This is a genomic window from Alphaproteobacteria bacterium LSUCC0719 (assembly GCA_040839025.1).
Lineage (GTDB): Bacteria > Pseudomonadota > Alphaproteobacteria > Puniceispirillales > Puniceispirillaceae > UBA8309.
Map to the genome: position 1 here is coordinate 1 of JBFPJN010000008.1, position 56,017 is coordinate 56,017.

Genomic DNA, 56,017 nt, shown 5'->3' on the forward strand with positions numbered 1-56,017 from the left:
ATGAACAAACCACCCACGCAGTTACACACCGAAAAGCTCGGGATAACAGTGAGTTGACGTGGGTATCGTGGGTACGATGGGGGAGAAAATGGTGCGGCCGAGAAGACTCGAACTTCCACGGGCTATTAACCCACAGCGACCTCAACGCTGCGCGTCTACCAATTCCGCCACGGCCGCACGCTGAGAGCGGTGTTTATGTCACTGCGGCGACCGTTAATCAAGAGTTTTCATCACCCTTTCACCGCCCGGAAACCACTCCCCCCACAGGGCGGGTCCGTGGCCGCCGGGAAACCATGGCTTTCCTCACGCATCGCTACCGCCGGGCCCATGCCTGCGAGCCCACTTGCCACGCTGACATGCGGCCTGATCATGCTATACTGATGGCCTGAACATCCTGAACATCCTGACCTGCCATGCGTATGAACAGCATGACACGCCGCCAGAACATGTCGCCTGACACCAGCCGGACCATTGATATCATGTCGAAATCACCGCCTACCAACCACAGCTATCCACCCACCCCTGGCGGGCTGCCACCACAGGACGCATCACCGGAGGGACGGGCGCGCTTTACCGAGGCGTGGGCGCTGATCCCGGCCGATGTGATGCGCGACATCGTCACCAGCAACCTGCCACACTGGCAGGCGACACGGGCCTGGGTGCTGGCCCGGCCAATGACCGGCTTTTCCGAGAGTTTCGCGCATTATCTGATGGAGGTTGCCGCTGGTGGCGGCAGCCAGTCGCCGGAACCCGACAGCACCGCCGAAGCGGTCCTGTTCGTGACCGGTGGTGCCATCAGTTTGACCATCGACGGCACCTCATACGAGTTGCGTGAAGGCGGCTATGCCTTTATCCCACCGGGGCGGAGCTGGCAGCTTGTGAACAACGCCGCCGCGCCGGCCGTATTCCACTGGATCCGCAAGCATTATGTCGCCGTCGAGGGTATTGCCATACCGCCGGCCTTTGTGACCAGCGACAGCGAGGTGACCCCGACCCCGATGCCGGATTGCAATGGGGTGTGGGCGACGTCGCGTTTCGTCGATCCGGATGATCTGCGCCACGACATGCACATCAATATTGTAACCTTCCAGCCGGGCGGGCGGATCCCCTTTGCCGAAACGCATGTCATGGAACATGCGCTGTTCGTCCTGCAGGGGACAGCAAGCTATCTGCTGAATACCGACTGGGTGGAGGTTGGCCCCGGCGACATGATGTGGCTTCGCGCCTTCTGCCCGCAGGCCTGTATCGCCAAGGGAGACGAGCCGTTCCGCTATCTCCTCTACAAGGACGTCAACCGGCATATGCCGCTCAGCCCGGGCGGGTTGATGCGCGCCAGATGACCGCATCCGACAGCGTCAAAACCCGAACCGCCACACCGCATTTTCGGACCCTTGACGGTCTGGCGCCCTATGCCGACACGGTGGCCGCCATGCAGGCCCATGCCGCCGCCATCCGGGCCGGCACAGCCGACGAGGCGGTATGGCTTGTCGAACATGCACCGGTGCTGACAGGTGGCACCTCGGCGGTCCAGGACGATCTTGTCAATCCAGGGGACATCGCCGTTCACATGACAGGCCGCGGCGGTCAATGGACCTATCACGGCCCCGGACAGCGTGTCGCCTATGTGATGCTCGACCTGCAGCGCCGCACCCCGGACGTGCGTGCCTACGTCCATGCGCTGGAAGAGTGGATTATCACCGCACTGGCGACGTTTGGCATTGCCGGCAAACGACGTGACGGATTGCCGGGAATCTGGGTGGATTCGCCAATGGTGGCGGGCAGGTTGGATAAAATCGCCGCCATCGGCGTGCGGATCAGCCGATGGGTCACATGGCACGGGGTGGCAATCAATTTGGACCCCGATCTGACGGCTTTCGAATCGATTGTTCCCTGCGGGGTCCGTGACGGCGGTGTGACCTCATTCCAACAGCTGCAGGTTGACGCCGATATGGCAGACCTCGATGCGGCGCTGTGCCGATGCTTTGGCACCGTGTTTCGGCCAGTGGCGGATTAGTCCGTCACATCATCCAGATATCCAAGAAGCGAGTCCACCGCCCGGTTGGCGTCTCGCCATGCCCATTCATCGGCATCCGCCTCGCCCATCAAGCCGTCGGTCGGCCCCTCATGATGCAGAATGGCATTGCGCCGACCGCGAAGCCATCCAAGCGCCGCCTTGTTGCCGGCATAGGCAAAATCAATCCCGTCAATCAAACCCGCCGGGCCGGCCTCTTCATGTGCCACAACATCGACAAGCGTTGCCGCCAGTACGGTGACACTCAGCGGCATGTTGGCCGCTGCGGCACGGCGCAGCTCTGCAAGCAGCCGGCCGGCATGCGGACCCAGCGCGCCGTCGTCATATCTGGACAGCCCTGTCTGCAGCGATGCGGCCAGCATTATCGTCCCCCGGCCCGTAACAGCTGAAGAAAGCGACCCGCCTGATCAAGCTCGTCCCGGATCCCGGCGCGTCGATCCTCGGCTTCCCAGTCGCTTCCCCATCGTTCGGCCTGCCACAGCTCGTCGAGAAAGGCTGTTTCAAACAATTGTGCCGCATCCATTTCCCTGCGCAGCATGGCAAGTCCCAGCACCAGCGAGCCGCCAAGCGTTGTCGCCCGATACAGCATGCCGATTTCCCAGTCATCATGCGCGGCGACAGCCCGGCCAAGCGCGGCAAGGCTTGCCGGTGACTGGCTCACCGGCATCACGCCGGCTGCCACCACCAGCTCCGCCCCCAGCGCGGTACGCGCCCATTCGATCCAGGGTGTCCAGTCCCGGATCTGCCGTGCGCCAAGATCGGGATCATCGGCATCGTGATAGCACAGCAGGTCATTGCCCCCATAGGCCGTCAACTCGTCGACAATGGTGGCACGTTGCGGTGTCACCCGATCCAGAACGGTAACGGCAAGGCTGAACAGCGGCATGCTGCCGGCGTCAATCTCGTCACCCTGCCCGTCCCATTCGGCCGCCACCGCATCGGCAAGGTCGCGCGTTGGCAGCATTGCGCTGACACCGGCGGGGGACTTGACCACCCTGCCATCAAGCCTGACGACAAGGCCGTCATCTTCATCCGTGACCGTGACCGATTTGTAAAAGCGTTTTCTTGCAGACATGGACAGGCTCTCCGGGACAGGTTCAGGCAAACTGCCAGTCGGCAGGTGGCATCGCAAGCCCAAGCGAGTCAATCGTCGCCAGAAAATGCGCCGGCAGCGGCGCTTCGATCTGCCGGCCATCGGGAAGCCGCAGCCGCCAGGCATGCAGATGGAGCTTGCGGGACATCACACCGCCGGGCCTGGCGGCCGCCCCATCACGTCGCAAACCGCCATATTTCTGGTCGCCGATGATCGGATGACCGGAATGCGCCATATGGACACGAAGCTGGTGCGTACGGCCGGTATGGGGACGAAGCGCCACCAGCGAACACCCGTCTCCGGCACGATCAATCAGCCGCATCTCGCTATCCGCAGCCTGCCCGTCCGGATCGACCGTCATGGTCTCGAACCCGGCATGTCCGCGCTTCGCCAGCGGGTCGGTGATCCGCAACCCGTCCGGGGCCGCGCCCGCGACCAGCGCAAGATAGGTCTTTTCCATATCGCGGTCGGCAAAGGACGCGGTCAGACGCCGCGCCGCCGCCCGGTTGCGGGCCAACAGCAGCAGGCCGGAGGTGTCCTTGTCGATCCGGTGGACAAGACGCATCCTGTCCGCAGCCTCGCCTGCAAGCGCCTGCAACATACCGTCAACATGACGGGTGGTTCCCGACCCGCCCTGAACGGCAAGCCCGGACGGTTTGTTGATGGCGATCCAGTCATCACCTTCATCAACAATCATCTCGGCAAAGCTGGCCCGAAGCTGTGGGGTGGCGACAGGTGAGGCCGTGACCGGACGCGCCGGCGCCTGATCACGAAGATGCGGCGGCAACCGCAATATCTGGCCGGCTTCCAGTCTGGCCGCCGGCTTTGCCTTGCCACCATCCAGCCGGATCAGGCCGGAGCGCAGCATCTTTTCAACAGGGCCTTGCGTCAGGCCGGGAACAGTCTGCCGCAGGAACCTGTCAAGGCGGCTTCCCGCCTCGGAGTCCGGCACCTCGACAAGCCACCAGTCCGGCGATGCAGAGGAGGTATCTTCCGTCATCCCGGCATCCTCGCAAACAGGCTTTCTACCGCGGCCTGTATCGCAAAGAATGCAATCAGCGACAGAACGACCGACAGACCAACATAAAGCGCAGCGGCCATCTGGCCCTGTCGCGCCACCAGCGTTCCGGCATCAAGCGCGAAGCTTGAGAATGTTGTCAGCGCCCCAAGAAAGCCGACGGCAATAAATCCCCGCCAGATCTCGGGCAGCGCCATACCGCCGGCAACGGCACCGGCCAGCCCGCCCATGATGGCGCAGCCCGCGACATTCACCGCAATCGTCGCAAACGGACCCGGAACACCGGCAAACCCGGCACCAACAGCCAATGAAACGGCATAGCGTGTCATCGCGCCAAGCGCGCCGCCGGCGGCCACAGCGGCAAACATGCCAAGGCTCATGCCCCCTCTCCCGTCTTTTCCGCCCGCAACCGGTCCCAATAGGCCAGCCTCCTGGCGATTTCACGTTCATAGCCACGTTCCACCGGCGCATAGAAACGCTGCCGCGCCATCTCGTCCGGAAACCCGTTCTGGCCGGCGAATCCGTCCGGGTCGTCATGATCATAGGCATAGCCGCTGCCATAGCCGATATCCTTCATCAACGATGTCGGTGCGTTCAGGATATGTGACGGCGGCATCAGCGATCCGGTGTCTCCGGCCGCCTTTGCCGCTTTTTTCATCGCGACATAGGCAGCGTTCGATTTCGGTGCCGTTGCCAGATAGATCACCAGATTGGCGATCGCCAGCTCGCCCTCCGGGCTGCCAAGCCTTTCAAAGGCCTGCCAGGCGGCAAGCGCGCGCGGCAGTGCCTCAGGCTCGGCAAGGCCGATATCCTCGGATGCAAACCGGGTTAGGCGTCGACATATGTAATGCGGGTCTTCCCCGCCGGCAAACATCCGGGCAAGCCAGTACAGCGCCGCATCGGCATCCGATCCCCGCAGGGTTTTATGAAGCGCCGACATCAGATTGTAATGCTGGTCCCCGGCACGGTCGAAGGCCGGCGCACGGGACGACACCAACGCGGCAAGACCGTCGGGGTCGAGATGGCCGTCGACCCGCGCCGCGACAAGCGAGGACACCATGTTCAGAAAATACCGCCCATCCCCATCCGCCATCGCGCGAAGCGCCGCGCGCGCCTCGGCATCAAGCGGCAGATCGGCCCCAAGATGGGTCTCGACGCGGTGCAGAAGGGCGTCGAGCGCGGCGGCGGACAGCCGTTCAACCACCATCACCTGCGCGCGCGACAGCAACGCGCCATTCAACGCGAAAGACGGGTTTTCCGTTGTCGCGCCGACCAGTGTCACCGTACCGTCCTCGACGCGCGGCAACAGCCCGTCCTGCTGCGCCTTGTTGAAGCGATGCACCTCGTCGACAAACAGCAATGTCCTCTGGCCGGTCATCTGCCGCTCGGCTGCGCGGGCAAAGACCTTGCGAAGATCGGCAACGCCATCGAACACAGCCGACACCGGCTCGAAGGCCATCCCGACTTCGCTCGCCAGCAGCCGCGCAATGGTCGTCTTGCCGGTGCCGGGCGGCCCCCAGAAGATGATCGAGGCCAGCTCACCCCCGTCAAGCATCCGGCGCAACCGCCCCGCAGGGCCAAGCAGCGCGTCCTGTCCCACCACCTCATCGAGGGTTTTGGGACGCAACAATTCTGCAAGCGGGGGCGCCGTCCTGCCATCTCCGGCAGGGCTGTCAAATTCAAGCTGGGTCATGGCGCCATTCTGGCGTGAGTTCAGGTGGTTCGGCAAAGAAAAAAGGGCCGCCGAAGGCAGCCCTTTTTGAAACATCGAGAGGCAACGCCGATCAGGCTGCGGTTTCCTCGGTCATATCCTCGTCGGCAACCTGTACAGGGCCGGAATCCAGACCACGGGCATCCTCGTCACGATCGACAAGTTCAATCACCGCCATCGGCGCGGAATCGCCATAGCGGAACCCGGCCTTGAGAACCCGAGTGTAGCCGCCATTACGCTCCTGATAGCGCGGGCCGAGAACCTCGAACAGCTTGCGTGTCATCGCATCGTCGCGAAGCCGCGCATGTGCGAGGCGACGGGCGTGAAGATCGCCGCGCTTGCCAAGCGTGATCAGACGCTCAACCACTGGGCGAAGCTCCTTCGCCTTTGGCAGTGTCGTGACAATCTGCTCATGCTTGATCAGCGCCTGAGCCATGTTCCGGAACATCATCTGACGATGCTGCGATGTCCGGTTGAGCTTACGTCCTGAATAACGGTGACGCATATTAAAGTCTCCCTTGTGCCGGTTGGCGTCCGCCCTGCCGGCTTGCAAAAATTCCTGTGCGGGCCCTAGAAAGGCTCATCCAGACGGCGAGCCAGTTCCTCGACATTTTCCGGCGGCCACGTCGGAATATCCATGCCAAGCTCCAGGTTCATGCCCTTCAGCACTTCCTTGATCTCGTTCAGCGACTTGCGTCCGAAATTCGGAGTGCGAAGCATTTCATACTCGGTCTTCAGCACCAGATCGCCGATATATACGATGTTGTCGTTCTTCAGGCAGTTGGCCGAACGAACCGACAGCTCAAGCTCGTCAACCTTGCGAAGCAGGTTGCGGCTGAACGGCAGATCCTCGCCGTCTTCCTCGCTCGGCTGTTCCTTCGGCTCTTCGAAATTGATGAAGGTCTGAAGCTGTTCCTGAAGGATCCGCGCGGCATAGGCAACGGCGTCTTCAGGGGTGATCGATCCATCTGTCTCGACAGTCAGAAGCAGCTTGTCATAGTCGGTGATCTGACCGACACGCGCATTATCGACCTTGTAGGCCACCTGACGGACAGGGCTGTAGATGGCATCGATCGGAATCAGCCCGATTGGCGAATCCTCGGCGCGCATATTGCCGGCCGGCACATAACCCTTGCCGGTGGTCACAGTCAGTTCCATCGCCAGGCTGGCGCCCTTGTCGAGCTGGCACAGCACATGGTCGGGGTTCATGATCTCGACACCGGCGGTTTCGGAAATCATACCGGCGGTCACGGTTGCCGGACCCTCGGCGGCAAGGCGAAGACGCTTTGCCCCTTCCTCATCCACCCGAACGGAAACACCCTTCAGGTTCAGCACCAGATCGGTCACATCCTCGCGAACACCGGGAATCGACGAAAATTCATGAACAACGCCCTGAATCTGTACCGCCGAAATGGCCGACCCCTGAAGCGACGACAGCAAGACGCGACGCAGCGCGTTGCCGATGGTCACACCAAAGCCACGCTCAAACGGACCAACCTCGATCACGGCCTGACTCGGGTTGTATTCGGACTGCTTGATCTCCAGCTCGTCGGGCTTTTTCAGATCCAGCCAGTTCTTTTCAATCATCTTGGTGTTCCTTTATGCGAAACGGTATTCACAAGGGTTCCACGTTGCCGAAATGGCAGACGCGCATGACGCAGGTCGACGGCGGCCGCGATTAGACGCGCCGACGCTTGCGCGGGCGGCACCCGTTGTGCGGGATCGGGGTCACATCGCGGATCGAGGTTACGTTGAACCCGACAGCCTGCAGTGCCCGCAATGCTGATTCACGGCCCGACCCGGGTCCGCGCACCTGCACGTCCAGCGATTTCATCCCATGTTCGGCTGCCTTCTTGCCAGCATCTTCAGCTGCCATCTGGGCGGCGAACGGCGTTGATTTCCGCGACCCCTTGAACCCCATGCCGCCGGCAGATGCCCAGGCAATGGTGTTGCCCTGCACATCGGTGATGGTGATCATGGTGTTGTTGAAGGTCGAATTCACATGCGCCACGCCGCTGGTGATGTTCTTGCGCTCGCGGCGACGGACCCGGCCCTGACTCGGTTGTTTTGCCATCTATTGTCTCCTCAAAGAACCGGGTTATTTCTTCTTGCCGGCAATCGGCTTCGCCGGGCCCTTGCGGGTGCGGGCGTTGGTATGCGTACGCTGGCCACGAACCGGCAGATTGCGGCGATGCCGCAGACCGCGCAGACACCCAAGGTCAAGGTAACGCTTGATATCCATCGATGTCTTGCGGCGAAGGTCGCCCTCGACAAGATAGTCGGCATCAATGATATCACGCAGCTTTGTCAGCTCTTCTTCCGACAAATCCGCCACGCGGCGTTCATCCGGAACACCGGCGCGCGAGCAGATGCCCTTGGCGCTGGTCCGGCCAATACCGTGAATGTAGGTCAGTGCGATTTCCACCCGCTTCTTGGTGGGAATATTTACACCAGCAATTCGTGCCACTGTCTGGCTCCTCTCGAAAACGGCGCTGCCCGTCGGCACGCCTGTCATATTACGACCGTTTCAGAGCACCGCCCTGGGGGCGGACCCGCACACCTGTGATTGTCTCGAAGGCGGCGAATTATAGGCTTTTGCCCCTTGCAGTCAACCTCAACGCGTCTTGTTCACCCCAATATGGTGTCAATCGCCTGACCGACTTCATCGATCGAGGCCATTCCATCAACCGTCCGCATCAAACCCTTTTCGGCATAATAGGGAAGAAGCGGCGCAGTATTCTCATGATAGACAGCCAGACGCTTGCGAAGCGTCTCGGCATTGTCATCGGCGCGCGAGCCACCGGTTTCGGCAGCGCGCGTCTCGATCCGCGCGAACAGCGCGTCTTCATCAACCTTGATCTCGATCACATGGTCGAGCGTCAGCCCCAGATCGGCAAACATCGATGTCAGACCGTCCGCCTGCGCCACGGTGCGCGGGAACCCATCGAGGATCACGCCGTTGGCGCAATCCGGATTCTGCATCCGCTCGCCGATCATGCCGAGGATGATGTCATCCGACACCAGATCGCCACGATCCATGATCTCCTTGGCGCGAAGGCCAAGGTCCGTTCCCGCATCGATCGCCGCGCGAAGCATGTCGCCGGTCGAAAGCTGGACCATGCCGCGATCATCGACCAGGCGCTTGGCCTGTGTCCCCTTGCCGGCGCCGGGGGCCCCAAACAGAATGATGTTCATCGGCCCCGCCCCTTCAGCTTCGACTTCTTCACCAGCCCTTCATATTGATGGGCCAGAAGATGCGACTGAACCTGACCGACGGTATCCAGGGTCACTGTCACGACGATGAGAAGCGACGTGCCGCCGAAATAGAACGGCACCGAATACTGACTGATCAGGATTTCGGGAAGCAGACAGACAATCGAAAGATAGGCAGCACCCAGAACGGTCAGGCGCGTCAGCACGCTGTCGAGATAATCTGCCGTGGTCTTGCCGGGGCGAATGCCCGGAATATAGCCACCATAGCGGCGCAGATTGTCAGCCGTATCCTGGGGATTGAACACGATCGCCGTATAGAAGAAGGCGAAGAACACGATCAACCCGATATAGATACCAAGATAGAGCGGCTGGCCGCGACCAAGCAGGGCGTTCAGTGTGACAAGCCATTCGGCGCCACCTTCCTGACCACCCGTCAGATTGATGATCGACACCGGCATCAACAGAAGCGATGAGGCGAAAATCGGCGGAATGACGCCCGGCACATTGATCTTCAACGGCAGGAATGACTGATCCCCGCCAAAGACCTTGTTGCCATGCTGACGTTTTGGATATTGCACGACGATCTTGCGAACCGAGCGTTCGATGAAGACGATGAACGCAATCACCGCGATTGCCATCGCGAACAGCACGACGATCAGGATCGCCGACAGCGCGCCTGTACGGCCAAGCTCCAGCGTGCCTGCAAGTGCGGACGGCACCTCGGCAATAATGCCGGAAAAGATGATCAGCGAGATCCCGTTGCCGACACCGCGGCTGGTGATCTGTTCGCCAAGCCACATCAGGAACAGCGTGCCGCCAACCAGCGTTGTCACCGTTGTGACCCGGAAGAACAGCCCCGGATCACCGACAACACCGGATGAAGCTTCCAGACCAACGGCGATGCCATAGCCCTGAACCGTGGCCAGCAACACCGTCAGATAACGGGTATATTGGTTGATCTGCTTGCGGCCAGCCTCGCCATCCTTCTTCAACTGCTCAAGCGTCGGCACGATGGCCGTCATCAGCTGCATGATGATCGAGGCGGTGATGTAGGGCATGATGTTCAGCGCAAAGATCGTCATCCGCCCCAGCGCGCCGCCGGAGAACATGTCGAACATGCCAAGGATGCCGGAGGATTGCTGCGAGAAGATATCCGAAAGCGCGTCAGGATTGATGCCCGGCAATGGCAGATAGGTACCAAGCCGATAGATGATGAGCGCGCCAAGCGTAAACCAGATACGCTTTTTCAGCTCTTCGGCCTTGGCAAATGCCCCAAGCCCGACGCCGGCTGCCATACGATCTGCAGATGTTGCCATCGCTGCGCTCTACCCTGCTGAGTTGCTCTGATGCCCTAGGCGTTGTCTGCGGCGCTGTCGGCCACGGCGACTGGAAGCACAATCTTGCCCCCACCGGCCTCGACCGCCGCAATCGCGGCCTTCGACGCACCAGCGGCGTGGATTTCCAGCTTCTTTGTGGTCAATTCGCCCTTGCCGAGGATCCTTACACCGTCGCGTGCCTTGGAAATCACGCCGGCACCAACCAGCGCGGCCACATCGACCGGCTTCTTGGCATCCAGCTTGCCAGCGTCAATCGCGCTCTGCAGCCGGCCAAGATTCACCTCGACATAATTCTTGCGGAAGATATTGGTGAAGCCACGCTTCGGCAGACGCCGGTGGATTGGCATCTGGCCGCCTTCAAAGCCCTTGATGGACACGCCAGAGCGCGCCTTCTGGCCCTTGTGACCGCTGCCAGCCGTCTTGCCTGTGCCGGAACCGATACCACGGCCGACACGCTTGCGATCGCGGGTCGAACCCGGATTGTCACTGATTGCGTTGAGTTTCATCGTACTCTCCTGCGCGATGCCTCACAGGCACCGGATTGCCCATAGGGGCTTATTCGCCCTCGACACGGACGAGATGTTTCACCTTGTTGATCATGCCGCGAACAGACGGCGTATCTTCCAGCTCGCTGGTGCGGCCGATCTTGTTCAGACCAAGCCCGATCAGTGTCTGGCGCTGTGAACCAAGACGGCCAATGGCACTTTTGGTCTGCGTCACACGTACTGTTTTGCCACTCATCTCACCTCTCCCTGTCAGGATGCCACGGCCTGGTCGTCGCCAGCCCGCTTGCCGAGGATATCGCCAACACGCTTGCCACGCTTTTGCGCGACATTGCGCGGTGCCTGCATGTGACCAAGCGCCGAGAAGGTAGCCTTGATCATATTGTGCGGATTGGACGAGCCAATCGACTTGGCAACAACGTCCTGCACGCCGAGAACCTCGAATACCGCGCGCATGGGACCACCGGCAATGATGCCGGTACCAGCCTGCGCGGCCCGCAGCAGGACATTGCCGGCGCCATAGCGGCCCTTGATGTCGTGATGCAGTGTACGGCCATCGCGAAGTGGGACGCGAACCATGTTGCGTCTGGCGCTTTCGGTGGCCTTGCGGATCGCCTCGGGAACCTCACGGGCTTTGCCGGTGCCGAAACCGGCGCGGCCACGGCCATCACCGACAACAACCAGCGCGGCGAAACCGAACCTGCGGCCACCCTTGACGACCTTTGCGACGCGGTTGATCCCAACCAGCTTTTCGATCAGTTCAGGCTCCTCGCGCGAATTGCTGCGATCCTGCCTGTCGTTATTGCGTGCCATCAGTCACTGCTCCCTAGAATTTCAGGCCGGCTTCACGCGCTGCCTCGGCAAGCGCCTTTACGCGTCCATGATAGATAAAGCCGCCCCGGTCAAAGACGACGGACTCGACGCCCTTTGCCTTGGCACGTTCAGCGACAAGCTTGCCGACAGCCGCAGCGGCCGTGCTGTTGCTTGTGCTGCCGGCACCCTTGAGATCAGCCTCGAGAGTCGAAGCCGACGCCAGGGTCTGACCAAGCTTGTCGTCGATGATCTGTGCATAGATATGCTTCGACGAACGGTGAACGGATAACCGGACCTGGCCCGAAGAAACGCGCTTCAGGGCGGTGCGGTTGCGCGCCCGGCGGCGCTCGAAAAGTTGCCTTGATGAAAACATCCCGGTGCCCCTACTTCTTCTTGCCTTCTTTGCGGACGATATATTCGTCGGCATATTTGACGCCCTTGCCCTTGAACGGCTCAGGCGGGCGCTTTGCGCGAACCTCTGCGGCGAACTGGCCAAGACGCTGCTTGTCGGCACCGCTGATCATGATGTTGGTGTTGTTTTCAACATTCACGGTCAGGCCGGCAGGCACGTCCATCTCGACCGGATGGCTGTACCCAAGCGACAATACCAGCTTGTTACCCTGCATCGCGGCACGGTAACCAACACCGTTGATTTCCAGCTTGCGCGTAAAGCCAGCCGAAACACCGACGACCATATTGCTCAGGTTGGCGCGCATGGTTCCCCACAGCGCCTTTGCCTGACGGGTATCGCGTGCCGGCTTCAGCGTTGCCACATTGTCGGCCAGCGACAATTGGACATCGTCATGAAGCGGCGCGCTCAGCTCGCCATTCTTGCCCTTCACGACCATGACCCCGCCATCTTGTGACACAGTCACATCGGCTGGAATGGTGATCGCACTACTACCTACTCGAGACATGCCAGCACTCCCCTTAGAATACGTGGCAGAGAACCTCGCCGCCGACATTGGCGGTACGAGCTTCACTGTCCGAAAGAACACCGCGCGGCGTCGACAGAATGGCGATGCCAAGTCCGTTATAGACACGCGGAAGGTCACGGATGCCGTAATAGACACGGCGGCCAGGACGCGAGACACGCTTGATCTCGGAAATCACCGGCGTGCCGTCATGATATTTCAGCTCGATCTTCAGCTCCCGGATACCGGGACGCACATCGACGCTGGAATAGTTGCGGATATAGCCCTCGCGCTTGAGAACTTCGAGGACATTGCTCCGGAACCGCGAGGCCGGGCTCGACACAACGGTCTTGCCTGCGCTCTGTCCGTTCCGGATGCGCGTCAGCATATCACCGAGAGGATCACTCATTGCCATGATTCAATACTCCTCTCTTACCAGCTCGACTTCACGACACCGGGAACCTGGCCCATCGAGGCAAGGTCACGGAGCGCGATGCGCGACATTCTGAGTTTGCGGTCATACCCGCGCGGACGACCGGAGATTTCACACCGGTTGCGAAGACGGATCTTCGAGCTGTCACGCGGCTCCTGGGACAGTTTCATCACTGCCTGGAAACGCTCTTCCATTGGCAGCGACTTGTCACGGATCGTTGCCCGCAGTTCCGCGCGGCGCGCGCCGCGCAGGGCGACGATACGCTTGCGACGATTGTTCTTTTCTACAGCGCTCTTCTTAGCCATCTGTCGGGTCCTTACGCTTTGACGAACGGGAATTCGAAATTCACGAGCAACTCGCGAGCCTCATCATCCGTCCGTGCCGAGGTTACGACGATGATGTCCATACCGCGGACCTCATCAACCTGGTCATAATCAATCTCCGGGAACACGATCTGTTCGCGCACGCCCATGGCATAGTTGCCGCGACCGTCGAAGCTCTTGCCGTTCAGCCCGCGAAAGTCGCGGACGCGCGGCAGCGCAATATTCACCAGGCGATCAAGAAATTCGTACATGCGCTCGCGCCGCAGCGTCACCTTGCAGCCAATCGGCATGCCGGCACGCAGCTTGAAAGCCGCATTCGCACGCTTTGCGCGGGTCACAACGGGCTTCTGGCCGGTGATGGCGGTCAGGTCGCGTGTCGCATGCTCGATCTTCTTCGAGTCACGCACAGCCTCACCAACACCCATGTTGATGATGACCTTTTCGATCTTCGGCACCTGCATATTGTTCTTGTAGCCGAATTTCTCCATCAGAGCCGGGCGAACAGCCGTCAGATAATGTTCTTCTAAACGCGTTTTCATCTCAGCTTTGTCTCCTTACCCCGGGCTAGTCCAGGGCTTTCCCAGACCGACGGGCGATCCGGATCTTCTTGCCATCCTTGATTTCGTACCCGACGCGCGTGGCCTTGCCACTGTCAGGGTCGATCAGGGATACATTCGAAATGTGAAGCGGGGCTTCCTTGTTGACGATGCCGCCGGGGTTGGTCTGCGTCGCGCGGGTGTGCCGCTTGACGATGTTGCACCCCTGGACCAGAACACGGTTCTCGGACCGGCGAACCTCGATCACTTCCCCACGGCGGCCCTTGTCACGGCCGGTGGTGACGACAACCTCGTCACCCTTCTTGATCTTGAACTTCTCAGCCATTACAGCACCTCCGGTGCCAGCGAAACGATCTTCATGAACTTCCGGCCACGCAGCTCGCGCGTTACCGGCCCGAAAATACGCGTTCCAATCGGCTCGTCCTGCTTGTTCAGCAGTACCGCAGCATTGCGGTCGAACCGGATGGCGCTGCCGTCGGGGCGGCGGATTTCCTTGGCGGTGCGAACGATGACGGCACGATGTACATCACCCTTCTTCACCTTGCCGCGCGGGATGGCTTCCTTGACCGACACCACGATCACGTCGCCCACACCGGCGACCTTGCGGCCTGAACCGCCAAGCACCTTAATGCACTGCACGCGGCGGGCGCCCGAATTGTCGGCAACCTCAAGATTGGACTGCATCTGGATCATATCGATCTCCCTCAGTTCGCGGCGGCGTCTTCGTAGATGACTTCGTAGTTTTTCGACTTCGAAATCGGCGCACATTCACGGATACGTACAGTGTCACCCTGCTTGCAACGGTTCTCGGCATCATGGGCCGCGAACTTCTTGGACTTGGTGATGAACTTTTTATAGACCGGGTGCATGATCCTGCGCTCGACAAGAACGGTTACCGTCTTGTCGGTCTTGTCGCTGACGACCGTGCCCTGCATGATACGCTTTGGCATAACTAGTCTTCCTTACTGTGCCGCACCAGCCGCTTTGGCCTTTTCGCCAAGTACGGTCATGATACGCGCAATTTCACGGCGGACGGCACGCCCACGCGCCGGGTTCTCATTCTGACCACCGGCTGTCTGGAAGCGCAGGTTGAACTGCTCTTTCTTCAGATCAACCAGCTGATCCTTCAGCTCATCGGCTGTCTTGGCGCGAAGGTCTTCGGCCTTAACGGTTGCCATCAGACTCTCCCTTAATCAGTGTCGCCGAGACGGCGGACAATGCGGGTGTCGAGCGGAAGCTTTGCCGACGCAAGAGTGAGCGCCTCCTTGGCAAGTTCCCACGGAACACCGTCGATTTCGAACATGATCCGGCCCGGCTTGACCCTGGCCACCCAGAATTCAGGCGAACCCTTACCCTTACCCATCCGGACTTCGGCAGGCTTGGAGGATACAGGCACATCCGGGAAGATACGGATCCACACACGACCGGCACGACGCAGGTGACGCGTGATGGCACGACGCGCAGCCTCGATCTGGCGCGCGGTCACCCGCTCCGGCGTTACGGCCTTCAGGCCATAAGCGCCAAAATTCAGCTGCGTTCCACCCTTGGCATTGCCATGGATACGGCCCTTATGGGCCTTCCGGAACTTGGTTCTCTTCGGCGAGAGCATCTAACCAACTCCTCTTGATTAACCGTTGGCCCGTGGTGCTGGACCGGATTGCTGCTCGGCAAGCCGCTTGTCCTGCGCCATCGGATCATGGGCCATGACTTCACCTTTGAAGACCCAAACCTTGATTCCACACACCCCGTAGGTGGTGAAAGCCGAACCCTCGCCGTAATCAACTTCGGCGCGGAGCGTATGAAGCGGCACGCGGCCTTCGCGATACCATTCGGTCCGTGCGATCTCGGCACCGCCAAGACGGCCGGCACAATTGATCCGCACGCCAAGGGCGCCAAGACGCATTGCCGACTGCACGGCGCGCTTCATCGCGCGGCGGAAACCAACCCGGCGCTCCAGCTGCTGGGCGATGTTCTCGGCAATCAGCTTGGCGTCAATCTCGGGCTTGCGAACCTCGACAATGTTCAGGCTGACCTCGCTGCCAACACGCTTCGACAGCTCGGCACGCAGACGCTCGATGTCCTGGCCCTTCTTGCCGATGATCAGGCCGGGACGGCCGGCATGGATAGTGACGCGGGCACGGCCTGCGGGACGCTCGATCACAACGCGGCTGATAGCGGCCTGCTTGAGGCGCTCCATCAGATAGCTGCGCAGCTCAATGTCCTTGTGCAGCAGCTCACCATAGTTGCGGTCGGCGAACCAACGCGAGTCCCAGGTACGGTTGATACCAACCCGAAGGCCGATAGGTTTGACTTTCTGACCCATCTACTGGTCTCCCTTTTCACCGACGACGATGGTCAGGTGCGAAAACGGCTTCAGGATGCGCGCGCCACGACCGCGGGCACGGGCCTTGAAACGCTTCATCACAATCGCCTTGCCTACATGGGCTTCCTTGACGAACAGCCGGTCAACATCCAGCGAGTGGTTGTTTTCGGCATTGGCGATGGCGGACTGCAGCGCCTTTTTCACATCGCCGGCGATCCGGCGGCGCGAAAATGACAGAGTTGCCAGTGCCTTTTCGACATCCATGCCACGGATCATCGCGGCAACGAGGTTCAGCTTCTGCGGGCTGACGCGGATGTTGCGAACAACCGACTTCGCCTCGCTGTCTGCCAAAGCTCTTGGTTTAGCTTGCTTACCCATGAAACCCTCTAACGCCTCGATTTCTTGTCCGCCGCATGACCGTAATAGGTACGGGTCGGGGCGAATTCACCGAACTTGTGGCCAACCATATCTTCGCTGACCGACACCGGGATGAATTTGTTGCCATTGTGGACACCAAAGGTCAGCCCAACGAATTGCGGCAGGATGGTCGACCGGCGCGACCAGGTCTTGATGACCTCGCTGCGGCCGGATTCGCGGACCTTGTCTGCCTTCTTCAGCAGATACCCGTCAACGAACGGACCTTTCCAAACAGAACGTGCCATGATTTCAGTCCCTTATGGCTTGCGGCGCCGCATGATCAGGCGGTCCGTCTTCTTGTTGGAACGAGTGCGCTTGCCCTTGGTCGGCTTGCCCCATGGGGTCACCGGATGGCGACCACCGGATGTCCGGCCCTCACCACCACCATGCGGGTGGTCGATCGGGTTCATGACAACACCACGAACATGCGGACGCTTTCCAAGCCAGCGGCTGCGACCGGCCTTGCCGATCTTGATATTCTGCTGATCCGGGTTCGACACCGCGCCGATAGACGCCATGCACTCACCGCGCACCAGACGAACCTCGCCGGAGGCCAGACGCAGAATGGCATAGCCACGGTCACGACCGACCAGCTGGACATAGGTGCCGGCGGAGCGGGCCAGCTGACCACCCTTGCCGGGCTTCAGCTCGACATTGTGGACCAGTGTGCCAACCGGAATGTTTGCCAGCGGCAGCGCGTTGCCAGGCTTGATATCGGAACCGACACCGGACATGACCTTGTCACCGACGGCCAGACGTTGCGGCGCGATGATGTAGCTCTGCTCGCCATCTTCATAGGTGATCAGCGCAATAAAGGCGGTCCGGTTCGGATCATATTCAAGACGCTCGACAGTTGCCGGAATGCCGGACTTGGTGCGCTTGAAATCAATGATGCGATAGCGGCGCTTGTGTCCACCACCACGATGCCAGGCTGTCACATGGCCGGAATTGTTCCGGCCGCCCGACTTTGTCAGACCCTCGGTCAGCTTCTTGACCGGCTTGCCCTTGTACAGGTCGCCCTTGTCGACCAGTACGAGGTTGCGCTGGCCCGGCGTGGTCGGGTTGAACTTCTTCAATGCCATCGATTTACACTCCCATCAGGTCGATGGTCTGGCCCTCGGCGAGGGTGACCATGGCCTTCTTGGTATCCGAGCGGCGACCCGGACGCCCCTTCCACATCTTCGACTTGCCCTTGAGAAGGATCGTGTTCACGGCAGTTACCTGAACGTCAAACAGCATCTCAACCGCAGCCTTGATCTCGGGCTTGGAGGCCGACACCGGCACAGCAAAGGTCACCTGGCCATTCTCGTTTGCCATGGTTGCCTTTTCCGTGATGATCGGGCGCAGGATGGTGTCGTAGGCAGCTGCCTTGCTCATCACCACCTTGGACGGCTTGCGCGGACGCACACTCATTTCAGACGCTCCTCAAGATGGGCCGCGGCGTCCTTGGACAGGACAAGCACATCGCGGCGCAGGATGTCATACACATTGATCCCCTGTTGCGGCAGGACATCAACGAACGGAAGATTGCTGGCCGCCTTGACGAAATTGCCGTCAAGCTCGGCCCCGCCGACAAACAGCGCATTCTCGGCGCCAAGCTTTGTCAGCTTTGCCTTCAGCGTTGCTGTCTTGGCACCGTTCTTGCCGCCGGAGGCCAGTTCGTCGACAACGATGATCTTGCCCTCGGCCGCCTTTGCAGACAGCGCCGACTTCAGACCAAGCTGGCGAACCTTCTTCGGCAGCGAATGCCCATGCTCGCGGACAACCGGGCCATGAACCACCCCACCACCACGGAACTGCACAACCGATGCCGCACCATGACGCGCACGACCTGTGCCCTTCTGGCGGTACATCTTGGCGGTCGTCCGGGTGATTTCACCGCGGCTCTTGACCTTGTGAGTGCCGGCGCGGCGCTTGGCAAGCTGCCAGTTGACGACGCGGGCGACGATATCGGCACGCGGGTTGATCCCGAACACCTCGTCAGCCAGCGTGATGTCACCCGCTGCCTTGCTGTCCAGCGTTGTCACCTTAACTTTCATCGTTCTTACCCTCATCCGCAGCGGCATCATCAGCCGGTGCTTCCGCCTCAGCCTCAGCCTCAGACACGGCCTCATCGGCAACTGTCTCATCGGCGGCTGCTTCTTCTGCCGGGGCCTCATCGCCCGCCGGTGCCGCAGCTGCAGCATCGGACACCAGACCGGCCGGGAACGGCACGCCTTCCGGAAGCGCCACTTTCACAGCATCGCTGATCAGCACCCAGCCGCCCTTTGGACCGGGAACGGCACCCTGAAGCAGGACCACGCCCTCTTCATCGTCAACAGCAACAACCTCGATATTCTGTGTGGTGTTGCGTGTCGCACCCATATGGCCGGCCATCTTCTTGCCCTTGAACACCTTGCCGGGTTCCTGACACTGGCCGGTTGAACCATGCGAGCGGTGCGAAATCGACACACCGTGCGACGCACGAAGACCGCCAAAATTGTGACGCTTCATGGCGCCGGCAAAGCCCTTACCCTGGGTGGTACCAACGACATCGACCTTCTGGCCGGCGACAAAGTGGCTTGGCGCCAGCGTGGCACCAACCTCGATGACGGCATCCTCGGCAACCCGGAATTCGGCAACCTTCGACTTCGGCAGAACATTGGCCTTGGCAAAGTGACCGCGCATCGCCTTCGATACATTCTTGGCCTTGGCCGCACCCGCGCCAAGCTGCACGGCCGAATAGCCGTCGCGCTCGCCGGTACGAACCGAAACAACCTGGACATCGTCCATCTTCAAAACCGTTACCGGAACGTGACGACCGGCTTCGTTGAAGACCCGTGTCATGCCCAGCTTGCGGGCAATAACTCCGCTACGCATTGGCCCTGCCCCTTCCTACAGCTTGATCTCGACATCAACGCCGGCGGCGAGATCGAGCTTCATCAGCGCGTCCACCGTCTGCGGAGTCGGATCAACGATATCCAGCAGACGCTTGTGCGTCCGCATTTCGAACTGTTCCCGGCTTTTCTTGTCGATGTGCGGCGAACGCAGCACCGTCATGCGCCGGATGTTGGTCGGCAGCGGGATGGGGCCCCGGACTTCTGCACCGGTACGCTTGGCCGTGTTGACGATCTCGTTCGTCGACTGGTCGAGGATACGATGATCGAACGCCTTCAGCCGGATACGGATGTTCTGGGTTTCCATGACTGCTTTCCCTTATAAACTGCAATAAAGAGGGGCGCCGAACGCCCCTCTCCATATAACCCTGCCTACTTTACGATTGAGGCGACGACGCCTGCACCGACGGTACGACCGCCTTCACGGATGGCGAAGCGAAGACCTTCATCCATCGCGATCGGCGCGATCAGCGTGACCGTCATCGCGATATTGTCGCCAGGCATCACCATCTCGGTGCCCGACGGCAGCTCGACCGAACCGGTCACATCCGTCGTCCGGAAGTAGAATTGCGGGCGATAGTTCGAGAAGAACGGCGTATGACGACCACCCTCTTCCTTCGTCAGAACATAGGCCTCGCACTTGAACTCGGTATGCGGCGTGATCGAACCCGGTGCCGACAGAACCTGGCCGCGCTCGACATCCTCACGCTTCGTGCCGCGAAGCAGAACACCGACATTGTCGCCGGCCTCGCCCTGGTCCAGAAGCTTGCGGAACATCTCAACACCCGTGCAGGTCGTCTTCGTGGTGTCCTTCAGACCCACAATCTCGATCTCTTCACCAACATTCACAATGCCGCGCTCGATACGACCCGTCACAACCGTGCCACGACCCGAAATCGAGAACACATCCTCGATCGGCATCAGGAACGGCTGGTCCTTCGGACGCTCGGGCTGCGGAATGTAATCGTCAACTGCCGCCATCAGCTCGCGGATCGCATCCGCACCAATCGCCGCATCACCATCCTCAAGAGCCGCCAGCGCAGACCCCTTCACAATCGGAATGTCGTCGCCGGGAAACTCATAGCTCGACAGCAGCTCGCGGATCTCCATCTCCACAAGCTCCAGAAGCTCCTCATCGTCAACCTGGTCGACCTTGTTCATGAATACGCACAGCGCCGGAACACCAACCTGGCGCGCCAGAAGAATATGCTCGCGGGTCTGCGGCATCGGGCCGTCAGCCGCCGACACAACCAGAATCGCGCCATCCATCTGCGCCGCACCCGTGATCATGTTCTTCACATAATCGGCGTGACCGGGACAATCCACATGCGCATAGTGACGGTTCTCCGTCTCATACTCGACATGGGCCGTCGAAATCGTGATCCCGCGGGCACGCTCCTCAGGTGCCTTGTCAATCTGATCATAGGCCTGAAACTCAGCGCCGCCTGCCTCAGCCATAACCTTCGTAATCGCCGCCGTCAGCGTCGTCTTGCCATGGTCAACATGGCCAATCGTGCCAATGTTCACATGAGGCTTGGAACGATCAAACTTCTCCTTGGACATCCTTACGGTCTCCTGTCTGTCTATCTAACGTGTTCAGGCCATCTTGGCGCGGACTTCATCAGCCACGGCCTGCGGAACCTGTTCATAATGGTCAAACTGCATCGAATACTGGGCACGGCCCTGGCTCATCGAGCGCAGTGTGTTGATGTAACCAAACATGTTGGCAAGCGGCACCATCGCGTCGATGGCGCGGGCGTTACCACGCTGGTCCATACCCCCGACATTGCCACGGCGGCTGTTCAGGTCGCCGATGATGTCACCCATATATTCCTCAGGTGTCAGCACCTCGACCTTCATCACCGGCTCAAGAAGCTTCGGTGACGCCTTCTGCATGGCCTCGCGGAATGCAGCACGGGCCGCAATTTCGAACGCGAGAACCGACGAGTCAACATCATGGCTGGCGCCGTCGACCAGCTCGACCTCGAAGTCGATGACCGGGAAGCCTGCAATGCTGCCGGTGTCCTTGGCCTGCTCCAGACCCTTTTCAACGCCTGGCACATATTCACGAGGTACCGAACCACCGACGACCGAGTTGGTGAAGTTGTATCCACCTTCAGCAAGCGGCCGGAAGATCAGCTTCACGCGCGCGAACTGGCCGGAACCACCGGACTGCTTCTTGTGAGTGTAATCGATTTCGGCTTCGCGGGTGATGGTCTCGCGATAGGCAACCTGCGGTGCGCCGATATTGGCCTCGACCTTGAATTCACGCTTCAGGCGGTCGACAAGAATGTCGAGGTGGAGTTCACCCATGCCGCGCATGATTGTCTGGCCGGACTCCGGATCAGAGCTGACCTGGAAGGACGGATCCTCCGCAGCAAGACGCTGCAGACCTGTCGACATCTTTTCCTGGTCATTCTTCGACTTCGGCTCAATCGCAATTTCGATAACCGGATCGGGGAAGGTCATTGTTTCGAGAACAACCGGCTTTGCAACATCACACATGGTGTCACCGGTCGTTGTTTCCTTCATCCCGGCAAGCGCCACGATATCGCCGGCGAATGCCTCTTCGATCTCTTCACGGTTGTTCGAATGCATCATCATCATCCGGCCAACGCGCTCTTTCTTGCCCTTGGTCGAGTTCAGGATGCTGTCGCCCTTCTTCAGGCTGCCGGAATAGATCCGCAGGAAGGTCAGCGACCCCACAAACGGATCGTTCATGATCTTGAAGGCCAGACCGGACAGCGGATCCGCATCATCGGCCTTACGCTCGATGTTACGGGTTTCTGTCGCGTCGCCCGGTGCAAAGCCGGTATAGGCAGGCACGTCAAGCGGGCCGGGCAGATAGTCGATCACCGCGTTCAGAAGCGGCTGCACGCCCTTGTTTTTGAACGCCGAGCCACACAGAACAGGCACAAACGACATGTTCAGGGTGCCAAGACGGATAAGCCGGCGAAGGGTTGCTTCATCCGGCTCCTCGCCCTCAAGGAAGGCTTCCATCGCAACATCGTCCTGCTCGACGGCAAGTTCGATCAGCGTGGCGCGCATGTCGGCAGCCTTGTCGGCAAGCTCGGCGCGGATATCCTGAACGGTCCAGCTTGCGCCAAGATCCTCGGAATTCCAGACCCATTCCTTCATCTCGATCAGATCGACAATGCCGGCAAACTCATTCTCGGCACCGATCGGCATCTGGATCGGGGCCGGAACGGCTCCGGTGCGATCGCGGATCATGTCAACGCAGTTGAAGAAGTCGGCGCCGATCTTGTCCATCTTGTTGACAAAGACAACGCGCGGCACGGAATACCGGTCGGCCTGGCGCCATACGGTCTCAGTCTGCGGCTCGACACCGGCATTGGCATCAAGAACGCAAACCGCGCCGTCAAGAACAGCCAGCGAACGCTCGACCTCGATTGTGAAGTCGACGTGGCCAGGCGTGTCGATGATGTTGAAGCGGAATTTCGCAGCTTCTGAATCGGTACCGAATTCACCGGTCGGCGTGTCGCCGTCATTTGTCCGGAACCAGAAACAGGTCGTCGCAGCAGAGGTGATGGTGATACCACGCTCCTGCTCCTGCTCCATCCAGTCCATGGTGGCATTGCCGTCATGCACTTCGCCGATCTTGTGCGACCGGCCGGTGTAATAGAGAATCCGCTCGGTGGCGGTCGTCTTGCCGGCATCGATATGGGCCATGATGCCGAAATTACGGTAACGATCTAGCGTATAGTCTCTTGCCATGTCCTGGATCTCCTGCCGGGTCTTTACCAGCGGTAATGCGAAAAGGCGCGGTTGGCTTCGGCCATCTTGTGCGTGTCTTCACGCTTCTTCACGGCATTGCCACGGTTGTTGGCGGCATCCATCAGTTCCGACGAAAGACGCTCAACCATGGTGGTCTCGCCACGCTTGCGCGAGCTGTCGATCAGCCAGCGAATGGCAAGCGCCTGCGCCCGCTCTGCGCGAACCTCGACGGGAACCTGATAGGTAGCACCACCAACGCGGCGGGACCGGACCTCAAGATGCGGCCGTACGTTTTCCAGCGCATCGTGGAATACCTTCACAGGCTCGCTGCCGGACTTCGACTCGATGCGGTCGAACGCACCATAGACAATGCGCTCGGCGACCGAGCGCTTGCCGTCATACATCAGGCAGGACATGAATTTTGAAACAACCTTGTCCTTGAACTTCGCATCGGGAAGTACGGGACGTTTTTCAGCGCGGTGACGACGTGACATCTCGGCCTCTTGCTTACTTAGGACGCTTGGCGCCGTATTTCGAACGACGCTGACGGCGGTCGGAGACACCCTGGGTGTCAAGCGTTCCGCGAATAATGTGATAGCGAACACCGGGAAGGTCTTTCACGCGACCACCGCGAATCAGGACCACGGAGTGTTCCTGAAGGTTGTGGCCTTCACCCGGAATGTAGCTCGACACCTCAAACCCGTTTGTCAGGCGCACACGGGCGACCTTCCGCAGGGCCGAGTTCGGCTTCTTCGGTGTGGTTGTGTAAACCCGCGTACACACGCCGCGCTTTTGCGGGCATGCTTCCATCGCAGGGACCTTCGTACGAGCGACAGGACGTCTGCGTCCATGCCGGATCAGCTGGTTAATGGTTGGCATTGCTGCCCCTTTTTCATCTCAACCAAAAAAATGCACTGAACGTGCATCAGGGCTGGACTTCCCTATCTCATCGGGAAGACCCCCCTAATTTCAGCACCCAGATGGGACTGTTTTCGTCACCTTTATACTGGTGCAGCGTCTAGCCCGACCGCGGCGTCTGCGCCGGGGTGGACCACCACCTGCATCAAAAGGTGTGCGGAACCTATGTCAGTGATGCTGGCGGGTCAAGCGGTTTTTGCCCGCTGCCGCCAGTTTCACCGAATTTTTCCGGGCCGACCTGTGCCGGCCCGTTTTTCGTTGTCAGACCTCGCTCTGGGCCCCTTCGGCAACCTCGCCGAATCCGTCACCGGACTCTGCCTCGATGGCTTCGAGCGCCGGGGTTGCCGCCGCCCTTTCTTCCATGATGACACGGTCACGGTCAGCGGCGATGCTGCGAAGACGCTTCATCACCGAGCCTGTTCCTGCCGGAATCAGGCGACCGACGATGACATTCTCCTTCAGACCGTCGAGCGTATCCTGGCGACCGCTTACCGATGCCTCGGTAAGAACCCTTGTTGTCTCCTGGAACGACGCGGCAGAGATGAACGAGCGGGTCTGCAGAGACGCCTTGGTGATCCCGAGAAGCACAGGATGGGCAACCGCCGGGCGCAGCCCTTCAGCCTCAAGCGCCGCATTCGAGGTGGCAAACTCCTCTCGGTCGACCTGCTCGCCATTCAGATAGGTGCTGTCGCCGGCATCGGTGACTTCAACCTTCTGCAGCATCTGGCGAACAATCACCTCGATGTGCTTGTCATTGATCTTCACACCCTGAAGCCGATAGACGTCCTGGATTTCCTTTACCAGATAGGCGGCCAGCTCCTCGACACCCAGAATCGCCAGAATGTCGTGCGGAACCGGGCTGCCATCAAGAAGCAGATCGCCCTTGCGGACCACATCGCCCTCATTGACCGCCAGCTGGCGACCCTTTGGAAGCAGATATTCGACCGGTTCGCCGTCACCCTCGACCGGGACAACGCGAATCCGCCGCTTGGCTTTGTAGTCATTGGCGAATTCGACCCGGCCCTCGGCCTCGGCGATGACGGCAAAATCCTTCGGCTTGCGGGCCTCGAACAATTCCGCCACCCGTGGCAGACCACCGGTAATGTCACGTGTCTTTGACGATTCGCGGGGAATACGCGCCAGAACGTCACCGGCCTGGATCGCCGCGCCATTTTCAACCGAGAGAATCGCCCCGGCCGACATGAAATAGCGTGCCTCAAGACCATTGGTCAGTGTCAGCACCTCGCCCTTGTCATCACGCAGCGTGATTCGCGGCCGCAGATTGGCGCCACCGGCAGATGCCTTCCAGTCGATGACCTCACGGCTGGAAATACCCGTCGCGTCGTCGGTGACCTCACGAACCGAAATGCCTTCCGTCAGGTCGACATAATTGGCCGTACCCGGCAGTTCGGCAATGATCGGCATGGTATACGGATCCCATTCGATCAGCACCGCGCCTGCGGCCACTTCCTGACCGGCCTTCACAAACAGCTTGCCGCCATATGGCAGACGATGGCGTTCACGCTCGCGCCCCTGTTCGTCAAGAAGCAGCAGCTCGGTGTTACGGCTCATCACGATCTTGCTTCCCTCGCGATCCGTGACAAGCGCCTCGTTCTCGAGTTTCACCTTACCGCCGATGGCAGCCTCAATGTTGGATTGCTCGGCACCACGCTGCGCCGCACCACCAACGTGGAAGGTCCGCATTGTCAGCTGGGTGCCAGGCTCACCGATCGACTGGGCAGCGATCACACCGACAGCCTCGCCGATATTCACCGACGTGCCGCGTGCCAGATCACGGCCATAGCACTGACCGCAGATACCGGTCTGCGCCTCGCAAAGCAGGGCAGAGCGAATCAGCGCCTGATCGACACCGGCCTCCTCGATGCGGTCGGCATGCTCTTCGGTGACCATCTCGCCAGCCTTCACAATCACTTCGCCGGTTGCGATATCGACCATATCCTCGGCCATGATCCGGCCCAGGATGCGGTCATAGAGGCTGTCGACAACATCACTGCCATTCATCACGGCACGGACGGTCAGGCCATTGCTGGTCCCGCAATCCTCGATATTGACGATACAGTCCTGTGCCACATCGACAAGCCGGCGTGTCAGATAGCCGGAGTTCGCCGTCTTCAGCGCGGTATCGGCAAGACCTTTACGCGCACCGTGGGTCGAGTTGAAATATTCAAGAACATTCAACCCTTCCTTGAAGGACGAAATAATCGGCGTCTCGATGATCTCGCCGGACGGCTTGGCCATCAGGCCCCGCATCCCGGCAAGCTGCTTGATCTGCGCTGCCGAACCACGCGCACCGGAATGCGCCATCATCCAGACAGAGTTGATCGGCTCGCCTTCCTTGATGGTGGAAATGCCCTTCATCATCTCGTCGGCGACAAGATCGGAACAGCGCGACCACACATCGACAACCTTGTTGTATTTTTCACCCTGGGTGATCAGACCATCGAGATATTGCTGTTCGAAGGTCTTGACCTGGGCCTCGGCCTCGTTGACGTATTTTTCCTTCAGATCAGGCGTCGTCAGATCGGCAATGCCAAAGGAAATGCCGGCATTGCAGGCCTGTCCGAAACCAAGGGTCATCAGGCGGTCACAGAAAATGACCGTGTCCTTCTGGCCGCAGTGGCGATAGACATGGTCGATCACGTCACTGACCTGCTTCTTGGTCATCAGCTTGTTCACAAGATCGAACGAACAGCTGGGGTTGTCGGGAAGAAGATCCGCCAACTGCGCCCTGCCGGGTGTTGTTTCGATCACGCGGATCACGCGCTCGCCATTCTCGTCACGCGTCGCGACACGTGCCTTGATCCTGGCATGCAGGCTGACCGACCCGTTGCCGAGTGCCAGCAGGATTTCCTGAATGTTGGCAAAGACCATGCCTTCGCCCTTTTCGTTCTCGCGCTCCAGCGACATGTAGTAGAGACCGAGAATGATATCCTGCGACGGCACGATAATCGGCTTGCCGTTGGCCGGGCTGAGGATGTTGTTGGTCGACATCATCAGTACCCGTGCCTCAAGCTGCGCTTCGAGCGACAGCGGCACGTGAACGGCCATCTGGTCACCATCGAAGTCGGCGTTGAACGCGGTACAGACAAGCGGGTGAAGCTGGATCGCCTTGCCCTCGACAAGCACCGGCTCGAACGCCTGGATGCCAAGACGGTGCAGGGTCGGCGCCCGGTTCAGCATGACCGGGTGTTCGCGGATCACCTCTTCAAGAATGTCCCACACTTCGGGACGTTCCTTTTCAACCATCCGCTTGGCCATCTTCACCGTGCTGGCCATCGAATAGAGTTCCAGCTTGGAATAGATGAACGGCTTGAACAGCTCCAGCGCCATCTTCTTTGGCAGACCACACTGGTGAAGCTTCAGTTCAGGACCGACAACAATCACCGAACGACCGGAATAATCGACACGCTTGCCAAGCAGGTTCTGCCGGAAACGGCCCTGCTTGCCCTTCAGCATGTCGGACAGTGATTTCAGAGGACGCTTGTTGACGCCGCTGATCACACGGCCGCGACGGCCATTGTCGAACAGCGCATCGACCGATTCCTGGAGCATCCGCTTTTCGTTGCGCACGATGATGTCGGGCGCGCGAAGCTCGATCAGGCGCTTCAGGCGGTTGTTCCGGTTGATCACACGACGATAGAGGTCGTTCAGGTCCGACGTCGCGAAACGGCCACCATCAAGCGGCACCAGCGGGCGCAGCTCGGGCGGGATGACCGGGATCACATCAAGGATCATCCATTCCGGACGACACCCGGACTCGCGGAAGGAGTCCACAAGCTTCAGGCGCTTGACCAGCTTCTTGCGCTTGGCTTCGGAACCTGTTTCGGCAAGCTCTTCACGGATCTTGACGCGTTCCTCGTCCATATCCATGGCTTCGAGAACCTTCTTGATCGCCTCGGCGCCAATGCTGGCCTCAAAGGCATCATCGCCGAACTCGTCCTGGGCGTCGTAGAATTCCTCTTCCGACAGCAACTGCCCCTTGGTCAGCGATGTCAGGCCCGGTTCGATAACGACGAAATTCTCGAAATACAGCACACGCTCGAGATCCTTCAATGTCATGTCGACAAGAAGACCGATCCGGCTTGGCAGTGATTTCAGGAACCAGATATGCGCGACAGGCGACGCCAGCTCGATATGGCCCATACGCTCGCGACGAACCTTCGACAGCGTCACCTCGACACCGCATTTCTCGCAGATGATACCGCGATACTTCATCCGCTTGTACTTGCCGCACAGGCATTCATAATCGCGGACAGGGCCAAAGATCCGGGCGCAGAACAGCCCGTCCTTTTCCGGCTTGAAGGTACGGTAGTTGATGGTTTCGGGCTTTTTGATCTCGCCAAACGACCAGGAGCGGATACGCTCCGGGGACGCTATCGAAATACGGATCTTGTCAAAGCTTTGAGGGCCCTGGTTTTGCCCGAAAGGGTTCATCAAGTCGTTCATCTGGTTCTCTCCCAACGGAAGTTGGTGTCATCCTGTCCGGTATCGGACGTGATCAATATTCGGCTTCGTGAAGATCAACATTCAGTCCAAGCGAACGAAGTTCCTTGACCAGAACATTGAAGGATTCCGGTATACCGGACTCGAAATCATCGTCACCGCGGACGATGGCCTCATAGACCTTTGTCCGTCCCGACACGTCATCCGATTTCACAGTCAGCATTTCCTGCAGCGTATAGGCAGCGCCATAGGCCTCGAGTGCCCATACCTCCATCTCGCCGAAGCGCTGACCACCAAACTGCGCCTTACCACCAAGCGGCTGCTGGGTAACAAGCGAGTATGGGCCGATCGAGCGTGCGTGAATCTTGTCGTCGACAAGATGGTGCAGCTTCAGCATGTAGATATAGCCTACCGTGACAGGTCGGTCGAACTGCTCGCCGGTGCGTCCATCGGTCAGGATTTCCTGGCCGGTTTTGCTCAGCCCTGCCTTCTCGAGAAGCGAGATGACATCGGCCTCGCGGGCGCCGTCGAAAACCGGAGTGCCCATCGGCACGCCGCGACCAAGAAGTTCACCCTGCTCGATGATCTGGGAATCATCCATCACTTCAAGCTCGGACTTGAACTGTTCGGCACTGTAGATTTCGCCAAGCGACTTGCGAAGCGCCTTGGTGTCATTCTTGGCGCGGGCCGCTTCGGCGGCCTTGCCAATCTGCTTGCCAAGACCACGTGCCGCCCAGCCAAGATGCGTCTCGAGGATCTGTCCCACATTCATCCGCGAGGGAACGCCAAGCGGGTTCAGGACGATGTCCATCGGGGTGCCGTCTTCAAGATAGGGCATATCCTCGGCCGGAACGATCCGCGAGATGACACCCTTGTTGCCGTGACGACCGGCCATCTTGTCGCCGGGCTGAAGCTTGCGCTTCACGGCCACAAACACCTTGACCATCTTCATCACGCCAGGCAGCAGCTCGTCGCCGGCCTGAAGCTTGTCGACCTTGTCGTTGAAGCGTGCCTGGAGTTCCTGAATGGCGCTCTCGAAATTGGCAATCTGGGCTTCGACCAGCTTCTGGACCTTGTCGTCCTTGACCGAAATCTGCTGCCATTGCGAACGCGGCATCTCTTCAAGGCTGGCCGCCGTCAGCTTGGTGCCGGCCTTGACCCCCTTCGGACCGGACGCCACCGTCTGGCCATCCAGAAGTTCCGACATCCGGCCGTGGAAACCACGCTCGAGAATCAGCCGCTCGTCATCGCGGTCCTTGCCAAGACGATCAATCTCGGCACGGTCGATGGCCAGCGCACGTTCATCCTTTTCAACCCCGCGGCGCGAGAAGACCCGCACCTCGACGATCGTGCCGGACCCACCGGGCGGCAGCTTCAGCGAGGTATCACGGACATCCGAGGCCTTTTCGCCAAAGATCGCCCGCAGCAGCTTTTCTTCCGGCGTCATCGGGGATTCGCCTTTCGGCGTCACCTTGCCGACGAGAATGTCGCCGGGGCCCACTTCGGCACCGACATAGACAATGCCGGCCTCGTCGAGGTTCTTCAGCGCTTCTTCACCGACATTCGGGATGTCGCGCGTGATTTCCTCCTGACCAAGCTTGGTGTCACGCGCCATGACTTCATATTCCTCGATATGGATCGAGGTGAAGACATCATCACGGACAACGCGCTCGGAAATCAGGATGGAATCCTCGAAATTGTAGCCGTTCCACGGCATGAAGGCGACAAGCACGTTACGGCCAAGGGCCAGCTCGCCATCCTCGGTCGAGGGGCCGTCGGCAATGATATCACCACTGCGAACGACATCGCCGACCTTGACCAGCGGGCGCTGGTTGACAGTCGTGTTCTGGTTGGAACGCTGGAATTTCAGCAGCGAATAGATATCGACCGGCGATACATCATCGGCGCTTTCTTCCGACGCCCGCACCACGATTCTGGTGGCATCGACCTGGTCGATCACGCCGGCGCGGCGGGCCACGATGGTCACACCGGAATCGCGGGCAACACGGCTTTCCATGCCGGTGCCGACAATCGGCGCCTCGGCACGCACAAGCGGCACCGCCTGGCGCTGCATGTTCGATCCCATCAGGGCGCGGTTGGCGTCGTCATTCTCGAGGAACGGGATCAGCGCCGCGGCAACCGAAACCAGCTGCTTTGGCGACACGTCCATCAGTTCAATGTCGGTCGGGCGTGCCAGACCGATATCGCCGGCGCGGCGGATCGGGATCAGTTCACCGACAAACTTGCCGTTCTTGTCCAGTTCGGCATTTGCCTGGGCAATGGTGTAACGACCTTCTTCCATCGCCGAGATATAGCGCACCTCGTTGGTGACCTTGCCGTCGACAACCTTGCGATAGGGTGTCTCGATGAAGCCGTAGCGGTTGATCTTGGCGAATGTCGCCAGCGAGTTGATCAGACCGATATTCGGGCCTTCCGGCGTTTCAATCGGGCAGATACGGCCATAATGGGTCGGGTGAACGTCGCGCACCTCGAAGCCCGCGCGTTCACGGGTCAGACCACCCGGCCCAAGTGCCGAAACACGGCGCTTGTGGGTGATTTCCGACAGCGGGTTTGTCTGGTCCATGAACTGCGACAGCTGCGATGAGCCGAAGAATTCGCGAACCGCCGCCGCGGCGGGCTTGGCATTGATCAGATCAGCCGGCATCACGGTGTCGATTTCAACCGACCCCATGCGTTCGCGAATGGCGCGCTCCATGCGAAGCAGACCGACGCGGTACTGGTTTTCCATCAATTCGCCAACCGACCGGACACGGCGGTTGCCAAGGTGATCGATGTCGTCGACTTCGCCACGACCGTCCTTGAGCCCGATCAGAACCCGCAGGATGGCCAGCACGTCCTGCTTGCGAAGAACCCGAAGCGTATCCTCGGTTTCCTGGTCAAGACGCGAATTCATCTTCACCCGGCCAACCGATGACAGGTCATAGCGGTCGGAATTGAAAAACAGGCCGTCAAACAGCGCATGCGCACTTTCCAGTGTTGGCGGCTCGCCCGGACGCATGACACGATAGATGTCGACAAGCGCCTCTTCACGGCTGTTGTTGCGGTCGGCGGCAAGCGTATTGCGAAGATGCGGACCAAAATTCACATTGTCGATGAACAGAACGCTGATCTCGCTTTCGCCCTCATCAGCCATCTGTTTCAGCATGTCTTCGGTGATCTCGTCGCCGGCCTCGGCAATCACTTCGCCGGTTTTCATGTCGACAAAATCCTCGGCCAGGAACCGGCCAACCAGATCCTCATCGGGAACGAACACGCGATCAACACCGGCCTCCGACAGCTTGCGAAGCGAGCGCGGGGTCATCTTGGTGCCGGCAGGCGCCAGAACCTTGCGTGTCTTGGCGTCAATCAGATCGCGGACAAGCTTGCTGCCCTTCAGCGAATCGGCCTCGAACGCATATGACCAGCCATCGCCATCCCGAAGATAGGACACAGCGGTGTAGAATTCGTTCAGAATTTCGTCACGGCTCATCCCGACAAGACGGGCCGGATCAACATCCTCGCCACTGTCGGCACAGGCATCGAGATAGCCGAGCGAAGCATCATTCGGCAGCGCCATCAGGAATGTGGTGACAGGCAGCTTGCGCTTGCGGTCGATACGGACATTCAGGATGTCCTTGGCGTCGAACTCGAAATCAAGCCATGAGCCACGATAGGGAATGACGCGGGCCGCGAACAGAAGCTTGCCCGACGCATGCGTCTTGCCGCGGTCATGGTCGAAGAACACACCGGGCGAGCGGTGCATCTGCGAGACGATGACACGCTCGGTCCCGTTCACGATGAAGGTACCGTTCGACGTCATCAGAGGCATGTCGCCCATATAGACGTCCTGTTCCTTGATGTCGCGGATCGACCGCGCACCGGTCACTTCATCCTCTTCCCACACTTCCAGACGAAGCGTGACCTTGAGCGACGAAGCGTAGGTCAGACCACGCTGCTGGCACTCCTCGACATCATATTTCGGCTGCTCGAGATCGTAGGATACGAATTCAAGCTTGGCGCGCCCTGCGAAATCCTCGATCGGAAAGATCGAACTGAAGGTTTCCTGCAGGCCATGATCACCCCGATCGCTGACGGCAATGCCCATCTGCAGAAAGGTGTCATAACTCGAGCGCTGCACGTCGATAAGGTTTGGCATGGGCGTGACTTCCGCCAGCTGGCCGAAAGTCCGGCGAACCCGGCGCCGACTATCGAGAGTGCTTACATGCGATGCCATCTGAGTACCTCGTCAAATTTTGTTTCGAAAACAGGCTGTTAGAGAATGCCTGTCTGGTCTTTTACCCTGGCTGGCCACAGCGGCCGAAAGCTTTGGGTGATAAACGGCCTTGCACCGGACGGAAAATCCGCCCGGTGCAAGCAGGTTTGATTCGGCAAGCGAAATCGCCGCCACCGTCGCGTTACTTGACTTCGACGGTTGCGCCAGCTTCTTCAAGCTTGCCCTTGATTTCCTCGGCCTCTTCCTTGGATACGCCTTCCTTGACGGCCTTTGGCGCACCTTCGACGAGGTCCTTGGCTTCTTTCAGACCAAGCGAGGTGATGGCACGGACTTCCTTGATCACATTGATCTTGGATGAACCTGCTGCGGTGAGAATAACGTCAAACTCGCTCTTCTCTTCAGCAGCGCCACCGGCATCACCGCCACCAGCAGGCATTGCCATTGCGACAGGTGCCGCAGCGGCGGATACGCCCCACTTGTCTTCCAGAAGCGTTGCCAGCTCGGCAGCTTCCAGAACGGTCAGGTTGGAAAGTTCTTCTGCGATTTTTTCGATATCAGCCATGATTTACTCCATTAGGCTTGAACGTCTGATCGGGCCTGTTAGCCCTGCTGCAATTGGTCTGAACGTGCCTTGATCACACGTGCCACCTTGCCGGCCGGAGCCTGGGTAACACGGGCAATCTTGGCTGCCGGAGCTTGTAGAAGCCCGACAAGCTTGCCACGCAATTCGTCAAGGGACGGCATCTTGGCCAGAGCCTCGACGCCAGCCTTGTCCAGGATTTTCCCGTCCATGCTGCCGCCGATGATGGTCAATTTGTTGTTGCCCTTGGCATAATCCACGAGCGCTTTTGCGGCCGCAACCGGGTCTTCCGACGTGCCAATGGCGGTCGGTCCGGTAAACAGCCCCTCAAGCTCCTCATAGCGCGTGCCTTTGAGAGCCAGCTTGGCAATCCTGTTCTTGGTTACCTTGAAGCCAGCACCAGCTTCCCGCATCTTTCCACGCAGGTCGCTGCTCTCTGCAACGGTCATCCCAACCTGATGGGTAACAACAATTGTTGTCGACGCATTCAGGGTGGATTGCAGCGTTTCGATCAGTTCGGCTTTTTCTTGTCTGTTCACCGATCGTCTCCGCTCTTTCATGGGGCGATGCGGCACTGCCGCTGCCCCGGTTGCAAACAAGAACCGGCGATATGCCGGTTCGCTGGCCTGCCCATCGAGAAGTTCAAGCAGAAATCTGCTCTTGCTCCCGTCTATTGCAGGACATTAAGCCGCCGTGACCGGCGACACCTGCAGTCTTGGACAGGTGCGGGGCGGCGGCCAAAACCACCACCCCTTTCACCGGCGCCGAAACGCCGGAGAATTTCGTTTAGATCGCCCTAGGCGACGTCTTCGACCGCTACGCCAACACCCATCGTCGAGCTGAGTGTGATCTTGCGGACATATGTGCCCTTGGCACCCGATGGCCGCGACTTGCGGACCGCGTCGATAAAGGCGGCAGCGTTTTCCAGGATCTTGGCTTCGTCAAAGCTCGCCTTGCCGATACCGGCATGGACGATACCAGCCTTTTCGGCGCGATACTGGACTTCGCCAGCCTTTGCAGCCTTGACCGCGGCACCGATATCCGGTGTCACGGTGCCAAGCTTCGGGTTCGGCATCAGGCCACGCGGGCCAAGAACCTTACCAAGACGGCCGACAACGCCCATCATGTCCGGCGATGCGATAACCCGGTCGAAATTCGACTCGCCACCCTGAATGGCCTCGGCCAGCTCTTCGGCACCGACCAGATCAGCACCGGCTTCCCTGGCCTCGTCGGCCTTGGCGTCACGGGCAAATACGGCCACCCGCATGGTCTTGCCAGTGCCGTTCGGCATTGCCACGACGCCGCGGACCATCTGGTCGGCGTGACGCGGGTCAACCCCGAGATTCATCGCGATTTCGATGGTTTCATCGAATTTCGAGGCGGCGGCATTCGCCTTCACCAGTGAAACTGCCTCGGCCAGCGGATAGGTCCGCTCGCGATCGACTGCGGCCAGGGCCGCCTGCTTGCGCTTGCTCTGCTTGGCCATCGATCAGCCCTCCACCACGTCAAGGCCCATCGCACGGGCGGACCCGCGAACCATGGCCATTGCGCCATCAACATCGACGGCATTCATGTCACCCATTTTCTGCTCGGCGATCTCGCGCACCTGCGCTTCGGTCACCTTGCCGGCAACAGACCGGCCAGGCTCCTGACCACCCTTGTTCAGACCGGCCGCCTTCTTCAGGAAGAAGCTGACCGGTGCCGTCTTGGTGGTGAAGGTGAACGACTTGTCCTGATAGACAGTGATCACCACCGGAATCGGCATGTTCTTTTCCAGCGAGTCGGTCGCCGCATTGAACGCCTTGCAGAATTCCATGATGTTTACACCGCGCTGACCCAGTGCCGGGCCGACAGGTGGCGACGGATTCGCCGCACCGGCCGGAATGTTCAGCTTGATGTAGCCTTCGATTTTCTTTGCCATCTTGTGTTGTCCTTAAATTCCGGTGGTCCGTCTCGCGATCGGTTGCCACCGCATTACGCTAAATCTTCTCGACCTGGCTGTATTCCAGCTCGACAGGTGTCGATCGGCCAAAGATCGACACGGTCACCTTCAGGCGCGCCTTGTCGTCGTCGGCTTCCTCGACAAATCCGTTGAACGATGCAAACGGACCATCCGAAACGCGGACCTGCTCGCCAATGTCGAATGTGACAGTGCTGCGCGGCCGCTCCACCCCTTCGCTGACCTGATGGATCAGACGCTCGGCCTCGGAATTGGTGATCGGCACCGGCTTGCCCTTGCCACCGAGGAACCCGGTGACACGCGGCTGGCTGGTGACGAGCTGCCAGGCTTCGTCGGTAAGGTCCATCTTGACCAGGATATATCCGGGGAAGAATTTCTTCTCGCTCTGGACGCGCACGCCTCGACGCATCTCGACCACCTCTTCGGTGGGCACCATGACCTCTTCGATCTGGTGCTCGAGACCGTTGCTTTCCGCCTGCTCGGTGATCAATTGCGCCACCTTTTTCTCCGACCCGGAGAAAACATGCAGGACATACCAACGTTTTGCCATGACCAACGCTTCCGTCTTACTAACGCCCAAGTGAAAGGAACTGGCCTATCCGCCAAGCCCCAACACGAATTGGACGACGTTCGAAAGCACCAGATCAACAAGCAGGAAGAAGATCGCGGCAATTGTCGCCATCACAAAGACGGTGATGGTGGCGGTCCCGGTTTCGCGACGAGAAGCCCAGGAAATACGAGAGATTTCCTGGCGGACCTGCCTTACAAATTGCGCTGGCGATGTCTTTGCCATGGTGGTGTGGTGCCAATACGAGTTTCACAAATCGCTAGCCACATCCTGAACAGCACAAATTCGGCCATGTCGCGCGGTTTCGTCCCCACGATGTGCCGTCTTGCGATTTCCAGGTACTTTTGTCGCTACCGTGGGAGGGTGAATAGCAAACCACACTGTTCATGGCAACAGGATAATCAGCCGGCCAATGCGAAAACTTCCCGGCCAATGCGAAAACTTGAATGGCAGCCGACATCCCCCCGGACTCACCTTCCGGACTCACCTTCCGGACTCATCGGCGCAGGGGCCGCTCCAGCGCCAGAAAGGCCGAAACGAGTCCGACCATCACCATCAGCCAGCAGATGGACACCGCAAGCTGGAAGTTGGCATCGCCGCCAAAGCCGATGATCACGCTGCCAAGCAGCCCGCTTCCCCCCATCTGCAGGGCACCGCACAGACCTGTTGCCGCGCCGCTGTGCGGACCGGCGGCACGCACCGCACTGATGATCGCATTCGCAATCACCAGACCGTTTGCAATGCCGAAGAAAAACAGAAAGAACGAAACGACCGGCTGGATGGCCACATCCGCTACCGCCACCACCAGTATGCCCGACATGGCGGCAAAGCTCAGCACGCTGCCGGCAAAGGCGGCGCGGTCGAGGCCAAGACGCGGCCCGAGATACCTGTTCAGGTTGTTGCCGGTCAGATAGCCGAGCGCCGTAAAGCTGAAATACAGACCAAACTCGAACGCGCTGGAGCCGAGGCGCTGGAAATGATAGGGCATGAACCCACCCATCGCGAAAAAGCCCGCGGTCAGTACGGCACATGAGCCGGCGTTGGTGATGAATTTCGGCGTCATCAGCAAGGTCAGATAGGAACCGAGGACACGCGACAGCGGCATCGGCGGGGTGCGTTGCAGCCGTGTTTCCCCGACCAGCAGGAACCCGCCGATCAGAACTGTCGCCGCCGACAGCACCATCAACGCCACCGCCCCGCGCCAGCCGACAAGATCCGCGATCATGCCGCCAAATGCGAATCCAAGCAGCGGCACCACGGCCTGGAACATGGTGATGGTCGAAAGCTGTTTGCCAGCCTCCTCGCGTTCATAGCTGTCGCTGATGATCACCCGCCCCATGACCAGGCACGCCGCCGCGCCAAGCCCCTGAAACACCCGCATCCCGATCAGAATTTCAACAGTGGGGGCAAACATCGCGCCAAGCCCCGTCAGCAGAAACAGCAAGGCCCCGGACAGCATGACAGGCCGCCGTCCGATACTGTCGGAAATCGTGCCGGCCCCCAGCTGACCAAGTCCCAGCATGACAAGAAACCCGGACAGCACAAGCTGCGCCTCGTCACCGGTAGCCATCAGATCGGCCCGCAGATCGGGAATGGCGGGCGAGAGCAGCGAAATTCCCACATTCGCACCGGAAACTGCCACCGCCAGAATCCACACTGGTGGCACCGCACGCGCAACAATTGGCTGGGTCAAATCACAATACTCCGGACAGGCTGGAAACTGCCAGCACGATCAGCATAGCAGCACCACGAAAAGCCTGTATAGTCATGCCGGTAAAAACGTCGTTCTCGGTTGCATCATGCTGCTGTCTGCCAATCACCGTGGCGCCTTTCTGATGGCGCTCAGCATGCTTTTTTTCGTGTTGAATGACGGGGTCATGAAGGCGCTGTTTGCCGATATGACGATCTATCAGGCGATCTTTCTTCGCGGCCTGATCACGGTCCCTCTGCTTGCCGCGATGGCCTGGCGACAGGGCGTGCTGGCACCAAGCCTGTCTGCGCGTGACTGGCGGCTTGTGATAATCCGCGGCCTTGCCGAGGTCGGCACGACGGTCGGCTTTCTGACGGCGCTGGCCCATATGCCGCTTGCCAATGTGACAGCCATTCTGCAGGCGCTTCCGCTGACCGTGACGATGGCGGCGGCGCTGTTCCTTGGCGAGGCTGTGGGGTGGCGTCGCTGGCTGGCCATATGCGTCGGGCTTGTCGGGGTGATGATCATCATCCGCCCCGGCATGGCCGGATTTTCATCCTATTCTGTCTGGGCGCTGGCGGCTGTCGGCTGCATCACCCTGCGCGAGATCGTTACCAGGCGACTGTCGGCCGATGTGCCGTCGCTTCCCGTCGCGCTGGTGACCGCCATTGCGATCGGGTTATTTGGCGCGGTGATGATGCCGTTTGTCAGCTGGCAGCCTGTTGCAGGGCCGTCATGGGCCCTTGTCGGGGCCGCGTCGACTGCGATCATCGGCGGCTATCTGTTCAGCGTCATGGCGATCCGAAGCGGCGATATCGGCTTTGTCGCGCCGTTTCGCTATACGGCCATGGCCTGGGCCATTGGGCTGGGGTTGCTGATGTTCGGCGAGTTGCCGGACCGCGCAACCACGATCGGCACCGTCATCATCATCGTCACCGGCCTGTATTCACTGCATCGCGAACAAAAACTCAGGCGGAGACATCAGAATCCCGCGTAGGCCCACCGCCACAGACGGCAAGACACCACATTCGGCAAAGCATTACCTGGCCGCCTGCACATTTGACGAGGACACATATCCCCATACGGTGATCATTTAATGGGCCTGCCGGAAAGGTTCATGTAGGCTCTATCACATCGGGGCAAATCAACCGTCAATCGCCATCATGGACTCAATCATTATGGGCCCGATCATTATGGACCCGAAAAATCATGGACCCGAAAATTTATGGACCCGAAAATTTATGGACCCGAAAATTTATGGAAAGGTCATGCCATGTCATCATCCGCTCTCATCATCGGCGCCGGGTCCGGACTCAGCGCCGCCCTGGCCAGACAATGCCGCGATGCCGGCATGACGGTGGCGCTTGCCGCGCGTGACGGTGCCCGTGCCAGCGCCGTCGCCGCCGAAACCGGTGCCACCCTGCACCGGTGTGATGCCAGTTCGATCGAGGATGTGGCGCGTCTGTTCACCACGCTTGATGACAGCATCGGCACGCCGGATCTTGTTGTCTACAACCCGTCGGCGCGTGTCCGCGGCCCGATTGCCGAGCTTGACCCCGAAGAGACCCGCCGGGCCATCGAGGTGACATGTTTCGGTGCCTTTCTGGTTGCACAGCAGGCGGCGCGGCGGATGCTGAAACGCGGATCGGGAAGCATCTTTTTCACCGGTGCCTCGGCAGGGGTAAAGGGATTCGCCAATTCCTCGGTCTTCGCAATGGGCAAATTCGGGCTGCGCGGGCTGGCGCAGTCGCTGGCGCGCGAACTTCATCCGCAGAACATCCATATCGGACATTTCGTGATTGACGGCGGCATCAGCTCGGCACGCGAGGACCGGCAGGATGACGGCACCGACAATATGCTGGACCCCGATGCCATCGCAAAGGCCTATATGCAGTTTCATGCCCAGCATCGCAGCGCCTGGGGCTGGGAGATCGAGCTTCGCCCGTGGGTGGAGCGATTCTAGCCAGGCGTGCCGATTCCGGCGCGCCTATCGCATCAGCGGCAGCCTGATTCTGGTGCGCCGTCGCTGCTCGCGCGGCAGATGCCTGTTCAGATAGCGTTCGATACCGCTCCACAGCCCGATGATGCACAGCGTCAGCGCAATGAAATAGCCGGCCACGATCGGATAGGCGATGAACGGGTTGAAGGTCTTTTCAGCGAAATAGCTGGCATAATACAGCGCGTCCCCGGACTGTCGCCAGGCCGGGAACCCGGTAAAGAAAACCAGTGTCGTGGCGTGGAACAGGAAGATCGCCTCGTTGGTGTAGGACGGCCAGGCGAGCCGCAGCATCGTCGGCCATATGATCCGCCAGAATATCTGCCAGTCATTCATGCCAAAGGCGGCGGCGGCTTCGACATCGCCGACCGGCACCGCCCGCAGCGCGCCGTGGAAAATCTCGCCCGTATAGGCAGCCGTGTTCAAGAACAGCACAATCAGCGCGCCAAGCCAGGCCCGTGTGAACCAGCGGGTTTCGGCGGTGATCTCGATAAAGCCGAGATCAAGGGACAATCCGACCTTTGGCATCAGCACGAACAGCTGATAGGCAAGGAAGAACTGGATGAACAGGGGTGAGCCGCGAAACAGGAAGATGAACCAGCTTGCCGGAATCCGGATCAGCGGGTTTTCGGAATTCTTGCCGACAGCAACCGCCATCGCCAGCCAGAAACCAAAGGCCAGCGCCAGCACCCCGAAATAGACATTCCAGATCATGCCGCTGCCGATCAGCACAACCTGTTCGCACAGGGTAAAATCGCTCTTCGGCAACAGCCTTTCACCGATACCGATTGCGCGCAGCCCATAGGCCTGAATGGTGGCAAGGCAGCTCATCGTCCGGCCGCCGTTCTGCCCGTGCCGGCAAGCGTTGCCTGACCATGGCTCAGCCGCCGGTTCAGCCGCGCCAGAACAATCTCGCTGACACGGGTCAGGCCGAGATAGAACACCAGCAGCGCCATGAAATACCAGAGTTGCCAGTTCGGATGCGGAAAGCTGTAGGCACGTGTCTTGGCGCTGCCAAGCTCGCGCGCCCAATACACGATATCCTCGACACCGAGAAGAAACAGCAGCGGGGTCGCCTTGGTCAGGATCATCCAGATGTTCGACAGTCCCGGCAGCGCGAAAATCCACATCTGCGGCAACAGGATGCGCCAGAACAGCTGACGCTGGTTCATCCCGAAAGCGCGCGCCGTTTCGATCTGGGCCCTCGGCACCGCATCAAAGGCACCGCGAATGGTATTGCCGCAGAACGCCCCATAGACGATGGCAAAGGACAGTATGGCCAGCGCAAAGCCGTAGATTTCATGCATCCATTGCGGATCGGCATTCAGCGGCAGCTTTGCCGCCGTGCAGACGACAAAATCATTGCCGCGCCGCACCGGCTCGCTCCAGTCGGGACAGATCGCCCGGTGGCGCAGATATTCAAACGCCTGATCAAGCGCGATGGGACCAAACATGAAGAAGACGATTTCCGGCACGCCGCGCACCATCGCGATATAGCCGCGCCCGAACCAGCGAACCGGGGCAATGGTCGAACGGCTGGCAAGCGCGCCCCCGAAACCGAACAGCAGGGACAGCGGCGCGGTAATGGCCAGCAGCACCAGCACCGTTCCAAAGGCAAGATAGAATGACTGGTGTGTCGGTGTGGTCAGATAGCACAGCAGCCATGAACCACCTTCAAGCCGGGATGGATCTTCACAGCTGCTGAACATCACGACGCCACCATCAGTGAATTGTAGAAAGGACGGGGCAACACCTTGTCAGGCACCAGCCTGTCAGGCATCGCCCCGTCGGCCTCGTGCGGGGCAAAACGCCCCTGAACCCTAGAAGGTTGCGGCGTCGTCGCCGAACCACTTCTTGATCATCGTGTTCAGCGTGCCATCGGCCTTCATCGCGCCGATCGCCTTGTTCAGCTTCGCCTTCAGATCGCCATCCGATTCGCGCACACCGACACCGATGCCACCACCGATCGATTGCTGACCGACAACCGCCAGTTCGCCATTCGATTCATCAACGATAGGCATCAGATAGTCACCATCGGCCAGAACCGCGTCGGCCTCGCCATTGCGGACGGCCTGAATGGTCTCGTCGGGGGTTGCGAATTCCACCAGCGTGGCACCGCTTTCAGCGACATATCCGGCCTGGATGGTGGCAGTCTGCGCGGCAATCACACCGCTCTTGACGTCAATCGACTGGCCAGCCAGGCCAACATAATAGGATGGCGACGGCGGGAAATAATCCTGGGTGAAGTCGATCACCTTTTCACGCTCATCCGTGATCGACATGCCGGCAATGATGGTATCATAGTTGCCGGAGACAAGGTTCGGGATGATCGAATCCCATTCATTTGTCACCCACTCGCAGGTCAGGCTGGCACGCTTGCAGAGTTCATCACCCAGCTCGCGTTCAAATCCGTCAACCTCACCCTTGTCATTGATGAAGTTGTAAGGCGGGTAAGCGCCCTCGGTGCCCATGCGGATGGTCTCGGCCATTGCCACGCCTGACATGGCCATACCCAGTGCCAGACCGGCAAGTGTTCCCTTGATCAATGTGTTCATCTTCATCTCCCTTCGATGGTTCGCCGCCGGGCCTGATGCCCTGATGCGGCAGGATCACGCTTCAAGTGGGGGTCTGCGATGTAGCGTGAAGAAACTGTCGCAGCCTGTCCGATTTCGGTTTGTCGAGAACATCCTCGGGCCTGCCATGCTCTTCGACAACACCTTCATTCAAAAACATCACACGACTTGATACATCACGAGCCAGGCTCATGTCATGTGTGACAATCACCATGGTTCGCCCCTCTGCGGCAAGTTCGCGGATAACCTTGATCACTTCCTGCTCGAGTTCCGGGTCAAGCGCGGAAGTCGGCTCGTCAAACAACAGTGCCCGCGGTTTCATTGCCAGCGCACGCGCAATGGCGGCCCGCTGCTGCTGGCCGCCGGACAGCTGCGCCGGGTATGAATCAGCCTTGTCGGCGATCCCAACCTTGCCGAGGATATCCATGGCATCGGCAACGGCCTCGTCACGCGGCCTGCCAAGCACCGTGACAGGTGCTTCGATCACGTTCTTCAGCACGGTCATATGCGTCCACAGATTGAACTGCTGAAACACCATTGCAAGCTGGGTGCGCATGTTGATGACCTGCTGGCGGTCAGCCGGCATCCGGTCCGCGCCACTGCCTGTCCAGCGCACCGCCTCGCCACAGAATTCGATGTCACCGGCCTGGCTGATCTCGAGCATGTTGATACAGCGCAACAGGGTCGATTTGCCCGACCCGCTGGAGCCAATCAGCGAGACAACATCGCCTTCATGCGCCGTCAGATCGACCCCTTTCAGGACTTCGAGACTGTCATAGCTCTTGCGGATCTGGCGCAGGGACAAGACGGGTGGTGACATGGTGGGGCAAACCATTTCGCGATTAAATGCCAGCATAGATGGATCCTGCAAAACTTGCACAGATCATCAAGGCGTGACAACCAAAACCACACCGCCGCCACCGATGCCGACCCGCAGCATCCGGCCCGTCATGCGACCATCAGGCTGGCGGCACCGGGCTTTGTGGACCGGGCTTTGTGGCTAGCCGTCCGTATCGGTACAGGGCGCACCGCACGGCGCGCAGGCACCGCCAAGGTCGCTGGGCGCGCCAAGTCCGGACAGGCTGCGGCTGGTCAGGTGATCCCCCACCACAACCAGCGCGCCGGCAAGAAGCACCAGCACATAGACCAGTTTCGGCGTCATCCGTCCCATCACACCGCCTCCCTAGCGCGCCATGCCGAAGGCAGGCCGCCACGCGACGCCAACCCAGCTTCCCGCCATGGCCATCACAAACCAGATCCAGCCATGAAGCGAGCCGGAGGCAATGCCGGCGAGAAACGCCCCGATATTGCATCCAAATCCCAGCCGCGCGCCGATGCCCATAAGCATGCCGCCAAGCGCTGCGGCGACAAGCTGGCGTGACGACGGCCAGGATTGCCGCCGCAATCCGCCACCGATCGCGGCCAGCAGGCCGGCCCCGATGACCATGCCGATATCCATCAGACTGCTGACATTGGCCAGAACCGAATGGGTCAGCGCGCGCTGTGGCCCGGCCCATTGCCAGAATGTGAAATCACCGACCGGCACGCCGAGCGCCGTGGCAATCTTCGCCCCCCACAGGGTAAAGCCGAAGGTAACCCCCCACGGATTTCCGGAAATGGCAAAGACCAGCCAGCACAATGCGGCGATGGTCACGCTGCCGACCACAAGCTGGCGCGGCAATGTCTGGCCACGTCGGCGACCAAGGACGTAGAACGTCGTCCCGACAGCTCCAATCAGCGCGATATTGACAAGCAGTCGCGCCGCCTCGCCGCTGCCACCGATCGCCACCTGACCGAGCGATCCCCAGCCAAGCGCCGTCGGTAGCAGAAAGGAGCCGAGAAGGGAGCCGAGAATGAAAAAGGGAAGCGCCACCAGCATTCTGCCGGACCCGCCACCAAAGCTGAACAGAACGCCGGAACCACAGCCATTGGCCAGCTGCATGCCAATACCGAACATGAACGCGCCAATGACCAGTGAAACCGATACCGGGGCCAATGTTCCGGTCGCGGCAAGGCCCAGACCGGCCGCCGGAATGAAGACCATCGCGCACAGCCCGACAAGCAGGAAATGAGCCGCAATGCCCATTGTTTCACCGGCCACCAGAAACCGCCGCCAGGCCGAGGCAAACCCGTATTGAAAGCCGATGAAAACCGCACCGAGAGCGCCGCCAAGCACAAACAGCGTCACCCCGCGAAGCCCGGTATCAAGTGCCACCAGCCCGGCAAGGCCAAGCCCGACCAGGCCGATGATCAATGCCGGCACCCGTTCAATGGTGGCCGGCGGAGGCGTTGTTTGTGCGGATGTAACTGTCATGGATCTGGCGACCGGTTGTGAAAGGGGAAACGGAAGGAAAGTCTGTCAGAGACGGACGGGGATGAAAATGGAAAAGGCCCGGCGATACAACCGGACAACAGGGCCAGACAGGTGTGACCAGACAGGCGCAGACAACAAGGGGCGGGCGCCGACGCGCCCGACCCCGATTCTTCACAGATCAGCCAAAGACGCCCTTCAGGAAGGATTTGATCCGATCCATGTTGGATTCACCCGACAGAAGCGGGTTGCTGCCATCGGCGGTCCATTCGACCATCGAGCCGTCATAGAGCCGGACATCCTTGCGACCCAGAACCTCGGACAACACAAACCAGTTGGTTGCCGCCCAGTGACCGGTATTGCAATAGCTGACAATCGGCAGCTCGGCGTCAAGATCACCGTAAATCCCCTGAAGCTCGGAAACCGACTTCAGGCGGTTGGTATCGGTGTTGTAGGCCTGTTCCTGAAACAGCAGCTTGGCCCCTGGAATGCGGCCACTGGCGGCGGCTTTCGGATGCTTGGCATTGCCCAGGAACTGGTCCCGGGTCCGCCCGTCGAGAAGTGTCGCGCCATCCTTGGCAGCAACAATCTTTTTCACATCATCGGTCGATACATAGCCCTGCGGCTGGAACTGCGCGATGAAATTGCCCGGGGCGGGGGCGACCGGCGCGCCGCTTTCCAGCCTGTCTGGATAGGCAGCCTTCCAGGCCGCGAAGCCGCCATCAAGGATCGACACATTTTCATGGCCAAACACCTTGAAGGTCCAGTAGGCGCGTGCCGCCGATCCAAAATCGGTCGACCCGACACCAGCCGGCACCAGAACGACATGGCTGTCATCCGACACACCAAGCTTGCGTGCCAGCGCCTGGAACTGTGATGCCTCGGGAAGCAGTCCCACGACATCGTCGCGGCCAACGCGCCAGCCATCCTTCAGATAGTCGGAATGGATGGCCGACGGGATGTGGCCTTCGAGGTAGGTATCGTAACTGCCGCCGTCGATCTTGTTGCGAAGATCGATCAGCACGACATTGTCGTTGCCGAGATTGCCGGTCAGCCATTCAACATCGACAAGCGGCTTGGCATGCGCCGCAACAGTGGCGGCAAGGCTGAGGATGAGCGCCGCGGCGCCCGAAAGAATGCGGTTCATTGTCGTACTCTCCACAGGGTGGTGGTGTTGACAGCAGCACGACGGCGTCGCCACTGCTTTATACTGCGGGGAAAATGGAAAATATTTCTGAAAATGACCAGACAGGGCGAGCCATATAAAACGAATTTTTCCTTTTTCAGCAGAAAGGAAATGAATTTGTTTCACATATGGTCGACAGAAGAGAAAGCGGCGATGTAGCAGTCGTTGCTGTCAGGATCCGCCGGCAAAGCGCGGCGTCGCCTCCATCAACATTCTGGTATAGGGATCCTGCGGTGACTCGATCAGCGTGCCGGCCGCGTTTTCCTCGACCAGCCTGCCGCCCTTCAGCACGCCGATACGATGCGCCATCACCCGCACCACCGCCATGTCATGCGAAATGAACAGATAGGTCAGTTGCAGATCGCGCTGAAGCTGTTTCAGCAGGTTCAGAACCTGTGCCTGTACCGACACATCAAGTGCCGAGGTCGGCTCGTCACAGACGATGAATTGCGGGTTCGAGGCCAGCGCCCGCGCAATCGATATCCGCTGTCGCTGACCGCCGGAGAATTCGTGTGGATAGCGATCGGCATCCTGCGGCGACAGGCCAACCTGATCAAGAAGTTCACGCACCCGCCGCTGTCCGGCGTCGCGGTCGGAAATCAGATTGAAGGCGCGGATCGGCTCCATCAGGATATCGCCGACACGCCAGCGCGGATTGAGACTGGAATAGGGTGACTGGAACACCATCTGCAGCTTCTGGCGAAGACCGGCATCCTTGATCTGGCCCTTTGCCTCGTCAAAGGCGGGCTGACCGTCAAACATGATGCTGCCGCTGTCAGGGCGATCCAGCCCCACAATCATTCTGGCGATGGTGGATTTGCCGGACCCGCTCTCGCCAACAAGCGCATAGGTCTGGCCCTTGGCAATCGAAAAGCTGACATTGTCGACAGCCGTCAGCCGCCGCCGCGCGGTGCCGGTGACAAGTCGCGCCAGGAACGGTTCGGAAATGTCGAAATGCCGGCTCAGCCCGGACACCTTCAGATAGGCATTGTCCACAGACGCCTTGTCAGACATCATCCCGCCTCCTCTGCCGGCTCGGCATAGAGATGGCAGGCAACACCGTCGACAAAAGCCGGCGCTGTCTGGCGGCAGGCCGGCAGGGCATTGCCGCAGCGCGGATGGAACCGGCAGCCTGACGGCAGATTGGCAAGGCTTGGCATGCTTCCCGGAATCTGTGGCAGCACCGTGTCCACCGACACAAGGTCCAGATTCGGTGTCGCCGCCATCAGACCCTTTGTATAGGGATGACGCGGCGCGGCAATCACGTCGCTTGTGCGCCCCATCTCGACAAGGCGGCCAGCATACAGGACGGCAACCCGGTCCGTTGTCTCGGCGATAACCCCCATATCATGCGTGATCAGGATCACCGACGCACCCCGCTCCTTGCACAGGCGGCGAAGAAGCGCCAGCACCTGCGCCTGGATCGATACATCAAGCGCCGTCGTCGGCTCGTCGGCAATAATCAGTTTCGGTTCCGGAGCCAGCGCCAGCGCGATGACAATCCGCTGGCGCATACCGCCGGAAAATTCATGCGGATAACCATTGATGCGCGCCCTGTCGATCCCGACCTCGTCAAGCAGCTCGCCGGCGCGGGCTGTTGCGGCGGCGGCACCCATGCCAAGGTGAAGCTGGATTGTCTCGACAAGCTGGTCACCAACCGTGCGAAGCGGGTTCAGGCTGGTCAGGGGATCCTGGAAGATCATCCCGATCTGCCGGCCCCGCACTGTCTCGGGCTGACCGTCGATGCGCTGGCCGGCAAGCGAAATCCGGGCACCGGTAATGCGGCCCGGCGGCTCCAGAAGACCCATGATTGCCGCCCCGGTCAGCGACTTGCCGGCACCACTCTCGCCAACAAAGCCCAGAACCTCGCCAGCCTCGAGCGTAAAGGAAATCCGGTCGAGCGCCTGCAACCGCTGGCGGCGCATGGGAAATTCCACGCTGAGATCACTGACATCAAGAAGCGGCACCGTCATTTCAACCTCGGATTCAGCGTGTCCTTCAGCCAGTCACCAAGCAGATTGACCGCCAGCGCCAGCGCCAGCAGCGTCACCGCCGGAAAGGTCAGGATCCACCATTCACCGGAAAACAGGTAATCCTGGCCAATCCGGATCAATGTGCCCAGACTTGGCTCGGTTGGCGGCGCGCCCACCCCCAGAAAGGACAATGTCGCCTCGGCGATAATGGCCAGCGCCAGCGTGATGGTGGCAATGACAAGCACCGGCCCCAGAACATTCGGCAGGATATGCCGCCACATGATCTGATGACGGCCAAGCCCGATCAGCCGCGCCGCCTGAACATATTCCTTTTCCTTTTCGACCATCGCCGTTGCCCGCACCGTTCTGGCAAAGGGCACCCATTCCGACAGTCCGATAGCGGCAATCAGCACAAAGATCGCCATCTCGTCACGCAGATCGGGCGGGATGATGCCCCGAAGCACGCCGAAGATCAGCATCGCGATCAGGATCGACGGAAAGGTCAGCTGGATATCGGCAATCCGCATGATCAGATTGTCCAGCCATCCACCGACATAGCCGGCGATCAGGCCAAGCGAGACACCAAGCCCCATAGCCAGCATCACCGACATCACGCCGACAAACAGAGACACCCGCAGCCCGTAGATGATTGCCGACAGCAGGTCCCGTCCCTGGTCGTCGGTCCCCATGACAAAGCTTTCCCCGGTGAACATATTGGCCTGCATTGGCGGGGTGAACCCGTTCATCAGGTTCAGCGACGCCGGGTCGAACGGATTGGTCGGTGCCACCAGCGGCGCGAAGATTGCCACCAGAAACAGGAACGTCACCACCAAACCAGCCAGAATGGCCAGCGGCGCACGGGTGAAATCATAGACAAAATCACTGGCAAGCACGCGTTGTAGTCTGCCAGCAGGTCGGCTGGCCGGCATGTTTGAGGGCACGCCCACCGGATCTTCGGACGGTCTGACAGGTGGAGATGCCATCAGCCGCCTCCCCGCAGGTTGCGGTCACGAATCCGCGGGTCGATCGCCAGATACAGCAGATCGACAATCAGGTTGATCAACACGAACAGCGTGCCGACCAGAAGCAGATAGGCCGACATCACCGGGATATCGACAAAATAGACCGCGTTGATGAACATCAGCCCGACGCCGGGCCACTGGAACACCGTCTCGGTAATGATGGCAAAGGCAACGATTGACCCAAGCTGCAACCCGGCCACCGTTGTCACAGGCACCAATGTGTTGCGCAGCGCATGCCGCAACAGAACCATGCGTTCGGGCAGCCCGCGCGCCCTGGCGAATTTGATGAAATCCTGACGCAGCACCTCAAGCATCTCCGAGCGCACCAGGCGCATGATCAGCGTCATCTGGTAAAGGCCAAGCGTGATTGCCGGCAGAATCAGGGATTTCAGCCCCGAGGCGGTCAGCAGACCGGTTTCCCAGAATGCGACCCGCACCGTATCGCCGCGCCCGAAGGACGGCAGCACACCAAGCTCGACAGCAAACAGCCAGATCAGCAACACCCCGATCAGGAAGGTCGGGAGCGATACGCCGACAAGCGAGGTTGTCATCACCAGCCCGGCGAGAAACCGCCCCCGGCTGATGGCGGTAAAGATGCCAAGCAGGATTCCCGCGACAAGCGCGAACAGCGCCGAGATAAACGCAAGTTCCAGCGTCGCCGGCAGGCGCGAGGCAATCAGCTCGGCAACCGGTTCGGCGGTACGATAGGAAATGCCGAAATCAAAATGCAGCGCATCCCATACGAAGCGGACATATTGCACCGGGACAGGGTCGTTCAACCCCATCCGTTCGATCATCTCGTTGCGGTCCTGGACGGTGGCTTCCTGGCCGAGGATATTCTCGACCGGGTTGCCGACAAACCGGAAAATAGCAAAGGAAATCAGCGCCACCAGCAGCAGTACAAGCACCGCCTGTACGATCCGCCTGGCCAATATGACAATCATCGCAGGCCTCGTGGTGACAGGCAGCCCGTTTTGCCGCAGATGGTGGACTGGATATGCATGGGATAAACAAGGGCCGGCAGCGACTCCGGGTCGCTGCCGGCAATTGATCAGTTCATGACCAGATATTTGAAGTGCGGCTGGTCTTCGGGCTGCACGTCAAATGTGATGCCATCCTTCATCCCCCAGTTCAGAACCTGGTTGTGGATTGGAAGGTAAAGCTGGTCTTCCTGAACCTGGGCCCAGATCTCGCCAATGATGGCGTCGCGCCTGGCAAGGTCGGTCTCGGACTCAAGCGCCACGACCTTGGCGTTCACATCGGCATTGTCATAGCCGGTGTTGTTCCACGAGCCGCGATTTTCGGTCGTGGCATGAACCAGGAAGTTGAAGATGTAGTGCGAATCAAAGGTCGGCACACCCCAGCCAAGCATATAGAACTCGGTCGTCTTGTTCTTGATCAGCGGGAAATGCTGTGCCTTCGGCTTGGCATCGAGATTCACCTTGATGCCAATCTGGCCGAACATGCCTACAGCAGCCTGACAGATCGCCTCGTCATTGATGTAGCGATCATTCGGGCAGTTCAGCGTGACCGAGAACCCGTCACCATAGCCTGCCTCTGCCATCAGCGCCTTGGCGGCGGCAACGTCATAGGCCGGAATGGCGTCAAGCTGGCTTGTCCAGCCATTGACGAATGGCGGCATGATGACATTGGTCGGTGAAGACTGGTCACGCATCACGACCTTCTTGATGGCATCGCGGTTGATGGCAATGTTCATCGCCCGCCGCACACGCACATCGGCAAACGGGTTCTTGCCGCTGACATTGTCTGTTTCCAGATCAGCCTTGCCGCTGTTCATGCCAAAGAAGATCACGCGGTTCTGTGCCGCGGTCACGACCTTCAGGCCGCTCTGACCGGCAACACGGCCAAGATCCTGCACCGGCACGTCCTGAATGAAATCGACTTCACCTGACAGCAGTGCCGCCACACGGGTGGCCGCCGACTGGATCGGTGTGTAGATGATTTCGGTGACATCAAGCGGGAACTGGCCCTTGCCCCAGTAATTGGGGTTTGCCTTCAGAACAGTCTTCTGGTCAGGCACGCGGCTTTCCAGAATGAATGCACCGGTTCCGTTGGTGTTCTGGGCCGCAAAAGTGGTTTCGCCAGCGGCGACATCCTGCGGCGCACTGGCACCATTTGCCTCGGTCCAGCCTGCATCCATCATGAACAGGTTGGTCAGGTTGTTGATCAGCAGCGGGTTCGGACCATTTGTTTCCATATCGATGGTATGGTCGTCGACCTTGCGGACATCCTTGACGCTTGTCAGAAGTTCTTTCATCGACGATGTCGGCATCATGGCGCGCTTGAAGCTGTAGACAGCGTCATCGGCGGTGAAGTCCGAACCGTCATGGAAGGTCACGCCCTTGCGAAGGGTAAAGCGCCAGACATTCGGATTGTCGGGAAGCGCCTTCCAGCTTGTGGCCAGCGCCGGGGTGATCTGGCCGGCCATGTCGCGATGCAGCAGGGGTTCGTAAATCTGGTGCGCCAGCGTATGTGTCGGGCCTTCGTTCTGGGCATGTGGGTCAAGTGTCAGCGAGTCGCCGGACCGCGCCCAACGCAGTGTTTCTGCGGATGCCGCCGTCGCGGCCGCTGCCAGGGTCAGCGCCACCGCGCCAAGCCCAAGCCTAGTTGCCAATATTTTCATAGTTTCTCTCCAGGATGGAATATTCTGCTATTCATAAGATGCCTGAGAATGGACCCCTGACCCGCATATGGGCAAGATATTTTGCACGATTCAGGGCGGGCCTTTCTGTCACACCCGGCACGCATATCGGCACCGGGTTTCAGGCCGCCGCGTTCAGCGCCGCTCAGCCTTGTGCCGCAACCGCACGCCGGCGCTGCAGCGCGCCAACGCCCAGCAACATCAGGATTGCCGGGACAAAGGCCCATTCACGGGCCGGGCGGTCCTCGATCTCGATCAGCGCCACATCCAGCGTGACCGGCCTGTCGGCGTAGAAATCGAATCCTTTCAGATCCTGGAACAGCGGCGTTCCGGGGAAAGGTTCGTCGACAGCGGCCACACCCTCGTCGATGGTCACCAGCAGCCCGGCGGCCTCAAGCCTGTCGAACGGCGCGCCCGCCGCCGGAAGTTCCAGAATCACGCTGCGGTCGATGATCCGGTCCGCATCGTCGAAATCGGGACCGCTGAGCCGCGCGCGAAGCATCATGACAACGGTCTCGCTGACCGCCGGCATTTCCAGATGCTGGACAATCTGCGAGCCGGGAAGCTCTATGAAGGGCGGCGAAACGCGGTCGAGCCAGTAGTCCGGACGGAACATGGTGAAGGCCACAAGAAGCAGGATCACACTCTCCCACAGTCTGTTGCGGACCAGCATGTGGTTCTGCGTCGCCGAACAGAAGGCCAGCATCCCGACGCTTGTCGCCAGCACCGCCGTGACGCCGCCCACCCATCCGACATCGATCAGCAGAATGTCGGTGTTGAAGATGAACATGAAGGGCAGCACGGCTGTGCGTATGTCGTAGCTGAAGCCCTGGATGCCGGTGCGGATCGGATCACCGCGCGAGATCGCCGCGGCGGCAAAGGCGGCAAGCCCGACCGGTGGTGTGTCATCGGCAAGGATACCAAAATAGAAAACGAACAAATGCACCGCGACAAGCGGTACGATCAGCCCGTTCTGCGCGCCGACCATCACGATCACCGGTGCCATCAGTGACGAGACGACAATATAGTTTGCCGTTGTCGGCAGACCCATGCCGAGAATCAGGCTCATCACCGCGACCAGAAGCAGCATCACCACCAGATTGCCACCCGACACCGCCTCGACGAACTCACCAATGAACTGATGCGCGCCGGTCAGCGACACGGTGCCGATGATGATGCCGGCGATCGCCGTTGCAATGGCGATGCTGATCATGTTGCGGGCACCGAATTCCAGCCCGCGAAGAAAATCCGTCACCCCGGCACGCCAGACCCGGGCATCCACTGATTGCCGCCGGAAATACGCCTTCAGCGGGCGCTGCGTCACCAGCACGAAGATCATTGCCAGACACGCCCAGTAGGCCGACAGGCTGGGCGACAGGCGGCTGACCAGAACGCACCACAGCAGCACGACAATCGGCAGCGCGAAATGATAGCCGGTTCGTGCGACACTGGAGACCGTCGGAAGAAGCTTCATTTCCGCGTCGCTCAGCCCGACCTCGAGATCCGGTTCGCGCGCTGCGATCCGCACCAGCACGATATAGGCGGCGACAAAGATCACCATCACCGTGGGAAGTGACAGCGACGGCATCCAGCCGCCGACAAGCCCGACAGTCAGGTGGATCACCCCACCAAGAAGCGCCAGCGCGCCGAACCCGGCCAGGAAACCGGTCACGCGCCGCAGCAGCCCCTGTGTCGGCGTGCGGCGGGTCAGCCCCTTCAGTCCCAGCTTTGTCACCTCGAGATGGACGATGTAGAAAAGCGCGATATAGGACACCAGCGCCGGCAGCGCGGCATGTTTGATCAGCTCGAAATAGCTGATGCCGGTAAATTCGGCGATCAGGAAGGCGGCGGCACCCATCACCGGCGGTGTCAGCTGGCCATTGGTCGAGGACGCAACCTCCACCGCGCCGGCCTTTTCGGCGCTGAGGCCGGTCTTTTTCATCAGCGGGATGGTGAAGGTACCGGTCGTCACCACATTGGCGATCGACGATCCGGAATAGATCCCGGACAGGCCGGATGCCAGTACCGCGGCCTTTGCCGGGCCGCCCCGCATATGGCCCAGCGCGGCAAAAGACAGCTTGATGAAATAATTGCCTGCACCGGCGCTTTCCAGCAGCGCACCGAACAGCACGAACAGGAAAATCATCGATGCCGACACACCGAGCGCGACGCCGAACACGCCTTCGGTCTGCATCCAGAAATGCCAGCTCGCCTTGTTCAGCGATGCCCCCTTCCAGCGCATCGCGTCGGGGAAGAAGTCGAGATGCCCGAACATCACATAGAAGATGAAGATCGCGGCGACCACCAGCAGCGGCAGACCGAGTGCCCGGTAGACCGCAACCATCACACACAGCATGCCGGCGATCGAGAAGAACAGATCATATCTGTTCGGCAGCCCGGCGCGGTTCGCGATGTCGAGCTTGAAAATGAAAAGATAGAGGCAGGCGGCAACGCCGGTCAGCAGCAACGCCCATGACACCATCCGGTCAAGCGTCGGGTGGATTGTCCGCGCTGCCGGATAGACGGCGAAAGCCAGCCCGATTCCGAAGGCGAGATGGATCTGCCGGGCTTCCTGCGCGTTGAAGACAAGCTTCAGGCCGCTGACACTGCTCAGCCAGAAGGGGAAATCCGACGCCATCCAGAGCTGGACAAGCGACCACAGAATGCAGACGAGGGCAATGCCGCGGCCGGTTCGCTGCGCGCCCCTTTCGAAATCAGCCGCACGCCCGTCGGCGGCATCGAACGGTCCAGTGGCTGTCATGTCAGATCACCGCCAGATGTTTTCAGGTGAAGATGCTTTCGGGTTGAAGATGCTTTCAAGTGAAAGCGGAACGCGCGGCCGGGGGCATACCCCCATCCGGCCGCGCGTCGAGAGCGGTGCTACATCCAGCCACGCTCTTTGTAGTATTTCACCGCCCCCGGATGCAGCGGTGCCGAGAGACCGTCGGAGATCATCTCTTCTTCCTTCAGGTTGCGGAAGGCCGGATGCAGCTTCTTGAAGTCAGCGAAATTGTCGAACACGGCCTTGACCACCGTATAGACGACCTTTTCCGGAACATCGGCCGAAGTGATCACCGTCGCACCGACACCGAAGGTGGTGGTGTCGTTCGGCGAGCCGGCATACATGCCGCCCGGAACAGTCGCCACACGGTAGAAGGAATTGTCGGCAACAAGCTTGTCGATCGGCGCGCCGGTGACCGAGACAAGCTCGACGTCACAGCTGGTGGCGGCTTCGGTAACAGCGGCGGCCGGGTGACCGACGGTGTAGATCATGGCTTCAATCTTGCCATCACAGATCGCCTGCGCCATTTCCGAACCCTTCAGTTCAGCCGCGAGCGAGAAATCGCCCATCGTCATGCCAAAGGCTTCCATCACGACTTCCATTGTCGCGCGCTGGCCGGAACCGGGGTTGCCGACATTGACCTTCTTGCCCTTCAGATCCTCGAAGGAGGCGACTCCCGATCCCTTGCGGGCGATCAGGGTGAACGGCTCCGGATGAACCGAAAAGACGGCGCGCAGCTTCTCGAACTTGCCCTTGTCGGCGAATTTCGAGGTACCGCGATAGGCATGGTACTGCCAGTCGGACTGGGCAACACCGAACTCCAGCTCGCCGGCGCGAACGGTGTTGATGTTGTAGACCGAACCACCGGTCGATTCCGCCGAACAGCGGATGCCGTGGTCCTTGCGGTCCTTGTTGACGAGACGGCAGATGGCGCCGCCGGTCGGATAATAGACGCCGGTCACACCGCCGGTGCCAATCGAAACAAACTGCTCGGCGAAGGCCTGCGCGGCCCCGAATGCTGTCATCGATGCGATAACGCCGCCATAAACGATTTGCCTGAGTTTCATCACTCTCTCCCTATGATTTTGTGAAGGGTCGTTCGAAGATATGCCGGGCGGGCCCGGCCAAATGCGCGGCATTATGGACGCGGGAACGGATCCAATCAAGCAAACGACGTGAACCGACCGGTAAAATGGCAAAGAAAAACCCCCGGAGGAGGATCCCCCGGAGGTTTGGTATTCAGGTGGCAGGGGCGATAGGACTCGAACCTACAACCCCCGGTTTTGGAGACCGGTGCTCTACCAATTGAGCTACACCCCTATGCCTGCCGCCGCCGGAACCTGCCGGCGGCGGGTATTCGATATGCCTACTTTACGATTGAGGCGACGACGCCTGCACCGACGGTACGACCGCCTTCACGGATGGCGAAGCGAAGACCTTCATCCATCGCGATCGGCGCGATCAGCGTGACCGTCATCGCGATATTGTCGCCAGGCATCACCATCTCGGTGCCCGACGGCAGCTCGACCGAACCGGTCACATCCGTCGTCCGGAAGTAGAATTGCGGGCGATAGTTCGAGAAGAACGGCGTATGACGACCACCCTCTTCCTTCGTCAGAACATAGGCCTCGCACTTGAACTCGGTATGCGGCGTGATCGAACCCGGTGCCGACAGAACCTGGCCGCGCTCGACATCCTCACGCTTCGTGCCGCGAAGCAGAACACCGACATTGTCGCCGGCCTCGCCCTGGTCCAGAAGCTTGCGGAACATCTCAACACCCGTGCAGGTCGTCTTCGTGG

At 60.0% G+C, this 56,017-nt stretch carries 64 protein-coding genes and 2 tRNA genes (1 of these 66 cut by a window edge); 4 read left to right on the plus strand and 62 right to left on the minus strand.

The window, feature by feature from the left end:
- Positions 1–89: 89 nt before the first annotated feature.
- Positions 90–177: transfer RNA gene (locus AB3X55_12650), tRNA-Leu, on the minus strand.
- A gap of 302 nt (positions 178–479) precedes the next feature.
- On the opposite strand from AB3X55_12650, the gene AB3X55_12655 reads away from it, so the two are divergent.
- Both AB3X55_12655 and lipB read left to right on the plus strand, forming a co-directional pair.
- Positions 480–1,340, plus strand: coding sequence for a bifunctional allantoicase/(S)-ureidoglycine aminohydrolase (locus AB3X55_12655; protein ID MEX0504439.1), 861 nt, complete (start codon positions 480–482; stop codon positions 1,338–1,340).
- Entirely contained in the window at positions 1,337–2,014 is a 678-nt protein-coding gene (gene lipB / locus AB3X55_12660; GenBank protein MEX0504440.1) for a lipoyl(octanoyl) transferase LipB, read from the plus strand. The genes AB3X55_12655 and lipB overlap by 4 nt, the downstream gene beginning before the upstream one ends.
- Here the strand turns inward: lipB and AB3X55_12665 are convergent.
- From AB3X55_12665 to AB3X55_12885, 45 genes are all read right to left on the minus strand, one after another.
- On the minus strand, positions 2,011–2,394 hold the full coding sequence (locus AB3X55_12665) for a hypothetical protein (GenBank protein MEX0504441.1): 384 nt from the start codon (positions 2,392–2,394) through the stop codon (positions 2,011–2,013). The two genes, lipB and AB3X55_12665, sit on opposite strands and share 4 nt — an antisense overlap.
- Positions 2,394–3,107, minus strand: a complete 714-nt coding sequence (locus AB3X55_12670; GenBank protein MEX0504442.1) for an ATP12 family chaperone protein — start codon at positions 3,105–3,107, stop codon at positions 2,394–2,396. Before AB3X55_12670 ends, AB3X55_12665 begins: the two co-directional genes overlap by 1 nt.
- A 22-nt stretch (positions 3,108–3,129) precedes the next feature.
- On the minus strand, positions 3,130–4,125 hold the full coding sequence (locus AB3X55_12675) for an RluA family pseudouridine synthase (GenBank protein MEX0504443.1): 996 nt from the start codon (positions 4,123–4,125) through the stop codon (positions 3,130–3,132).
- Entirely contained in the window at positions 4,122–4,523 is a 402-nt protein-coding gene (locus AB3X55_12680; GenBank protein ID MEX0504444.1) for a CrcB family protein, read from the minus strand. The genes AB3X55_12675 and AB3X55_12680 overlap by 4 nt, the downstream gene beginning before the upstream one ends.
- Positions 4,520–5,836 carry a replication-associated recombination protein A gene (locus AB3X55_12685; protein ID MEX0504445.1) on the minus strand — a complete coding sequence of 439 codons (1,317 nt, stop codon included), beginning with the start codon at positions 5,834–5,836 and terminating at the stop codon, positions 4,520–4,522. Before AB3X55_12685 ends, AB3X55_12680 begins: the two co-directional genes overlap by 4 nt.
- 91 nt (positions 5,837–5,927) lie before the next feature.
- Positions 5,928–6,359: a 50S ribosomal protein L17 gene (gene rplQ / locus AB3X55_12690; GenBank protein MEX0504446.1), complete on the minus strand. Its 432-nt coding sequence runs from the start codon at positions 6,357–6,359 to the stop codon at positions 5,928–5,930.
- Between the two features lie 65 nt (positions 6,360–6,424).
- Complete coding sequence (locus AB3X55_12695; GenBank protein MEX0504447.1) at positions 6,425–7,441, minus strand: DNA-directed RNA polymerase subunit alpha; 1,017 nt, start codon at positions 7,439–7,441, stop codon at positions 6,425–6,427.
- Positions 7,442–7,532: 91 nt separating this feature from the next.
- On the minus strand, positions 7,533–7,928 hold the full coding sequence (gene rpsK, locus AB3X55_12700; protein ID MEX0504448.1) for a 30S ribosomal protein S11: 396 nt from the start codon (positions 7,926–7,928) through the stop codon (positions 7,533–7,535).
- A gap of 24 nt (positions 7,929–7,952) precedes the next feature.
- On the minus strand, positions 7,953–8,321 hold the full coding sequence (gene rpsM, locus AB3X55_12705; GenBank protein MEX0504449.1) for a 30S ribosomal protein S13: 369 nt from the start codon (positions 8,319–8,321) through the stop codon (positions 7,953–7,955).
- Between the two features lie 161 nt (positions 8,322–8,482).
- On the minus strand, positions 8,483–9,049 hold the full coding sequence (locus tag AB3X55_12710; GenBank protein MEX0504450.1) for an adenylate kinase: 567 nt from the start codon (positions 9,047–9,049) through the stop codon (positions 8,483–8,485).
- On the minus strand, positions 9,046–10,383 hold the full coding sequence (secY, locus tag AB3X55_12715; GenBank protein ID MEX0504451.1) for a preprotein translocase subunit SecY: 1,338 nt from the start codon (positions 10,381–10,383) through the stop codon (positions 9,046–9,048). The genes AB3X55_12710 and secY overlap by 4 nt, the downstream gene beginning before the upstream one ends.
- A 35-nt stretch (positions 10,384–10,418) precedes the next feature.
- On the minus strand, positions 10,419–10,910 hold the full coding sequence (rplO, locus tag AB3X55_12720; GenBank protein ID MEX0504452.1) for a 50S ribosomal protein L15: 492 nt from the start codon (positions 10,908–10,910) through the stop codon (positions 10,419–10,421).
- A 49-nt stretch (positions 10,911–10,959) separates the two neighbouring features.
- Positions 10,960–11,145 (minus strand): 50S ribosomal protein L30, encoded by a 186-nt coding sequence (gene rpmD / locus AB3X55_12725; protein MEX0504453.1) that lies wholly within the window; start codon positions 11,143–11,145, stop codon positions 10,960–10,962.
- A gap of 14 nt (positions 11,146–11,159) precedes the next feature.
- Positions 11,160–11,720: a 30S ribosomal protein S5 gene (rpsE, locus tag AB3X55_12730; GenBank protein MEX0504454.1), complete on the minus strand. Its 561-nt coding sequence runs from the start codon at positions 11,718–11,720 to the stop codon at positions 11,160–11,162.
- Between the two features lie 13 nt (positions 11,721–11,733).
- Positions 11,734–12,093, minus strand: coding sequence for a 50S ribosomal protein L18 (gene rplR, locus AB3X55_12735; protein MEX0504455.1), 360 nt, complete (start codon positions 12,091–12,093; stop codon positions 11,734–11,736).
- Between the two features lie 10 nt (positions 12,094–12,103).
- Positions 12,104–12,637 carry a 50S ribosomal protein L6 gene (rplF, locus tag AB3X55_12740; protein MEX0504456.1) on the minus strand — a complete coding sequence of 178 codons (534 nt, stop codon included), beginning with the start codon at positions 12,635–12,637 and terminating at the stop codon, positions 12,104–12,106.
- A 13-nt stretch (positions 12,638–12,650) separates the two neighbouring features.
- On the minus strand, positions 12,651–13,049 hold the full coding sequence (gene rpsH / locus AB3X55_12745) for a 30S ribosomal protein S8 (GenBank protein ID MEX0504457.1): 399 nt from the start codon (positions 13,047–13,049) through the stop codon (positions 12,651–12,653).
- Positions 13,050–13,066: 17 nt separating this feature from the next.
- Positions 13,067–13,372 carry a 30S ribosomal protein S14 gene (rpsN, locus tag AB3X55_12750; GenBank protein MEX0504458.1) on the minus strand — a complete coding sequence of 102 codons (306 nt, stop codon included), beginning with the start codon at positions 13,370–13,372 and terminating at the stop codon, positions 13,067–13,069.
- An 11-nt stretch (positions 13,373–13,383) separates the two neighbouring features.
- Positions 13,384–13,929 (minus strand): 50S ribosomal protein L5, encoded by a 546-nt coding sequence (gene rplE, locus AB3X55_12755; protein MEX0504459.1) that lies wholly within the window; start codon positions 13,927–13,929, stop codon positions 13,384–13,386.
- A 25-nt stretch (positions 13,930–13,954) separates the two neighbouring features.
- Positions 13,955–14,272, minus strand: a complete 318-nt coding sequence (rplX, locus tag AB3X55_12760; protein MEX0504460.1) for a 50S ribosomal protein L24 — start codon at positions 14,270–14,272, stop codon at positions 13,955–13,957.
- Positions 14,272–14,640, minus strand: coding sequence for a 50S ribosomal protein L14 (rplN, locus tag AB3X55_12765; protein ID MEX0504461.1), 369 nt, complete (start codon positions 14,638–14,640; stop codon positions 14,272–14,274). The genes rplX and rplN overlap by 1 nt, the downstream gene beginning before the upstream one ends.
- Before the next feature lie 11 nt (positions 14,641–14,651).
- Positions 14,652–14,897, minus strand: coding sequence for a 30S ribosomal protein S17 (rpsQ, locus tag AB3X55_12770; GenBank protein ID MEX0504462.1), 246 nt, complete (start codon positions 14,895–14,897; stop codon positions 14,652–14,654).
- 12 nt (positions 14,898–14,909) lie between these two features.
- Positions 14,910–15,125 (minus strand): 50S ribosomal protein L29, encoded by a 216-nt coding sequence (gene rpmC / locus AB3X55_12775; GenBank protein ID MEX0504463.1) that lies wholly within the window; start codon positions 15,123–15,125, stop codon positions 14,910–14,912.
- 11 nt (positions 15,126–15,136) lie between these two features.
- Positions 15,137–15,556, minus strand: coding sequence for a 50S ribosomal protein L16 (gene rplP / locus AB3X55_12780; protein MEX0504464.1), 420 nt, complete (start codon positions 15,554–15,556; stop codon positions 15,137–15,139).
- Positions 15,557–15,574: 18 nt separating this feature from the next.
- Positions 15,575–16,270: a 30S ribosomal protein S3 gene (gene rpsC / locus AB3X55_12785; protein MEX0504465.1), complete on the minus strand. Its 696-nt coding sequence runs from the start codon at positions 16,268–16,270 to the stop codon at positions 15,575–15,577.
- Positions 16,271–16,648 carry a 50S ribosomal protein L22 gene (gene rplV / locus AB3X55_12790; protein ID MEX0504466.1) on the minus strand — a complete coding sequence of 126 codons (378 nt, stop codon included), beginning with the start codon at positions 16,646–16,648 and terminating at the stop codon, positions 16,271–16,273.
- Between the two features lie 8 nt (positions 16,649–16,656).
- Positions 16,657–16,932, minus strand: a complete 276-nt coding sequence (gene rpsS, locus AB3X55_12795; protein ID MEX0504467.1) for a 30S ribosomal protein S19 — start codon at positions 16,930–16,932, stop codon at positions 16,657–16,659.
- Between the two features lie 12 nt (positions 16,933–16,944).
- Entirely contained in the window at positions 16,945–17,769 is an 825-nt protein-coding gene (gene rplB, locus AB3X55_12800; protein ID MEX0504468.1) for a 50S ribosomal protein L2, read from the minus strand.
- A gap of 4 nt (positions 17,770–17,773) precedes the next feature.
- Positions 17,774–18,100 (minus strand): 50S ribosomal protein L23, encoded by a 327-nt coding sequence (locus AB3X55_12805; GenBank protein MEX0504469.1) that lies wholly within the window; start codon positions 18,098–18,100, stop codon positions 17,774–17,776.
- Entirely contained in the window at positions 18,097–18,726 is a 630-nt protein-coding gene (gene rplD / locus AB3X55_12810; GenBank protein MEX0504470.1) for a 50S ribosomal protein L4, read from the minus strand. The genes AB3X55_12805 and rplD overlap by 4 nt, the downstream gene beginning before the upstream one ends.
- On the minus strand, positions 18,716–19,546 hold the full coding sequence (gene rplC / locus AB3X55_12815) for a 50S ribosomal protein L3 (GenBank protein MEX0504471.1): 831 nt from the start codon (positions 19,544–19,546) through the stop codon (positions 18,716–18,718). Before rplC ends, rplD begins: the two co-directional genes overlap by 11 nt.
- A gap of 15 nt (positions 19,547–19,561) precedes the next feature.
- Complete coding sequence (rpsJ, locus tag AB3X55_12820; GenBank protein MEX0504472.1) at positions 19,562–19,870, minus strand: 30S ribosomal protein S10; 309 nt, start codon at positions 19,868–19,870, stop codon at positions 19,562–19,564.
- A gap of 65 nt (positions 19,871–19,935) precedes the next feature.
- Positions 19,936–21,126 (minus strand): elongation factor Tu, encoded by a 1,191-nt coding sequence (gene tuf, locus AB3X55_12825; protein ID MEX0504473.1) that lies wholly within the window; start codon positions 21,124–21,126, stop codon positions 19,936–19,938.
- Between the two features lie 33 nt (positions 21,127–21,159).
- On the minus strand, positions 21,160–23,298 hold the full coding sequence (gene fusA / locus AB3X55_12830; GenBank protein ID MEX0504474.1) for an elongation factor G: 2,139 nt from the start codon (positions 23,296–23,298) through the stop codon (positions 21,160–21,162).
- Between the two features lie 23 nt (positions 23,299–23,321).
- Positions 23,322–23,792 (minus strand): 30S ribosomal protein S7, encoded by a 471-nt coding sequence (rpsG, locus tag AB3X55_12835; GenBank protein MEX0504475.1) that lies wholly within the window; start codon positions 23,790–23,792, stop codon positions 23,322–23,324.
- Positions 23,793–23,805: 13 nt separating this feature from the next.
- Positions 23,806–24,177 carry a 30S ribosomal protein S12 gene (gene rpsL / locus AB3X55_12840; protein MEX0504476.1) on the minus strand — a complete coding sequence of 124 codons (372 nt, stop codon included), beginning with the start codon at positions 24,175–24,177 and terminating at the stop codon, positions 23,806–23,808.
- 300 nt (positions 24,178–24,477) lie between these two features.
- Positions 24,478–28,683, minus strand: a complete 4,206-nt coding sequence (gene rpoC, locus AB3X55_12845; GenBank protein MEX0504477.1) for a DNA-directed RNA polymerase subunit beta' — start codon at positions 28,681–28,683, stop codon at positions 24,478–24,480.
- 52 nt (positions 28,684–28,735) lie between these two features.
- On the minus strand, positions 28,736–32,914 hold the full coding sequence (rpoB, locus tag AB3X55_12850; GenBank protein MEX0504478.1) for a DNA-directed RNA polymerase subunit beta: 4,179 nt from the start codon (positions 32,912–32,914) through the stop codon (positions 28,736–28,738).
- Between the two features lie 181 nt (positions 32,915–33,095).
- Complete coding sequence (gene rplL, locus AB3X55_12855; GenBank protein MEX0504479.1) at positions 33,096–33,476, minus strand: 50S ribosomal protein L7/L12; 381 nt, start codon at positions 33,474–33,476, stop codon at positions 33,096–33,098.
- Positions 33,477–33,514: 38 nt separating this feature from the next.
- Positions 33,515–34,033 (minus strand): 50S ribosomal protein L10, encoded by a 519-nt coding sequence (gene rplJ / locus AB3X55_12860; GenBank protein ID MEX0504480.1) that lies wholly within the window; start codon positions 34,031–34,033, stop codon positions 33,515–33,517.
- Between the two features lie 257 nt (positions 34,034–34,290).
- Complete coding sequence (gene rplA, locus AB3X55_12865) at positions 34,291–34,980, minus strand: 50S ribosomal protein L1 (protein MEX0504481.1); 690 nt, start codon at positions 34,978–34,980, stop codon at positions 34,291–34,293.
- A gap of 3 nt (positions 34,981–34,983) precedes the next feature.
- Positions 34,984–35,415, minus strand: coding sequence for a 50S ribosomal protein L11 (gene rplK / locus AB3X55_12870; GenBank protein MEX0504482.1), 432 nt, complete (start codon positions 35,413–35,415; stop codon positions 34,984–34,986).
- A 58-nt stretch (positions 35,416–35,473) separates the two neighbouring features.
- Positions 35,474–36,004: a transcription termination/antitermination protein NusG gene (nusG, locus tag AB3X55_12875; protein ID MEX0504483.1), complete on the minus strand. Its 531-nt coding sequence runs from the start codon at positions 36,002–36,004 to the stop codon at positions 35,474–35,476.
- 45 nt (positions 36,005–36,049) lie between these two features.
- Positions 36,050–36,247, minus strand: coding sequence for a preprotein translocase subunit SecE (secE, locus tag AB3X55_12880; GenBank protein ID MEX0504484.1), 198 nt, complete (start codon positions 36,245–36,247; stop codon positions 36,050–36,052).
- 271 nt (positions 36,248–36,518) lie between these two features.
- Positions 36,519–37,715: an MFS transporter gene (locus AB3X55_12885; GenBank protein ID MEX0504485.1), complete on the minus strand. Its 1,197-nt coding sequence runs from the start codon at positions 37,713–37,715 to the stop codon at positions 36,519–36,521.
- Between the two features lie 106 nt (positions 37,716–37,821).
- Between AB3X55_12885 and AB3X55_12890 the strand changes: the two genes are divergently transcribed.
- Both AB3X55_12890 and AB3X55_12895 read left to right on the plus strand, forming a co-directional pair.
- Positions 37,822–38,709 carry a DMT family transporter gene (locus AB3X55_12890; protein MEX0504486.1) on the plus strand — a complete coding sequence of 296 codons (888 nt, stop codon included), beginning with the start codon at positions 37,822–37,824 and terminating at the stop codon, positions 38,707–38,709.
- A gap of 276 nt (positions 38,710–38,985) precedes the next feature.
- Complete coding sequence (locus tag AB3X55_12895) at positions 38,986–39,675, plus strand: SDR family NAD(P)-dependent oxidoreductase (protein MEX0504487.1); 690 nt, start codon at positions 38,986–38,988, stop codon at positions 39,673–39,675.
- Between the two features lie 24 nt (positions 39,676–39,699).
- On the opposite strand, the gene AB3X55_12900 is transcribed toward AB3X55_12895, so the two are convergent.
- The 16 genes from AB3X55_12900 to tuf (AB3X55_12975) form a co-directional block, all read right to left on the minus strand.
- Positions 39,700–40,539, minus strand: a complete 840-nt coding sequence (locus AB3X55_12900) for an ABC transporter permease (GenBank protein ID MEX0504488.1) — start codon at positions 40,537–40,539, stop codon at positions 39,700–39,702.
- Positions 40,536–41,417, minus strand: coding sequence for an ABC transporter permease (locus AB3X55_12905; GenBank protein ID MEX0504489.1), 882 nt, complete (start codon positions 41,415–41,417; stop codon positions 40,536–40,538). The genes AB3X55_12900 and AB3X55_12905 overlap by 4 nt, the downstream gene beginning before the upstream one ends.
- Positions 41,418–41,528: 111 nt before the next feature.
- Positions 41,529–42,263, minus strand: coding sequence for a transporter substrate-binding domain-containing protein (locus AB3X55_12910; protein ID MEX0504490.1), 735 nt, complete (start codon positions 42,261–42,263; stop codon positions 41,529–41,531).
- A 61-nt stretch (positions 42,264–42,324) separates the two neighbouring features.
- Positions 42,325–43,101 (minus strand): ABC transporter ATP-binding protein, encoded by a 777-nt coding sequence (locus tag AB3X55_12915; protein MEX0504491.1) that lies wholly within the window; start codon positions 43,099–43,101, stop codon positions 42,325–42,327.
- A 180-nt stretch (positions 43,102–43,281) separates the two neighbouring features.
- Positions 43,282–43,452, minus strand: a complete 171-nt coding sequence (locus AB3X55_12920) for a hypothetical protein (GenBank protein MEX0504492.1) — start codon at positions 43,450–43,452, stop codon at positions 43,282–43,284.
- 12 nt (positions 43,453–43,464) lie between these two features.
- Entirely contained in the window at positions 43,465–44,595 is a 1,131-nt protein-coding gene (locus AB3X55_12925; GenBank protein MEX0504493.1) for a YeeE/YedE family protein, read from the minus strand.
- 178 nt (positions 44,596–44,773) lie between these two features.
- Positions 44,774–45,739, minus strand: a complete 966-nt coding sequence (locus AB3X55_12930; GenBank protein ID MEX0504494.1) for a sulfurtransferase — start codon at positions 45,737–45,739, stop codon at positions 44,774–44,776.
- Between the two features lie 210 nt (positions 45,740–45,949).
- Positions 45,950–46,795, minus strand: a complete 846-nt coding sequence (locus AB3X55_12935) for an ATP-binding cassette domain-containing protein (protein ID MEX0504495.1) — start codon at positions 46,793–46,795, stop codon at positions 45,950–45,952.
- Positions 46,792–47,751: an ABC transporter ATP-binding protein gene (locus tag AB3X55_12940; protein MEX0504496.1), complete on the minus strand. Its 960-nt coding sequence runs from the start codon at positions 47,749–47,751 to the stop codon at positions 46,792–46,794. Before AB3X55_12940 ends, AB3X55_12935 begins: the two co-directional genes overlap by 4 nt.
- Positions 47,748–48,680: an ABC transporter permease gene (locus AB3X55_12945; protein ID MEX0504497.1), complete on the minus strand. Its 933-nt coding sequence runs from the start codon at positions 48,678–48,680 to the stop codon at positions 47,748–47,750. The genes AB3X55_12940 and AB3X55_12945 overlap by 4 nt, the downstream gene beginning before the upstream one ends.
- A gap of 53 nt (positions 48,681–48,733) precedes the next feature.
- Positions 48,734–49,717: an ABC transporter permease gene (locus tag AB3X55_12950; protein ID MEX0504498.1), complete on the minus strand. Its 984-nt coding sequence runs from the start codon at positions 49,715–49,717 to the stop codon at positions 48,734–48,736.
- A gap of 107 nt (positions 49,718–49,824) precedes the next feature.
- Positions 49,825–51,417, minus strand: a complete 1,593-nt coding sequence (locus AB3X55_12955; protein ID MEX0504499.1) for an ABC transporter substrate-binding protein — start codon at positions 51,415–51,417, stop codon at positions 49,825–49,827.
- A 163-nt stretch (positions 51,418–51,580) separates the two neighbouring features.
- A complete protein-coding gene (locus tag AB3X55_12960; GenBank protein ID MEX0504500.1) occupies positions 51,581–54,196 on the minus strand; it encodes a TRAP transporter permease in 2,616 nt (871 codons plus the stop codon).
- A gap of 119 nt (positions 54,197–54,315) precedes the next feature.
- Positions 54,316–55,242: a TAXI family TRAP transporter solute-binding subunit gene (locus tag AB3X55_12965; GenBank protein ID MEX0504501.1), complete on the minus strand. Its 927-nt coding sequence runs from the start codon at positions 55,240–55,242 to the stop codon at positions 54,316–54,318.
- 219 nt (positions 55,243–55,461) lie between these two features.
- Positions 55,462–55,537: transfer RNA gene (locus tag AB3X55_12970), tRNA-Trp, on the minus strand.
- Between the two features lie 46 nt (positions 55,538–55,583).
- Positions 55,584–56,017 carry the final stretch of an elongation factor Tu gene (tuf, locus tag AB3X55_12975; GenBank protein MEX0504502.1) on the minus strand. 757 nt of this gene lie beyond the right edge of the window, so 434 of the gene's 1,191 nt are visible here — the last part of the coding sequence; its start codon lies off the right edge, out of view; it ends in the stop codon at positions 55,584–55,586.

Bases quoted from the DNA above. Each gene is read 5' to 3' on its own strand.
- AB3X55_12655 (MEX0504439.1), top strand. From the start codon at position 480: ATGTCGAAATCACCGCCTACCAACCACAGCTATCCACCCACCCCTGGC.
- lipB (MEX0504440.1), top strand. From the start codon at position 1,337: ATGACCGCATCCGACAGCGTCAAAACCCGAACCGCCACACCGCATTTT.
- AB3X55_12665 (MEX0504441.1), bottom strand. From the start codon at position 2,394: ATGCTGGCCGCATCGCTGCAGACAGGGCTGTCCAGATATGACGACGGC.
- AB3X55_12670 (MEX0504442.1), bottom strand. From the start codon at position 3,107: ATGTCTGCAAGAAAACGCTTTTACAAATCGGTCACGGTCACGGATGAA.
- AB3X55_12675 (MEX0504443.1), bottom strand. From the start codon at position 4,125: ATGACGGAAGATACCTCCTCTGCATCGCCGGACTGGTGGCTTGTCGAG.
- AB3X55_12680 (MEX0504444.1), bottom strand. From the start codon at position 4,523: ATGAGCCTTGGCATGTTTGCCGCTGTGGCCGCCGGCGGCGCGCTTGGC.
- AB3X55_12685 (MEX0504445.1), bottom strand. From the start codon at position 5,836: ATGACCCAGCTTGAATTTGACAGCCCTGCCGGAGATGGCAGGACGGCG.
- rplQ (MEX0504446.1), bottom strand. From the start codon at position 6,359: ATGCGTCACCGTTATTCAGGACGTAAGCTCAACCGGACATCGCAGCAT.
- AB3X55_12695 (MEX0504447.1), bottom strand. From the start codon at position 7,441: ATGATTGAAAAGAACTGGCTGGATCTGAAAAAGCCCGACGAGCTGGAG.
- rpsK (MEX0504448.1), bottom strand. From the start codon at position 7,928: ATGGCAAAACAACCGAGTCAGGGCCGGGTCCGTCGCCGCGAGCGCAAG.
- AB3X55_12710 (MEX0504450.1), bottom strand. From the start codon at position 9,049: ATGAACATCATTCTGTTTGGGGCCCCCGGCGCCGGCAAGGGGACACAG.
- secY (MEX0504451.1), bottom strand. From the start codon at position 10,383: ATGGCAACATCTGCAGATCGTATGGCAGCCGGCGTCGGGCTTGGGGCA.
- rplO (MEX0504452.1), bottom strand. From the start codon at position 10,910: ATGAAACTCAACGCAATCAGTGACAATCCGGGTTCGACCCGCGATCGC.
- rpmD (MEX0504453.1), bottom strand. From the start codon at position 11,145: ATGAGTGGCAAAACAGTACGTGTGACGCAGACCAAAAGTGCCATTGGC.
- rpsE (MEX0504454.1), bottom strand. From the start codon at position 11,720: ATGGCACGCAATAACGACAGGCAGGATCGCAGCAATTCGCGCGAGGAG.
- rplR (MEX0504455.1), bottom strand. From the start codon at position 12,093: ATGTTTTCATCAAGGCAACTTTTCGAGCGCCGCCGGGCGCGCAACCGC.
- rplF (MEX0504456.1), bottom strand. From the start codon at position 12,637: ATGTCTCGAGTAGGTAGTAGTGCGATCACCATTCCAGCCGATGTGACT.
- rpsH (MEX0504457.1), bottom strand. From the start codon at position 13,049: ATGGCAATGAGTGATCCTCTCGGTGATATGCTGACGCGCATCCGGAAC.
- rpsN (MEX0504458.1), bottom strand. From the start codon at position 13,372: ATGGCTAAGAAGAGCGCTGTAGAAAAGAACAATCGTCGCAAGCGTATC.
- rplE (MEX0504459.1), bottom strand. From the start codon at position 13,929: ATGAAAACGCGTTTAGAAGAACATTATCTGACGGCTGTTCGCCCGGCT.
- rplX (MEX0504460.1), bottom strand. From the start codon at position 14,272: ATGGCTGAGAAGTTCAAGATCAAGAAGGGTGACGAGGTTGTCGTCACC.
- rplN (MEX0504461.1), bottom strand. From the start codon at position 14,640: ATGATCCAGATGCAGTCCAATCTTGAGGTTGCCGACAATTCGGGCGCC.
- rpsQ (MEX0504462.1), bottom strand. From the start codon at position 14,897: ATGCCAAAGCGTATCATGCAGGGCACGGTCGTCAGCGACAAGACCGAC.
- rpmC (MEX0504463.1), bottom strand. From the start codon at position 15,125: ATGGCAACCGTTAAGGCCGAAGACCTTCGCGCCAAGACAGCCGATGAG.
- rplP (MEX0504464.1), bottom strand. From the start codon at position 15,556: ATGCTCTCGCCGAAGAGAACCAAGTTCCGGAAGGCCCATAAGGGCCGT.
- rpsC (MEX0504465.1), bottom strand. From the start codon at position 16,270: ATGGGTCAGAAAGTCAAACCTATCGGCCTTCGGGTTGGTATCAACCGT.
- rplV (MEX0504466.1), bottom strand. From the start codon at position 16,648: ATGGGTAAGCAAGCTAAACCAAGAGCTTTGGCAGACAGCGAGGCGAAG.
- rpsS (MEX0504467.1), bottom strand. From the start codon at position 16,932: ATGGCACGTTCTGTTTGGAAAGGTCCGTTCGTTGACGGGTATCTGCTG.
- rplB (MEX0504468.1), bottom strand. From the start codon at position 17,769: ATGGCATTGAAGAAGTTCAACCCGACCACGCCGGGCCAGCGCAACCTC.
- AB3X55_12805 (MEX0504469.1), bottom strand. From the start codon at position 18,100: ATGAGTGTGCGTCCGCGCAAGCCGTCCAAGGTGGTGATGAGCAAGGCA.
- rplD (MEX0504470.1), bottom strand. From the start codon at position 18,726: ATGAAAGTTAAGGTGACAACGCTGGACAGCAAGGCAGCGGGTGACATC.
- rplC (MEX0504471.1), bottom strand. From the start codon at position 19,546: ATGCGTAGCGGAGTTATTGCCCGCAAGCTGGGCATGACACGGGTCTTC.
- rpsJ (MEX0504472.1), bottom strand. From the start codon at position 19,870: ATGGAAACCCAGAACATCCGTATCCGGCTGAAGGCGTTCGATCATCGT.
- tuf (MEX0504473.1), bottom strand. From the start codon at position 21,126: ATGTCCAAGGAGAAGTTTGATCGTTCCAAGCCTCATGTGAACATTGGC.
- fusA (MEX0504474.1), bottom strand. From the start codon at position 23,298: ATGGCAAGAGACTATACGCTAGATCGTTACCGTAATTTCGGCATCATG.
- rpsG (MEX0504475.1), bottom strand. From the start codon at position 23,792: ATGTCACGTCGTCACCGCGCTGAAAAACGTCCCGTACTTCCCGATGCG.
- rpsL (MEX0504476.1), bottom strand. From the start codon at position 24,177: ATGCCAACCATTAACCAGCTGATCCGGCATGGACGCAGACGTCCTGTC.
- rpoC (MEX0504477.1), bottom strand. From the start codon at position 28,683: ATGAACGACTTGATGAACCCTTTCGGGCAAAACCAGGGCCCTCAAAGC.
- rpoB (MEX0504478.1), bottom strand. From the start codon at position 32,914: ATGGCATCGCATGTAAGCACTCTCGATAGTCGGCGCCGGGTTCGCCGG.
- rplL (MEX0504479.1), bottom strand. From the start codon at position 33,476: ATGGCTGATATCGAAAAAATCGCAGAAGAACTTTCCAACCTGACCGTT.
- rplA (MEX0504481.1), bottom strand. From the start codon at position 34,980: ATGGCCAAGCAGAGCAAGCGCAAGCAGGCGGCCCTGGCCGCAGTCGAT.
- rplK (MEX0504482.1), bottom strand. From the start codon at position 35,415: ATGGCAAAGAAAATCGAAGGCTACATCAAGCTGAACATTCCGGCCGGT.
- nusG (MEX0504483.1), bottom strand. From the start codon at position 36,004: ATGGCAAAACGTTGGTATGTCCTGCATGTTTTCTCCGGGTCGGAGAAA.
- secE (MEX0504484.1), bottom strand. From the start codon at position 36,247: ATGGCAAAGACATCGCCAGCGCAATTTGTAAGGCAGGTCCGCCAGGAA.
- AB3X55_12890 (MEX0504486.1), top strand. From the start codon at position 37,822: ATGCTGCTGTCTGCCAATCACCGTGGCGCCTTTCTGATGGCGCTCAGC.
- AB3X55_12895 (MEX0504487.1), top strand. From the start codon at position 38,986: ATGTCATCATCCGCTCTCATCATCGGCGCCGGGTCCGGACTCAGCGCC.
- AB3X55_12900 (MEX0504488.1), bottom strand. From the start codon at position 40,539: ATGAGCTGCCTTGCCACCATTCAGGCCTATGGGCTGCGCGCAATCGGT.
- AB3X55_12905 (MEX0504489.1), bottom strand. From the start codon at position 41,417: ATGTTCAGCAGCTGTGAAGATCCATCCCGGCTTGAAGGTGGTTCATGG.
- AB3X55_12910 (MEX0504490.1), bottom strand. From the start codon at position 42,263: ATGAACACATTGATCAAGGGAACACTTGCCGGTCTGGCACTGGGTATG.
- AB3X55_12915 (MEX0504491.1), bottom strand. From the start codon at position 43,101: ATGTCACCACCCGTCTTGTCCCTGCGCCAGATCCGCAAGAGCTATGAC.
- AB3X55_12920 (MEX0504492.1), bottom strand. From the start codon at position 43,452: ATGGGACGGATGACGCCGAAACTGGTCTATGTGCTGGTGCTTCTTGCC.
- AB3X55_12925 (MEX0504493.1), bottom strand. From the start codon at position 44,595: ATGACAGTTACATCCGCACAAACAACGCCTCCGCCGGCCACCATTGAA.
- AB3X55_12930 (MEX0504494.1), bottom strand. From the start codon at position 45,739: ATGAACCGCATTCTTTCGGGCGCCGCGGCGCTCATCCTCAGCCTTGCC.
- AB3X55_12935 (MEX0504495.1), bottom strand. From the start codon at position 46,795: ATGATGTCTGACAAGGCGTCTGTGGACAATGCCTATCTGAAGGTGTCC.
- AB3X55_12940 (MEX0504496.1), bottom strand. From the start codon at position 47,751: ATGACGGTGCCGCTTCTTGATGTCAGTGATCTCAGCGTGGAATTTCCC.
- AB3X55_12945 (MEX0504497.1), bottom strand. From the start codon at position 48,680: ATGCCGGCCAGCCGACCTGCTGGCAGACTACAACGCGTGCTTGCCAGT.
- AB3X55_12950 (MEX0504498.1), bottom strand. From the start codon at position 49,717: ATGATTGTCATATTGGCCAGGCGGATCGTACAGGCGGTGCTTGTACTG.
- AB3X55_12955 (MEX0504499.1), bottom strand. From the start codon at position 51,417: ATGAAAATATTGGCAACTAGGCTTGGGCTTGGCGCGGTGGCGCTGACC.
- AB3X55_12960 (MEX0504500.1), bottom strand. From the start codon at position 54,196: ATGACAGCCACTGGACCGTTCGATGCCGCCGACGGGCGTGCGGCTGAT.
- AB3X55_12965 (MEX0504501.1), bottom strand. From the start codon at position 55,242: ATGACAGCATTCGGGGCCGCGCAGGCCTTCGCCGAGCAGTTTGTTTCG.